The organism is Enterococcus nangangensis, assembly GCF_005405245.1.
GTDB classification, from domain to species: Bacteria; Bacillota; Bacilli; order Lactobacillales; family Enterococcaceae; genus Enterococcus_J; species Enterococcus_J nangangensis.
The window spans coordinates 57,672-115,342 of record NZ_BJDR01000003.1 but is presented as its reverse complement, the minus strand read 5'-3'; the positions used below and the strand labels follow the sequence as shown (position 1 = coordinate 115,342).

Here is a 57,671-nt window from a genome sequence, read left to right as displayed (position 1 = left end):
AGGCATTTACCAACCGGGAAGTCCTTTGGCTGATGAAAATGGTCTTAGAAAAGATGTGGCGGCTTTAATTCGCCAACTAAACGTGCCAATTGTCCGTTATCCAGGGGGAAATTTTGTTTCTGGTTTCCGTTGGGAAGATAGTGTTGGTCCTAAAGCAGAGCGGCCAGCTAAATTGGACTTAGCATGGAAAGTTGTGGAGAGCAACCAGTTTGGTTTGAATGAATTTATGGCGTGGACCAAAGAAGTAGGCACCCAACCCATGATGGCTGTGAATCTTGGCACGCGGGGGATTGAAGCGGCGAAAAATATTGTGGAATACAGCAATATTAAAGGGGGCAGCTATTACAGCGACTTGCGGCAAAAACACGGCGTAAAAGATCCCCACAATATCAAGTTGTGGTGTCTGGGTAATGAAATGGATGGTTTTTGGCAAGAAGGGCACAAGACTGCCATGGAATATGGCCGGCTAGCGCAAGAAGCCGGCAAAGCCATGAAAAAAATTGATCCGACGATCGAACTTGTCGCTTGTGGTAGTTCGGCTTTAAACATGCCAACTTTTGGGACGTGGGAAGACACGGTACTTTCCCAATGCTACGATGAAGTGGATTATCTTTCCTTGCACCAATACTACGGCAATCCTAACGACGACACACCAGAATTTCTCGCCAACTCTTTGGGCATGGATCAGTTTATTTCGCAAGTCGTCGCCATTTGTGATTTTGTCAAAGCGAAAAAACGGGGGAAAAAAGATATTCATTTATCCTTCGATGAATGGAACGTTTGGTACCATTCCCACGAGCAAGATACTAAAATTGAACCATGGAGCCAGCATCCTCATCAGTTGGAAGATGTGTACAACTTTGAAGATGCCTTAATGGTCGCCAGCATGATGATTACCTTATTGCGCCACGCCGATCGTGTGAAAATTGCTTGTCTAGCCCAATTAGTCAATGTAATTGCACCGATTATGACTAGCGATACCGCTGCTTGGAAACAAACAATTTTTTATCCTTTTGAAATGATTAGTAACCACGGTCGCGGTGAAGTGCTACAAACCTTGGTGCAAAGTCCTACTTATGAATGCAGCCGCGGCGATGCGCCGTATCTAGACGCGGTGGTCTTAGCCAATGACGATGAAACTTTAACGATTTTTGCCGTGAATAAAGATTTAGCAGAAGACTTAGAAGTCAGCTGTGACTTGCGTCAATATGAGGGTTACCAAGTTGTAGAGCAAGTGGTCCTACACCATCCTGATTTGAAGGCTGAAAATACCGAAGCTGAACCTTTAAAAGTCGTGCCGCAAAAAGCGCACACCGCCCGCTTAGAAAATGGCCGCTTCACGGTAGTCTTAGGCCAACAAAGTTTCCAAATGATTCAATTGCAAAAACAAAAATAATTACCAAAAAGCACCGCCAACTGTCCTGTTTGATAGTTGGCGGTGCTTTTTAACTTTATTTCAACACGCGCCCTAAAAATTCTTTGGTGCGGGCTTCTTGCGGGTGGTTAAAGATTTGTTCTGGCGTGCCTTCTTCGGCAATCAAGCCTTTGTCCATAAAAATCACGCGGTCGGAAACTTCTTTAGCAAACCCCATTTCGTGAGTCACCACCAGCATAGTTAAACCAGTGTGGGCTAATTTTTGCATGATACTCAAGACTTCTCCTACCATTTCTGGATCTAAAGCCGAAGTTGGCTCGTCAAATAATAAGACGTTAGGGTTCATGGAAAGGGCACGGGCGATAGCCACTCGTTGTTTTTGTCCGCCAGAAAGTTGGTTAGGCCGGGCTTTAATAAAACGGCTCATCCCCACTTGCTCGAGGTTTTTGAGAGCAACTTGTTGTGCTTCTTCTTTGTTGCGCTTTAACACCGTCATTTGGCCCGTCATACAATTTTCTAAGACGTTCATGTTGTTAAATAAGTTGAAGGATTGAAAAACCATCCCTAGGTGCGTACGATATTTTGCCAAGTTATATTTTGCGGCCAGTACATTTTCTTGGTTGTAAATAATTTCGCCACCAGTCGGTTGTTCCAGCAAGTTAATGCAGCGTAAGAAAGTGGATTTCCCAGAACCAGAAGCGCCGATAATCGTCACGACTTCCCCAGGTTTAACTTGTAAACTAATATCTTTTAAGACGACGTTTTTACCGTAACTTTTTTGCAAATGATTGATTTCAATAATGTTTTCCATAACTTAGGCTACCTCCTGGTCAGTTGTCGTCTCGTCAGTAATTTGCGTGTAGGCGCTAGGTCCATCCATTTTCTTTTCCACGGCGCGCAAAATCGTGGTAATGGTAAAGGTGAGAATCAAGTAGATAATCCCAATGATGGTGAAGGTTTGGAAGAAGAGGAAGTTGGAACCTGCCGCGGAATTTCCTTGGAAGAAGAGGTCGGCAAAACCAATCACGCTTAAAACAGCAGTGTCTTTAATGTTAATGACAAACTCATTGCCCGTAGCCGGCAAGATGTTCCGTAAAACTTGGGGCAAGACAACTTTGCGCATCGTTTGACCGTGCGTCATGCCAATGGCTTGAGCAGCTTCAAATTGGCCGCTGTCCACAGCAAAAATGCCGCCTCGCACAATTTCTGACATATAAGCGCCGGTGTTGATGGAGACGATGAACAGTCCGGCAAAGGTGCGATCCAATTGTAAGCCTAATAAAATCGGTACGCCATAGAAGATAACCATAGCTTGCACCATCATGGGTGTTCCTCGGAAGACTTCAATATAAATGGACAACAAAATGTTCATGAGTTTTTGCAAAAAGCGGGTGAGGGCATGGTGGGCTTTAGGTAAAGTGCGGAAGACGCCTACTAATAAGCCAATCATCATTCCGGCAACGGTTCCCACTAAAGCCACCAGTAAGGTTAAACCAGCTCCCCGTAAAAATAAATTGCCATATTGTTGCCAAATGGTTTTAACTTGAGTGAAAAAAGAAGGGTTAGTAGCAGCGGCCGTTGTGTCAGCGGGTTGATCTTGAATTGCTTGATCCATTAAGGCGCTGCGTTCCGCGCTGGAAATGGTGGCTAAAATTTCGTTCACGCGGGCCACATCGGAGTCACCTTTACGCATTCCCACCGCCACTTGCACATCTTCAGGTGAAGTTTGGAAATTATTTTCTGGGGTAAACTCTAACATTTTAAAGTGACTATCCACGGCTGTCGCTGTGACGCCTTCCGGTCGCTCGCTGACGTAACCATCAATAATGCCGGCGGTTAGCGCCGCCCGCATCGCCGAAAAGCTATCCATGGCGGTTTCTCTTTGCACCTCAGGGATTTGGTCAATGACGGAATAATGGAAGGTGTTTAATTGCGCAGTAATTTTAGCACCACTTAAGTCTGCCAAGCTTTGGGCATTAGCAAAAGGGCCGTCTTGTCGTACCACCACCACTAATTGTGATTCATAATACGCATCAGTAAAATCAATTTCTTTACGGCGTTCTGTTGTTGGGGACATGCCGGCAATAATCGCATCAATCGTGCCAGATTGTAAGGCAGGGGACAAGCCATCCCATTTTGTTTTGACAATCACTAATTTTTTACCGAGACCGTCGGCGATTTTTTGCGCGATTTGGACGTCATAACCGCCGGCATAAGAAGTGGATTGATACATTTGAACGGCCCCATTCGCGTCCGTACTTTGTGTCCAGTTAAAGGGGGCATAGCCAGCCTCCATCCCTACTCGAAATTCATCTGTCGGCGTTTTTTCATCAGCTGCGACCCCTTGAACGTTAAAAATATTAATGCTCATCAAGGCCAATAAAGCTAACAGCCACAGTCCTCTTTTTTTCATTCTCTTCATCCTTTCTCTTCTAACCTGACTTAAATTTAACAATAAAAAAAGCCGCCGCACATCATTATGCAGGCCGCTACCGGGATTGAAGATACCTCTTCACAAAAACATAGCACAACTTAGCGAAACGCTAAGACAGTTCGCAGGCTATTGACCTGTGTCCCAACATACGAAACGAAAGTTTTTTCGCACATTTCGGCGGATCACCCTAGGCCTGTTTCCACGTGACTTTCCACTCCACAGGATTAATGATCTCCGCGACCTCTACCTCAATTTGCTGAGGCGTTATTCAATTGTCAATTCATTTAATAAGTCTAGCGAGCCTGGGCCCAAATGTCAATGATAACTTCAGTTTTTCTTTTTGCCCTAAAAAAGACGCACAGCTCTTAACGCCGTGCGCCTAAATATTTTAATTTTTAGCGATAAATGTTTCTAGTTTTTCGATGGCCTGTAAAACTTTTTCGCCAGTAACTGCCGGATCAATCAAATTAAAGTAATCGGTAGGATCCGCGGCTAACTGCGCTACTGGGGCTAAAGTTTCAGCGTCAAATGCGCCAAGATTTAATTGGGTAACAGAAGTGGGTAACCCAACAGCGTGATAAAAAGGTAAGAGCTGGGCAATCTCATCATAATCGCCGGTATAACTCAATTGGACTAAGACACCGTAAGCTACTTTAGCGCCGTGGAAAATTTCGTGGGTGGCGGGTAAATAAGAAAGACCGTTGTGGGTGGCATGAGCGCCGGCTGTCCGCCCAAAGTTAACGGCAAAGCCCCCCACCGTGCCGGCTAAAGCAATCACCGTGTCAGCAATGCGCCCAAAAGCTGGGGTCACCGTTTGTTCTTTTAGTGCGGCTAAGGCAGCAAGGGAGTCTGCCAATAAAATATTTTTAATTTCTTTAGCACTGGCAATCCCTAAACGCACGCCAGCATTTTTAGTGTCGGCACTTAAGCGCCGCGTGATGCCTTCAATTTCGTACCATTTCGCTACCGTATCACCAATGCCAGCAATTAAATATTCCACCGGTGTAGCTAATAAAAAGCGATAATCCACCAAAGTTAAAAAGGGCGCATCTTGAAAATATTGAATATCTTTAAAAGTATGGTCAGGATGATAGACAGCGGCAATCGGCGTATAAGGAGCGCAATTAGAAATCAGCGTCGGTACGGCAACAAGTTTGCAACCGAGAATTTCAGCGACTAATTTACTCGTATCTAAAACGCGACCGCCCCCAATCCCGATAATAACTTCAGCCGTGCCAATTTCTTGTGCTAAACGGGCGGCATCTTCATTACTGGCACTACCGTCATAATAAAAAAGCGGGTAGGCAAGCTCAGTATTGTAGTAGGCGGCAAAAATTTTAAACGAAGTGGGTCCGGTAATCACCGCAACTTGCGTAAAGTTGGTTAAGTATTGGGGCAATTCCTGTAAAACATTTTCGCCACTGACATAACGATTGGCTCCTGGTCGGACTTCAAAAGAAATATTCATGGGGTTCCTCCTTAGGGCACATTAGTCAGCCTGCGCCCAAATGTTAAATTGACCTCAGTCTACTCCCGGAAAAGTTTGTTGTCAATATTTTCTGATAATTTAAGACTGATAAAAAACTTAGTAGCGCATTGGCCTACTAAGTCTCGTAAAAATATGCTACTTAAATTCCTCGTAAGTGAAGGTGACCTGATCACCATCTTTTAAAATCGTTTCACCAGCGCCGGTAGTGACCGTATGATCATTGACTGCGAAAATCCAGTAGTAATTATTTTTTTCATCTTGTTCCAGCTCATCAATGCTTAAGATAAAGTCGTTGACTTCCTCCACTTTAAAGTTGGCTTTTAAAACTTTTAGTAAGCTGGCACCTTCAGCGAAGTGCACGGTCTTTTCGTCAAAAGTTTTGTCACCTTTCATTAAGGTGATGGTAGCAGTCTCAGTGGCAGGTGCTTCACTAGTGGCGGTGGTGGAGCTTGTAGTAGTGCTAGTCGAGTCAGAATTTGGCTGCGTATTGCAAGCTCTTAAGAGGAAAAAGCCTAAAAGAACGAGAAAGCTTATTTTTATTTTTTGCATCGTCTACTCCTTCAGCAAAAGTTTTTTCTTAGTGTATCACCAGTCTAACAAAAAGAAATCTTTTCCCCAAGAAAAATAACAAAAAATAAAAAAATTCAGGACTTTTCCGCTATTTGCAGGCTTGACGTGAGTTGACGCTAGCAAAAGGGACTTGCTAGAATGAAGTGATAAATCGTCATTTTAACGAAATTTATAAGCCGATAGTCGTCGGCTGAAAGGGGTCATCACCATGTATCAAGGGGCAATCTTTGATTTAGACGGCGTGTTAGTCGACACCGCCAAATATCACTTCTTAGCGTGGCAAGCGCTGGCACAAAAATTAGGCATTCACTTTACGGAACGAGACAACGAACGCTTAAAAGGCGTCTCTCGTATGGCATCTTTAGACGTTTTACTCTCTTTAGGCGACCAACAATATGATACGGCCACCAAAGAAAAATTTGCGCAAGAAAAAAATGATTTATATGTCAGCTACATTGAAAAGATGGATGCAACGGAAATTTTACCAGGGGTCACCGCCTTATTAACCCATCTCCAACAAGAAAAAATTAAAATTTGTCTCGGCTCAGCTAGTAAAAATGCGCCCTTAATTTTAAAGCGCACCGGCTTAGATCAATACTTTGATGCGATAGTCGATGGCAATGATGTACAAAAAGCCAAACCAGATCCCGAAGTTTTCTTAAAAGGCGCCGAAAAGTTAGGGCTTGCGCCAACGTTTTGTGTCGTTTTTGAAGATGCCTTAGCAGGTTGTGAAGCGGGGAAAGCTGGCGGCATGTACGTAGTAGGTGTCGGTACGAAAGAAAATTTACCATTAGCAGATGAAGTTCATGCTAATTTAGTCGACTTCACAGGTGATCATTTGTTTCAATTAAAAAAATTGTGAGCGGTAACATTTTATAACAAAGTAAGAGGTGCAAGATGACAAAATGGTGGCAACACGCTACGGGCTATCAAATTTACCCCCGTAGTTTTCAAGATAGTAATGGCGACGGAATTGGTGATTTAAAGGGTATTCAGCAACGTCTGCCTTATTTAAAAAAATTAGGGGTGGATTTTATTTGGTTGAATCCTATTCATCCATCTCCTAATGTAGACAATGGCTATGATATTGCCGACTATCGGGACATCGCGCCCGAATATGGTACGTTGGCGGATTTTAAAGAATTATTAGCCGCAGCTCATGCGCTAGATTTAAAAATTATTTTAGATTTAGTGGTGAATCACTCTTCAGATCAACACCCTTGGTTTCAAGCAGCCCTCGCTGATCCCACTAGTAAATATCGCGACTACTATATCTGGGAAAAGCCAATTTTTAATGAGGAAACGCAAATGCCAGAGGCGCCTAACGATTGGCTGTCAATTTTTGGGGGTTCGGTGTGGGAGTGGCACGAAGCTAGTCAACAGTATTATTTCCATACTTTTGCTAAAGAGCAACCTGATTTGAATTGGGAAGTGCCAGCGTTGCGGCGAGAAGTTTTAGACATCGTCACCTTTTGGTTAGAAATGGGTGTCGATGGTTTCCGCATTGATGCGATTTCCCATATTAAAAAAGCACCGTGGTCAACGCCTTATGATGCGCTACGGCCCTTCGCTAATTTTCAAAATGTCCCCGGCATTGAGCTTTTCTTACAAGAACTGGGGACGGTCTTTAAGCATTATGATTGTTTAACGGTGGGGGAAGCTTCTGGTGTGACGGCCGCCCAAGCCCCAGCTTGGGTGGGCCCTCATGGCTACTTTGACATGATTTTTGAATTTGATCATTTGGATTTATGGAAAAAGACGGCCGCAGACAGTCTGGATGTGGTGGGGTTAAAAGCGGCCTTGGTGCGCTGGCAAAAAGCTTTAGCCGATGGTCGGGGGTGGAACGCTCTTTATATGGAAAATCACGATTTGCCCCGCAGTATTTCTTTATTACAGCCGCCAAAAAATTTGGAGGAAAAAGCGGGAAAAGCACTAGCTATGATGTACGTCTTGCTCCAAGGCACGCCGTTTATTTACCAAGGCCAAGAAATTGGCATGGAAAATTATCCCTTCACGCAACCAACGGAATTTGATGCGGTGGACTCGCGGCATTTTTATCACGAGTTGGTGACCACCGGCTTTGAGCCAAGAGAAGCCCTTAGCTTAGTCGGCAAGACGACCCGTGATAATGCCCGCACCATGATGCAATGGGATGAAAGTGTGTTTGCCGGTTTTTCCAACGTGCAACCGTGGTTTCAAGTAAACCCCAATAAAGAGCATTTAAACGTCACCACCAACTTAAAAAATTCGCAGTCCCTCTTTTGTTTTTATCAAGAGCTTTTAACCTTGAAAAAAAATAATCCGGCTTTAAACAAAGGCCGCTTTACAGACTTCCAACCGGAAAATCAGCAGACCTTTGTCTACGAGCGACAAATAGCAGACACGCGCTTTTTAGTGATGGTGAACTTAACACCACAAATTGCCATGCTGGCTTTGCCCCAACAAGTGGAGAACGCCGAACTATTGTTGAGTAATGTTGAGGTGACCCAAAGTTTAGGAGATACGCATCACTTGACTCCTTATGAAGCGCGTCTTTACAAAATAGTAACGCCAGCAAATAATAGCGAGGAGGACATTACATGAAACAAGCTCATTGGTGGCAATCAGCTATCGTTTACCAAATTTATCCCCGTTCTTTTCAAGATAGTAATGGCGATGGGATTGGGGATTTGCCGGGAATTATTAGTCGCCTGGATTACTTAGCTGAACTAGGGATTGAAGCGCTGTGGCTGTCCCCTGTTTACGCGTCTCCTAATGACGACAACGGCTACGATATTTCTGATTATCGCGCCATTATGCCCGAATTTGGCACGATGGCGGATATGGATAAATTAATCGTCGAAGCTAAAAAGCGCAACATTCGCTTGATTATGGATTTAGTAGTCAATCATACTTCCGATGAGCACCCGTGGTTTCAAGCGGCCCAAAAGTCAAAAGATAATCCTTATCGCGACTACTACATTTGGGCGGATGGGCAAGGAGACTTGCCACCTAATGATTTGACCTCCGTTTTTTCAGGTTCGGCCTGGGAGTACCAAGCCGCTACGGAGCAATACTACCTCCATATGTTTAGTAAAAAACAACCAGATTTAAATTGGAAAAATCCCCAAGTACGGGTCGAAATTTATGACATGATGAATTTTTGGTTAGCTAAGGGCATCGGGGGCTTTCGTTTAGATGTCATCGACCAAATTGGCAAGGAGCCTTTCCGAAAAATTATTAATAATGGACCGCAACTTCACGCCTACTTGCAAGAGATGAATCGTGAAACCTTTGGCAAGTACGACGTGATGACGGTGGGGGAAACGTGGGGGGCGACACCGGAAATCGCCAAGCTTTATTCCAATCCAAAGCGTCACGAGTTTTCCATGGTCTTTCAATTTGAGACGATGGAAGTCGACCAAGTGCCCGGCAAAGAAAAGTGGGATAGTCGTCCTTTCGACGTGCCCCAACTTAAAAATATTTTAGCTAAGTGGCAGACGACTTTAGGGGATGAAGGCTGGAATTCCTTATTTTGGAATAATCATGATTTGCCACGGGTCATTTCGCGTTTCGGTGCGGAAGGAATTTTACGGGAAAAATCGGGCAAATGTTTGGCAATTTTGTTACACTTAATGAAAGGGACACCTTATATTTATCAAGGGGAAGAAATTGGCATGGTGAATCGCCAAGTGAACTCCTTAGCCGAAGTCGCCGATATTGAGTCTTTAAATATGGCCCAAGAACGTCTCGCCCGTGGCTTCACCATGGCAGAAGTCTTGGCGATGATTAACCGGATGGGGCGCGACACCGCTCGTTCGCCATTTTTATGGAATGACCAGCTGCAAGCTGGCTTTACCACAGGCACACCGTGGCTATCCATCACACAAGATTATTTAACCATAAATGCGCAACGGGCCTTAGAACAACCAGACTCCATCTTTTATACCTATCAACAATTAATTGCCTTAAGAAAAGCTTGGCCATTAGTGGTTTGGGGGGATTTCACTTTATTAGCCAGTGCTCCCAATGTTTTTGCTTATGAGCGTTCCTATCAAGGGGAAACTTTACTCATAGTGGCGAACCTCAGTAAAGAAGCAGCTGTCTTTACGCTACCGCGGGCAGTGGAACGAGTAGTAATTACCAATCGATCGGCTTTGAATGACCACCAACTTGAATTACATTTAGCACCTTACGACGCCCTTGCTGTCGTTTTAGAACCAGTTTAAGAAAAGAGGGGATGACCCATGACCACTTTGGCTGACGTTGCCAAACGGGCGAATGTCTCAAAAATGACCGTTTCCCGCGTAATTAATCATCCAGAACAAGTCACGGAAGAGTTAAAAGATTTAGTTTTTAAAGCCATGAAGGAGTTAGATTACACGCCCAATATCGCCGCTAAAGCACTAGTCAACCACCGTTCGCAAATTGTCAAGTTGTTGATTTTAGAAGAAATTGACACCACTGAACCCTACTATATGTATTTGTTGATGGGGATTGCTAAAGCAGTAGGTCAGGCCCATTACTCTTTACAATTTGTAACGGATCCTTTAGTGGATAATGGCACTTGCGACGGCTATATTATTACCGGTTTTCGCTCTGGCGATTTTGAATGGATCAAGTCTTTAACCAAACCGGTGATTTTATTTGGGGAAAATACGGCGGGCATTGACTTTGTGGATAGCGATAATCAATACGGTACCGTGATGGCTACTAAGCACGCGGTAGCTTGTGGCTATCAAAAGTTAGTCTATATCGGCATGGATGTCAATGAATCTTTTGAGTTATCTCGTGAGGCCGGCTACCGGCAAGTGGTGGAAGAAAGAGGTCAGCTCCCTGAAATTTTACGCTTTAAAAATCGCTCAACGTTAACCCAAAACTATATTATGGAAAATTGGTGGCACTTTGCGCCGGATACCTGTTTTATTTGCAGCTCTGATCGCTTAGCAATTGGTATTGAGCGGGGCATCTTAGCTATGGGGGGCCAGATTCCACAAGACTTTGGAGTAATTGGCTTTGACGGCGTCTTCTTAGACCAAGTGAGCTCCCCGAAGCTAACGACTTGTAAACAAGCCATCACCAAGATGGGAGAAGTTTGCGGTGAGCTCCTAGTGAAAAAAATTAATGAAAATGGTGCTTCACAAGGCTTTCGCCGTTTCTTACCGCAACTTATGGTGCGGGAAACAACGCGGCCTATCCCTAAGGAAAATTAAAACTGCGAAGAGAGGATGACAAGCTTGTACTAGTCATCCTCTCTTTTTTGCATAAACGTTGCTGGTCCAACCTCTTTTTTGTTATCGCTAACAGCTTGTGCTGTAAAACGCTTTCGTGTATGCTTTTTGTAACGACAAGAAGTAAGGGAGTCCAGTCTGCTCCTTCTTGTTTTTTAAACTTAATTTTTTGAAGGAGGAAGCTATGGAAACCGCTGCTATTTATCACCGCCCTGATTCCGAGTACGCTTTTTTGTATACCGCTGACCGTTTGCGCATTCGCTTACGCACTGCTAAAAATGACGTGAAAGTGGTGGCCTTAATCAAAGGCGATCCTTATGACATTACTCAAACTAAATGGTACTTGGAAAAAGTCCCTATGGAAAAAACACTAAGCACGGCGCTGCATGATTATTGGGAATTAGAAGTGACGAGTGAAACGCGTCGTTTGCAATACGGTTTTTACGTGGAAGGCTTCGATGGCTTACAAGCCTTTTATGGCGACCAAGGATTATTCCCTTATGAGGAAGAACATCTCGCCGTTCCTAATGCGTACTTCCGGATGCCTTACTTCCAAGAAATTGACCGCTTTAAAGCACCGGCTTGGGTCAAAGAGACCGTCTGGTACCAAATTTTTCCAGAGCGTTTTGCTAATGGAGATAAAAGTAATGACCCTAAAGGCACACTACCTTGGGGAAGCAAGGCGCCTGATCGGGATGACTTTTTCGGTGGAGATTTGCAAGGAATTTTAGACCACTTGGATTATTTGGTAGACCTAGGGATTAATGGCTTATATCTTTGCCCAATTTTTAAAGCTCATTCCAATCATAAATATGACACCATTGACTACTTAGAAATTGATCCTGACTTTGGCGATAAAGCGCTCTTTAAAAAATTAGTAGACGCCGCCCATGCTAAGGGCATCAAAATTATGTTAGATGCGGTCTTTAACCATATGGGGGACACTTCCCCTCAATGGCAAGACGTGGTAAAAAATGGCGAGAAGTCCCGTTATGCTTCTTGGTTCCATATTCATAGCTATCCCGTTGATCAATACGTCATGACAGATGTGGTGGAAACCGCCGCTAACCTTTCCTATGACACCTTCGCCTTTACTCCCCACATGCCTAAACTCAATACGGCTAACCCGGAAGTGCAAGACTATTTGCTAAACATTGCGACTTACTGGGTACGGGAGTTTGATATTGACGGTTGGCGCTTAGATGTGGCTAACGAGGTGGATCATCATTTCTGGAAATTATTCCACCAAGCAGTCTTAGCTATTAAACCAGATTTATATATCTTAGGCGAAATTTGGCACTCTTCACAAAGTTGGCTCAATGGCGATGAATTCCACGCCGTCATGAACTATGCCTTTACTGATAGTATTAAAGATTATTTTGTCAAAGGCTTGATTGCGCCTAGTAAAATGGTTTCGGGCATGAACCAACAACAGCTCCTTTATCGGGATCAAACTAACGAGGTAACCTTTAACTTACTAGATTCCCATGATACGGCGCGGATTTTAACCTTAGCCAACGGTAATCTTCAATTGGCACGGGCCGTCTTAACCTTTATGTTTATGCAAAAAGGTTCGCCATGTATTTACTATGGTACTGAAATTGGCATGACTGGTGGCGATGATCCTGATTGTCGGAAATGTATGATTTGGGAGCCAGCTAACCAAGACTTAACCATGCTAGCCTTTACGAAAGAGCTGATTGCTTTGCGTAAAAATTACGCCGCTGTTTTAGCTTGTGGCAGGACAAATTGGCAAGTGGTTTCCGATGAAACAGAAGTACTAATCTTTAATCGCTCTTACGAAAATGTTACTTTAACTGCCTACTTCAATGCCGGAGTGGATGACCTTTCCCTTGAATTAGAAGGAGAAATCTTGTTGCAACAAAATTGCTTATTAACAAACGACAGTAATTTTGTTTTACAACAGCACGGCTTTGCGATTACTTTAGGATAAGAAAAAACTTGTTATCGGTAACACGGAGAAAACGGTTGCATAACGAATCTTCTCTAGGCATAATAAAAGAGAACCAAAAACAAAACGGATTTTTATTAATAGGAGGAAGAAAACATGAAAGTAAGTACATTCAAAAAAATCGGCTTAGGCCTCGCTTCCATCAGCGCCTTAATGGTCTTAGGAGCTTGTAGTAGTTCCGGTTCTAAAACAGATGGCTCTAATGACGCTAATTCATCTTCTGACAGTAAAACCTTAACGATCTCTGTCGATAAAGGGTATACCGAATATATGAATGCCATCAAAGGGCAATTTGAAAAAGATAATGATGTCACTATTAAGTTAGTGGAAAAAGATATGTTTGAACAATTAGAAGCTCTTGCTTTAGATGGCCCTGCTGGCAAAGCGCCTGACGTGATGATGTCTGCTTATGACCGCATTGGTTCCTTAGGGGCACAAGGTCATTTAGCTGAAGTTAATGTAGATGCTAACGCCAGTGATTATGACGATACAGATAAAGCACAAGTAACGGTGGATGGCAAAATTTATGGCGCACCAGCCGTTATTGAAACTTTAGTTCTTTACTACAATAAAGATTTAGTGGATGCAGCCCCAGCAAGTTTTACTGACTTAGAAGCTTTAGCCAAGGATTCACGTTTTGACTTCACTTCTGAAAGTGGTAAAAATACCGGCTTCTTAGCTAAGTGGACGGACTTCTACTATTCTTATGGTTTGTTAGCGGGTTACGGTGGTTACGTCTTTGGTGAAGATGGAACGGATCCAAGTGATATTGGTTTGAATAATAGTGGAGCGGTAGAAGGAATTACTTACGCCGCTGACTGGTTCAATAATGTTTGGCCACAAGGGATGAAAGACGTTTCTTCAGCAGGAGATTTCGTAACACAACAATTCATCGATGGTACTGCGGCTGCTATTATTGATGGCCCTTGGCAAGCAGCAACATATAAAGATGCCGGCGTTAACTATGGTGTGGCTTCCATTCCAACGTTAGACAACGGTAAAGCTTACCAATCCTTTGGTGGTGGTAAAGGTTGGGTTGTTTCTAACTACAGCAAAAACAAAGAGTTAGGACAAAAATTCTTAGACTACGTCACTAACCAAGAAAACCAAGAAACTTTCTTTGAAATGACCAATGAAATCCCTGCTAACCAAGCGGCTAGAGAAACAGCTAAAGGGAAAAACGATGAATTAACGACGGCTGTAATTACGCAGTACGCCGATGCACAACCAATGCCAAACATTCAAGAAATGGCTGAAGTTTGGACTGGTGCCGAAAACTTGATGTTTGATGCTGCTTCTGGTACCAAAACACCACAAGAATCAGCAGATGATGCCGTTGCCCTCATCAAGGAAGCCATTGAACAAAAATATTAAGCACAAATTAACGGCGGAGAATTTTAGATTCTTCGCCGTTTGTTTTAGAAAAGGAGGGGCTTGAGGTGCAAGCTCAAAAAAAAGATGTAAAAAAAGCCACGTTGCTTTCCCTGATTCCCGGATTAGGACAATTTTATAATCAACAACCTTTAAAAGGGGTCGTCTTTTTAGGAATCTTTGTGGCCTTTGTGGTGCAAATGATTCTCAAAGGGGCTAGCTCTTTAGCCGGATTAATTACTTTAGGTAGTGTCCCCATGGAAGATCATTCTTTATTCATGTTGATTGGTGGCACGTTACAACTGATTATCACGGTAATTTTCTTAATCTTTTACGCTTTAAACATTAGTGATGCGCGGCGAGTTGCGAAACATTGGAATGCGGGGGACAAGGTTAATACTTCAGCCAAAGAAATTATTTACACTATTGGCGATGGTGGTTTTCCATACCTCCTCACGATGCCGGCTTACTTATTAATGATTTTTGCGATTGTTTTTCCGGTATTAGTAACGCTGTTTATCGCTTTTACCAACTACGACTTTAAACATATTCCACCGGCTTCTCTAGTGGATTGGATTGGTTTTGATAATTTTAAAAGCATGTTCTTCTTAAGCTCTTATCGTCGCACTTTTGTAACGGTTTTAGGCTGGACGGTAATTTGGACGTTATGTGCTACTACGCTACAAATTACTTTAGGTGTGCTAACGGCAGTTATTACCCATCAAAAATTCATTAAATTCAAACGGATTTTCGGGATTATTTTCTTGCTACCGTGGGCTGTACCAGCATTCATTACCATTATGAGTTTCTCTAATATCTTTAATGATTCCGTGGGGGCCATTAACACGCAAGTTATTCCGTTTTTGAATCAATTGTTACCGTTCTTTGACATTCCGGCAATTGCTTGGAAAACGGATCCCAACTGGACCAAAGTGGCCATCATTATGATTCAAGGCTGGTTAGGTTTCCCTTATATTTACGTCATGACTACTGGGATTTTGCAGTCCATTTCTGAAGATTTATATGAAGCGGCTAAAATCGATGGTGCCAATGCGTTCCAACGTTTTAGAAATATTACTTTACCGGCGATTTTCTTAGTAGCTGCTCCAACTTTTGTTACCCAATATACGGGGAACTTCAATAACTTCTCCATGATTTACCTCTTTAACAATGGGGGGCCGGGTTCTGTTGGTGGTGGTGCTGGTTCAACGGATATTTTAATTTCGTGGATTTATAAGTTGACGACAGGGACTTCACCGCAATACTCCATGGCTTCGGCGGTCACCTTAATTATTTCCGCGATTGTCATTAGTGTATCCCTACTGGTCTTCAAAAAGACCAATGCCTTTAATATGGAGGACTGATCTTATGCATTCATTGAATAAAAGCGCCAAGTTTCGACGCGGCCTCACCCAATTTTTTACTTATCTCTTTATGATTTTGTTGTCCATCGTCATTATTTATCCGCTGCTGATTACGGCTTCTACTGCTTTTAAATCAGGAAATATCGCGGCTTTTAGTTTGAACTTTAAGAGTGAATGGACCTTGCGGAACTTCTCCCGGCTATTTACGGAAACCTTGTACGGTACGTGGTACAAAAACACTTTGATTATTTCCATTTTCACCATGGTGATTCAAGTAACTGTGGTGACGTTAGCTGGCTATGTCTATAGTCGTTATCGTTTCTACGGACGAAAGTCTAGTTTGACCATCTTTTTAATTATTCAAATGGTACCAACGATGGCTGCTTTAACCGCCTTTTATGTCATGGCTTTCTTGTTAAACGCCTTGGATCGTTACTGGTTCTTAACGATGATTTATATCGGTGGCGGGATTCCTATGAATACGTGGCTGATGAAAGGCTACTTTGATACAGTACCCCTCGACTTAGATGAATCGGCTAAATTGGATGGGGCAGGTCATTTCCGTATTTTCGGTCAAATCGTTTTACCGTTAGTAAAACCCATGATTGCGGTCCAAGCCTTGTGGGCCTTTATGGGACCTTTCGGCGATTACATGTTAGCTCGCTTCTTATTACGGACACCAGAAAATCAAACGGTGGCTGTCGGTTTACAAAGTTTTGTCTCTGATGTTACCAATCAACGGGTTTCCCTTTTTGCCGCTGGAGCCATCTTAATTGCTTTACCAATTTGTTTACTCTTCTTCTTCTTACAAAAGAACTTCGTCACTGGCTTAACCTCTGGTGGGACGAAAGGGTAAGGAATTTACTTATTCACAACAATGCCACTTGTCGCTAAAAAAAGTGGCTTAAAGGAGTCAGCGTATGAAATTTCCCCTGAATTATTTTGCCAGTATCCTTAGTCCGACTCGTTGTTTTGCCGGTCGAAAAAATTTAAATTGGTTCCAAGCGCTAGTGACGCTAATCTTTTTAAACGCCTTATTGGTGATTCCAGTCACGTTATATTACGCAGTGGGGCTAGAACAAATACCCGTGGCGAACTTTTTAGGGGCGGACGCTGGTCTTTTAACCACGGAAAATGCGGCAGCCGTCCAACAAATAACAGTAGCAGACGGGCAATTGACGACACCGCCCTTAGAGTTAGTCAACACTGTCGAAAACAAAACGTATCGCTTAGCTTTTCTTAAGGATACTTGGCAAGTAGACGGCGTGGTAGAAGGGAAGGCGATGCATTATGAGATGCGCTACCCGAGTGACTTCAATCCGCAAGAAGTGACGGATCGTCAAAGTCTAGCGAACTTTTTAGGAAAGAATTTTTATCGTAGCAATCGGCCAGTGCTGATTTTGTCTTATAGCTTGAGTTTAGGCGTGATGCTTTTTGCCATGAGTTTCTTATTAATTATGGGGGGCGCCTTCTTCTTATGGCTCACCCGGAAAAGTAAATTTTCGGATATTGGCGATTTTCGCCAAGGTTTTAATTTAATGTTAAATGTTTTTGGTTTGCCAACGCTTTTGGCGATGGTGGTGGGGCTGGTGCACTTTGATTTTGTTTGGATGTTAAGCATTCAAACATTTGGTGGAGTTTTGCTACTCCTAGCGGTCTATGCAAAAACCAAATTTAAGGATGCAAAGGAGTAATGAAGATGTATAAACGCTTATTTGAAATTGATCCCTGGAAAATCAAAACGCAGACTTTTGACCGGGAAAATAAACGCTTGATGGAATCTTTAACCGCCATCGGCAATGGCTACATGGGCATGCGAGGAATGTTTGAAGAACACTACACCGGTGACAGCCACGCAGGTATTTATTTAGCCGGGATTTGGTTTCCCGATAAGACCCGGGTGGGGTGGTGGAAAAATGGTTATCCCGATTACTTTGGCAAAGTAATCAACGCCACGAATTTTATTGCTGTCGATATTTTAGTTGATGGTTTACTAGTGGATATTGGTCAAGATGCAAGCTTGATGCAAGATTTCTACCTTGAATTAGATATGAAATCCGGGCTATTAACGCGGAGTTTTGTCTATGAAACGCAAGAAGCGACGGTAAAATTTACTTTTCAGCGCTTTTTATCCATCGTCACTAAAGAACTCTCCCTACAAAAAATTAGTGTTGAAGTGTTGCGGGGCACACCAGAATTGAAATTTATTTCCCGCCTTGAAGGCAACGTGCATAACGAGGATGCCAACTATGAAGAAGTGTTCTGGGAAGAACGGAGTCAAGGCTTTGTAGGGGACACCGGCTTTGTCACTAACCGGACGATTACCAATCCTTTTGACGTACCACAATTTAGCGTGACTTGTGCTATGGCTAATCAAGTTAGCGGTGCGGCTTTGCAAGAAGAAACGGTCGGACCCCTAAATGTTGCGGCGAGCTTTACTGTGCCTACCCGTCTGCAGGAGGTCATTACTTTAGAAAAACAAGTGGCGGTGGTCACTTCTCGCGACTTACCGGAAGAAGAACAAGTGGCGCAAGCTCAAGCCATTTTAGCAGCCAACGCGGACAAAGACTTCGCCCAGCATTTACAAGAACAAACTGCCGCTTGGGAAAAACGTTGGCAACAAGCAGACGTTGAAATTAAAGGTGCTGATGACGCGCAACAAGGAATTCGTTTTAACTTATTCCAACTCTTTGCCACCTACTATGGGGAAGACGAGCGTTTAAATGTCGGACCGAAAGGCTTCACTGGGGAAAAATACGGCGGGGCGACGTATTGGGATACGGAAGCATGTATCGTACCCATGTATTTGTCCGTCACGCCACCTAGTGTGACTCGCAAATTATTAGAGTACCGTCATCAACAATTGCCGGAAGCTTTCATTAATGCTCAGCGTCAAGGTTTAGCTGGTGCCCTTTATCCCATGGTGACCTTTACTGGTATTGAGTGTCACAATGAGTGGGAAATTACTTTTGAAGAAATTCACCGGAATGGGGCGATTACCCACGCCATTTATAATTACACCACCTACACTGGTGATACGAGTTATCTCTACAATGAAGGGATGGAAGTTATCGTAGCCGTGGCTCGTTTTTGGGCCGACCGAGTTCATTTTTCAAAACGGCAACAAGCCTACATGATTCACGGGGTCACGGGACCAAATGAATATGAGAATAATATCAATAATAACTGGTACACCAATTACACGGCTCGTTGGCTCTTAAGTTACGCCTTAGAAAATTTACCGCAAGCGAATGCGGAAATTGTCGCTAAACTCCAAGTGACGGCAGCTGAAAAAGCCCACTGGCAAGAAATCATTGAAAAAATGTATCTGCCAAAAGATGACGAGTTAGGGATTTTTGTTCAACACGATACTTTCTTAGATAAAGATTTAACGCCAGTAGCAGAGATGGATCAAAGCCAACGCCCGATTAATCAGCATTGGTCATGGGATCGCATTTTACGCAGCTGCTATATTAAGCAAGCAGATGTCTTGCAGGGGCTTTACTTTTATAATGATGCCTTTACCTTAGAAGAAAAACGCCGGAACTTTGATTTTTATGAACCTTTAACGGTGCACGAGTCTTCCCTTTCAGCTTTAGTCCACAGTATTTTAGCGGCTGAACTAAGCTACGAAGAAAAAGCCGTGGAAATGTATCAACGGACGGCCCGTCTGGACTTAGATAATTACAACAACGATACTGAAGACGGTTTACACATTACTTCCATGTCTGGTGGTTGGTTATCCATCGTTCACGGCTTTGCCGGCATGCGTACTACTGACGGCTTAAGTTTCAAACCCTTTTGTCCGAAAGATTGGCAAGGGTATAGCTTTATGATTAACTACCAAGAACGCTTAATTGAAGTCGTGGTGGATCACGACTCCGTCACCTTAAGTTTAAAAGCAGGCCCCGCCTTAGCTTTAAAACTTTACCATCAAGAAGTGGTCTTAAAAGACACCGTCAGTATGGTCTATTAAAAAAATCCTCCCTTTAAAGCGTGACGCTTTTTGTCACGCTTTTTTGATTATGTGTCTTTTTCCGATGTGTCCTTTTGCGGGAACTAGCACTAAACAGACATTACTATCTCAAGAAGCGACAACTCCTGCCAAAGTCATTGAGAAAACGCTGACATTTTTTTACACTAAAGAAAAAAGCAGCAAAGGAGCAAAACAAATGGGGAAAATTGCAGACCGCTATTTTAAATTAGATCCTTGGCAAATTATTGAAGAAGGGTACGACCCAACCTATAGCGAGGTGGCGGAGTCCATCTTTTCTTTAGGCAATGAATACACTGGCGTGCGGGGGTATCCGGAAGAAGGCACGACGGATGCTAGCTTATTAGGAAGTTACTTTAACGGGATTTATGAAATGGGGCGCAACGTGAATCGGGTGGCTTATCGGGGAATTGTGGAGCGCACCCACTTTATGGTGAACACGGTGGATTGGTTGTACACGCGCATTTTTGCTGATGATGAACAGCTGGTAATGGGAAAAAGTACCATTAGTGATTTCAAACGAGTTCTGGATTTAAAAACGGGAACCTTAACTAAAACGTACGTGTGGACCACCGCTAAAGGTCAAAAAATTCAGCTGCAATTTTTACGTTTTTTACACATGGAAAAGGTGCAGCAACTCTACCAAGAAATTATCCTGACTTCGTTGGATTTTACAGGAGAACTGAAAGTAGTTGCCGCATTAGATTTTAATACCCGCCACTGGGGGGAAGATTATCGGTATTGGCAAGAGCTAGCTCAAAGGAACACAGAAGAAACAGCGCTGATTTTAGGAGAAACGAAGACGACGCAGCAGACCTTATTGGCAGCTTTCCACATGTCTTCTAGTGATCAAAAGGCTACCCGCACCCCCGTTAGTCAAGAACGTTTTGTGGGCCAAGCCTTAACTAGTGCGATGGAACCAGGAAAGCAATGGACGCTCCAAAAAAGAGTAGTAGCGCAAGCGAATAAAAAAGGACAAGGAATTGCCGATTTAGCGCCGGGGGAAGAACTTTTCAAGGACAGTTTACAGACCAGCTTTGCGGCTGCTTTAGCAGGACAAAAAAATTATTGGGAAAATGTTTGGCGGAATGAAGACATTGAAATTGTCGGAGATGAAGAGCAACAACAAGGCATTCGTTTCTGCATTTTCCAATTGAAACAGACTTATCACGGACAAGATCCCCACAATAATATTGGCGCTAAAGGTTTGACGGGGGAAGCTTATAGCGGGCACACTTTTTGGGATACGGAGACGTGTTGTTTACCTTATTATCTTTTTACTAATATTGAGGCTGCGAAAAATCTTTTAGGCTATCGTTACGCTACCTTGGAACAAGCGAAAGCGCGGGCTAAAGATTTAGATTGTCAGGGTGCCTGTTTCCCGATTGCTACTTTAAATGGAACGGAAGCTTGCGATTTGTGGCAGCACGCATCGTTACAATTCCAACCTAGCACCGGGGTGGCCTTTGGGCTGTGGCATTATCAACATTTTACAGCGGATACCAGCTTTTTATATGAACAAGGGTTGGAAATGTTAATTGAGATTTCACGTTTCTTGGTAAGTCGTGGTGCTTGGAACCAAACAGGTGAATATTTTGGCTTTTATGGCGTGATGGGTCCAGATGAATTTCAAATGATGGTAAATCACAATATGTACACCAATATCATGGCCAAATTTACGTTAGAGTACACGTTAGCTTTATTACAAGAAGTAAAATTAGCAAATCAAGAAATTTATCAAAAAGTATTGGCTAAAACAAATTTTCAAGCAACTGAAAAAGAATACTTTGCCCAATGTGCAGCGCAAATGCGTATTTTAAAAACAGCAGCGGGACTTTATGAGCAACACGACGGCTTTTTCGATTTGCCCCACGTGGAAATTAAAGAAATTCCAGTTACTGATTTTCCTTTATATAGTCACTGGTCTTACGATCGCATTTATCGTAACGACATGATTAAGCAGCCGGATGTTTTAATGTTTATGTTTTTATTGAATCAACAGTTTACGCCGGAAGAAAAACGAAGGAACTACGATTTTTATGAGCCGAAAACGATTCACGAGTCCTCCTTGTCACCGGCGATTCATTCAATTTTAGCTAATGAACTAGGTAAAGAAGAAGACGCTTATCGTTTCTTTGAGTTTGCCACCCGCATGGATTTAGATAATTATAATCGCAATACACGGGAAGGTTTACACACCACTTCCATTGCCGGCGCGTGGATGAATATCGTGTACGGCTTTGGTGGTGTTCGCTCAGATGCTTCCATCTTGGGCTTAGCTCCTAGCTTACCTAGAGAGTGGGAAAGTTATCGTTTTAAAATTATTTATCGCGGTTTGCATTTGCATATTAGTGTTACCAAGGAAAAAGTAGTTGTGCAGCTACAAGAAAACACGGTGCTTAAAGTAAAAATGTATCAAGATGAAGTCGTTTTACTCCAAGGAGCAAACGAATTTCCATTAAAGGGGCGGTGAGGATGAACCATTATGTAGTAGAAGAAGGTTGGCAAGCTGAAAACATTGTGAACTTTGGCAATAAATTTATGATTGGCAACGGCTATCTCGGCGTGCGGGGCACGATGGATGAAGCCACGAAGACTCAATTGTGTGGGGTCAACTTAGCGGGACTCTATGACCAAGTAGGGGACAAATGGCGGGAGCCCGTCAATGCCCCGAATCCTTTTTATACCCAATGCTTCTTTGACGAAGAAAGTTGTAGTACCCAAGAGACTGTTCCCCTGAAGCATCGGCAGTGGCTAGATTTATTGCAAGCACAACACTTTCGGCAAACAACATTTCCTTTAGCAGACACTCATACTGTGACGGTAACGAGTCGCCGCCTTGCTTCTGCCGCAAATGTACATCTATTGCTGAACGTTTATGAAGTACAAGTGACACGGGCTGGGGTGGTGCGAATCGTAACGGGAATTGACGGCGATGTGTGGGATATTAATGGTCCTCATTTAACAAACTTTACAAAAAAGACAGAGACTGTCATGAGCTTGCGCTGTCAAACGCAAGCGGAGCGTCAAGAAGTGGCGCTTGCCGAAAAAATTTTTGTTAACCAACCTTACACCGCAGAATTTGTGGAGGAAGAAAAAAGTATTTTCCGTTGCCTTACCGTCCCCTTAGCAGCTGGTGCAACGCTCCAAATAAAAAAAGTTTGCGCCATTTATACGGATAATGACGAAACGGAACCACTTTTAGCAGCGGAACAAGCCGTAGCGACGATGGAACTGACGGATTTTGAGGCGGCTTATCAGGAACACTTAGCAGTATGGGAAAAACGGTGGTGGCTAACGAATGTGGAAATTACTGGCGACACTACTGGTGATTTAGCCTTACGTTATAGCTTGTATCAGCTGCAAATCATTGCTCCTTACCACCGCAGCGGGGCGTCGATTCCTGCGCGGGGCCTATCGGGTCAAACCTATAAAGGCGCAATCTTTTGGGATACGGAAATGTTCATGTTACCGTTTTTTAGTCACTACGATCAAGAATTGACGCGGAATATTTTAACTTACCGCGTAAAGACTTTGCCCGCCGCTCGAAAAAAGGCTGCAAGCTATGGTTTTAAAGGTGCTTTTTACGCCTGGGAATCCCAAGAAAAAGGCCAAGATGCCACCAGTGATTACAACGTGATTGACGTCTTTACGAAACGTCCTCAACGCACGTACTTTAAAGACAAACAAATCCATATTTCTGGTGACATTGTCTACGGTATTTGGCGCTACCAACAAATGACGCAAGATTGGGACTTTCTATTAAACGGGGGCGCAGAAGTCGTCTTGGAGTGCGCACGTTTTTATGCTTCTTATGCAGTTTATATCCCGGAAAAAGAACGTTATGAGTTGCGAGACGTCTTAGGCCCTGATGAATATCATGAGCGTGTCAACAACAACGCCTACACTTCTAAAATGGCGAAATTTACTTTGCAATATGCCGAGGAAGTGTTACAAAGCTTAGGGAGCTATTATCCTTTAGCTTATAACGAATTGCTGACTAAATTAGGACTGGTTCCTGACCTGCCATTAATGGCCGACATTGCCGCGCGTCTTTATGTGCCAATACCTAACGCTACTGGTGTAATTCCGCAATTTGACGGCTACTTTGCTTTAGAAGATACGACACCGGCTGTTTTAAAAACCCGCTTGTTACATCCTAAAGAATATTGGGGCGGAGCGTACGGGGTAGCTAGCGACACGCAAGTAATCAAGCAAGCAGATGTAGTAATGCTCCTCACCTTGTTTGGAGCTGACTATACCCTGACCGAAAAAAAAGCGAATTGGGAATATTATGAACCCCGAACTGAGCATGGTTCTTCTTTAAGTGCCTGTCTTTACGGCTTATTGGCTTGCGAGATTGGCAAAAGTGATTGGGCTTATCCGTACTTCTTAAAAACAGCCGCCGTCGATTTAACGGGGGAAAGTAAGAGTTACGCCGGCGACTTATATATCGGCGGGACCCACCCGGCAGCTAATGGCGGGGCGTGGATGGTGGCTTTGCGAGGCTTTTGTGGGTTAAGGATTGAAAAAGGCCAACCGCAAGTAACTCCACGGCTACCACAAGCTTGGGAGAAGGTGCAGTTTAAAGTCCAACTTGCCGGTAAAATTTATCAAATAGTAGTGACCGCCACCACAACAACGATACAGGAGATTACGAGATGAAAAATATTTTTATTGTTGGGCAAGCCCGTTTTACTATTTTGACCCCGCAACTAGTGCGGATTGAATACGATAGCCAAGGGGAATTTGAGGATCGACCAACGCAAGCCGTGAGCCAACGGGACTTTCCTTTAGTAGATTTTGATTTGAAAGATACTGAGGAAAAATTTGAAATTATTACTAGTGCCTTGCGTTTAGTGTACTGGAAAAACCGCGTCTTTTCAGCGGAGAGTTTAAGCATCACCTTGAAAAATAATTTAACCGCCTACAACAATCGTTGGGTCTTTGGAATGCAGGTACCCACCTTAAAAGGGACTGCCCGCACCTTAGATGAAGCTGATGGTGCCGTTGAACTAGGAGAAGGGATTATCAGTCGGCAAGGTTTTGCCTTACTGGATGATTCCCGTTCCTTAGTCGTCGATGAAGCAACAGGAGAGTTACAAGCCACCCGCAAAAATCAAGTGGATCTTTATTTTTTCGGCTATGGTTTAGCTTACCAAGCAGCTTTAGAAGCGTACTTTCAATTGACGGGCTTTCCCCCTTTGTTACCTCGTTATGCGTTAGGCAACTGGTGGAGTCGTTTTTGGCGCTACGATGAAAATTCGTATTTAGCAGTGCTGGATAAATTTGAAGCAACCGGCATTCCTCTTTCCGTCAGTGTCATTGATATGGATTGGCACTTAACCGATGTACCGGCGCGTTTTGGTAGTGGTTGGACAGGTTACACGTGGAACCGTCAGCTTTTTCCGCAACCGGAAAAATTTTTAGCCCAGCTGCATCAACGAGGTTTAAAGGTTAGCTTAAATGTTCATCCAGCAGAAGGCATTCGCGCCTTTGAAGAGAGCTATCCGCAAGTGGCGCAACGTTTAAATTTAGATCCAGCTAAAGAAGAACCGGCGCAATTTGCTATTGAAGATTCAGCTTTTCGGGCGGCTTATTTCAAAGACGTCCATGAGCCCTTAGAAAAACAAGGCGTAGACTTCTGGTGGATCGATTGGCAACAGGGAACCTCCACGAGTCAAGCGGGTCTCGATCCTTTATGGCTTTTGAATCATTACCACTATCAAGCAAGTACGGAAAAAGGGGAGCCTTTAATTTTGTCCCGTTACGCAGGTCCAGGGAGTCATCGCTACCCAGTAGGTTTTTCTGGGGATACTTTTATTACGTGGGCCTCTTTACAATTTCAACCGTATTTTACGGCCACTGCTGCCAATATTGGCTACACTTGGTGGAGTCACGATATTGGCGGGCATATGCACGGCACCAGTAACGATGAACTAACGGTCCGCTGGTTACAATTTGGGGCCTTTAGTCCAATTAATCGTCTCCACAGTTCGGATAATCCTTTTGCTAGTAAAGAACCTTGGGCTTTTAAAGCAGCGACTGCTCAATTAATGAAAGAAGCTTTAATTATGCGACATCAATTGTTGCCGTATTTGTATACGATGAATGTTTTAACCCACGAAAAAGGTTACCCTTTGGTGAAACCTATATACTATGAACATCCGACAATTGGCGAGGCCTATGCTTTTCCTAATGAATATTATTTTGGCACGAGCTTTTTGGCGTTACCCATCACGGAAAAGACCCATGAAACAACACATTTTGCTAAAGTTCAAGGGTACTTACCCCCAGGCACTTGGGTGGATGTCTTTACGGGCTTTCGTTATCAAGGGGGGATGACGCTGGACTTTTATCGCGGCTTAGGAGAGTTCCCCTTATTGGTGCAAACCGGCACTATTTTCCCAATGGATCCGCAGCCTTTAATTACCAAAAATCAATTACCTACCATTATGGAGTGGCAAATATATCCAGGGGCCGACGCTGAGTTTTCTTTAATTGAAGATCAAGACGGACGACGAGCAACCACCCATTGTCATTATCAAGAAGCCACTGGTACAGTAACGATTCGCACCACCGGAGCGACGGAAATTTTACCTGTGAATCGCCGACATCTTTTTAAAGTCAATGGCTTTCACGCCCCGGTTCAAGGAGTGATTGTAGGTAGCGGTAGTTATGACGTTGTCTTACCACCGGTGGAACAAAATAAACATGAAATTTTATTCCAACGTTTAGCCGTCATGGACCTAGCTTATGACCTGAAGCGCTCTTTGTATGAAAAATTAACCAACGCTAAAAGTTATCAAGAACAAATGATGGTGCTCCAGCAATTAGCAACGCCAATAGTGCAAGGTGTGCTCTTAGAAGTGCTTAACTTACTTACCGAATAAAAAAAACTACTTTGTCGCCAGGAAAGAATGCACTATTCCTGAGGCAAAGTAGTTTTTTTAATTTAAATTGCGATAATCTAACGGCGCGTAGCCGGTTTCTTTTTTAAAAAGTTTAGAGAAATAAGAATAGTTGTCATAACCCACTTGACTGGCGATTAAGTAGACGGGGGAGTCGGTGTGTTGTAACAAATCTTTGGCCGCTTCCAAGCGCTTTTGAGTGATGTAGTTAATTAAAGTTTCTCCTGTTTCTTTTTTGAAAAGTCGTGCCAAGTGGTCGGGGCTTAAAAAGACAATTTCTGATAATGTCTTGCGGTTAAGGTCTTCTGTGTAGTGTTGATTAATGTAGTCGATTAAAATTTTGGCGATGGACTGTTTAGAGTCGGCCAAGTGCAAATAGTTTTGGGCAGTCGTTACGTAATACCTTAAGTAGTTGGTAAAACTCTCAATGGAGTTATAACAACGTTGCAGTAAAAAGTCGTGAGTCGTATTTTGAAAAAGCTTATGGGCGAGAATTCCTTTTTGAGCTAAGTAACTATCGATTTTTTGCAAGAAGTCCAGCCGCCAACTTTTTAAAATTGTCGTTTCTATGAGTCCATTGGTTTCATATTTTTGAAAATCTTGGGTCAAAAGAGTGGGGGCAATATCAGATTTTAAAAGGAGACTGTTAATATCTAAATTACAACCTTGATACTCCGTTGTAGGAAAATTAGGCGATTGGAAAAAGTAGAGTTGTTGCTGGTGACCCGTGAAGAAATTACTGATTTGCAACAAAGTTTGGGTTTGTAAGAAGAGCTCTTGTAGAGTCGTCTTGCCAGTAGTTAAGAATTGAATATCTTGTTGCATTTTTTGCTGCAAAAGATGTTGAAGTTGGCGCAGAACTAAATTTTCATCAGCGGTCGGTGTGAGGTAAAATAAAGCGCGATAACTTTCAGGCCGTTGTTCGGCTTTAAAGAGAGCGGCCAATTTAAGTTGTGGTAAAAGTTGGAGACTTTGGCGGAGGTGTTCTTGTAAAGTTTGTTCCCACCCCAGCGTAAAGGCTGTTTCTTGGGACAAGGAAAAGGTAAAAATGCACGGATATAATAAAGTATCCCGTTGTAAGCCTAAGAGTTCCGTTTGCGGATCAGCCAGCAGCTGTTGTAAAGAAGATGTTGTCGGCTGATAGAGATATTTATACCAAAAATTCATTTCTACAAGGTAAGGGTCGGCTACTTGTTTTTGTTTTTGCTGTTCTTTTTTTTCAGCAATCTTTTTTAACGCTTTATGAATAATCAATTCTAATTTATCAAACTCAATGGGTTTCAAGTAATATTCAAAACTTTGGAGCTCAATGGCTTTTTGTGCGTAGTTGAAGTCCGCATAGTTAGTTAAAAAAATTGTCTGAATTTCAAAATTTTCTTGGCGTACCCAAGAGAGCAATTGCAAACCAGAACCTTGAGGCATTTCAATGTCGGAAATTAACAAGTCGATAGCTTGGCTTTGAATGATTTCTTGGGCTTTGCGCATATTATTGGCAGCAAAAACTTCCTTGGCGCCTAAAGCTGGCCAATTAATTTTTTCTTGAAGAGCTTTAATGATATAGCGATCGTCGTCGACAATTAGGACCCGCATTGTTATTCCTCCTTCATAGGGTGTAAGGGCAAGATAAGTTGAATTAAGGCACCGTGGCCCACTTGATTTTTAAAGGTTAATTGATAGTTTTGGTGGCCGTACAATAAGTCTAAACGCTCTAAGGTATTCGTAAGACCAATATGTTTCCCGTCTGCTGTGATTAAGGATTCTTTGTGCTGCAGTTTTGTCAACACTTCTTCAGGGAAACCAGGACCATTATCTTTAATGACGATGCTTAAATGGCTGCGGGCAGTATTGGCATAGTTAATGTTCATATCAATCACTAACGATTGATCACCAGAGTAAGAATGTTTCACGCTATTTTCGATAAAGGTTTGCAATAATAGCGGGGGGACACCGGTAGCCCGTAAAGCGGGATTAATTTTCAAATAAAAATGAAAAGCATCGCCATAGCGTAACTTTTGAATACTTAAATAATCTTCAATGTGCTTCAACTCCTGATCTAAAGCTACAAAGTCTTGACTGGAACTAAATAAATAGCGGAGATACTTGGAAGTGGCGAGAGAAAGCTGCTCGATTTCCTCATAGTTCCCAGTATTTACCATACTGTGAATAGTGGATAAAATATTCAAATAAAAATGCGGCTGAATTTGTGAACGGAGGAAGTTTAAATCAATCCGTTTTTGGGCCAGTTCGGCTTCATAAACGTCAATTCGCAAGCTCTGCATTTCCCGCACCATATTGGTAATTTCATCATTGACATCTTTCAACTCGGTAATACTCTCATCACTTAAGGCGATGGGCTCTTCTTTGGAAACACGAATAATGCGATCGGTAAACCGTTTCACCGGCTTAATGACGTTGCGGCGGACATAAAATAAAATTACTAGCGCTAAAACCCCAATTAAGATAGGAATCAATAAAATGACAAATTGAAGCAGCAACATATTTTTAAACGCGCCGGGATAATCGATTAAGACATAAATGGGGAAAGGTAAGCTGGTTTGTTCTTTCGGATAGGAAAAAAGATGATTGCCTAAAAGTCCTTTAAATAAGTTATTCGCTTGTCCTTGCGGCTTTTCGATACTGACGATCCCATTCTTGCCGATATTCATACTCCGTAAAGGCTCTAAAATATCATCAACAGCAATGACGGCGTGGAGGGCCTTGTTTTGATAAACGACGGTACGTAGTAAGTAATCTTCGCCATTGACTTTCAGTTCTTCCCAAACGTTCACACTAGAAGAAGTAGTTTTTAATTCCGTATCTTGAAAATGAGCTTTAAAAATTTGGAAAGTTTGGTAACTCATTTTTAAAGAGGAGGCGTTGACGAAAAGATTCTTATTTTGAATTTGCGCAAAGAAGGTATAATTATTTGTCAGGGAATATTCAAAGTCGTTGAGGCGTGTGCGGAGCCCTTGGGTAGCTTTAGAGTACTCGTAGTAATTTTTGCCCTCTGCTAAATTATTTAAGGAAGTTTCATGAAGAACTGACCAAAACATAAAATGGTCAATGGCGGTTAACTCCCGCTGTAAGGAACCGGCATAAATATTAATGGAGCCGGAAACGTTGTCTAAATTTTGTTTTTTAATCGTCGTAATACTCAACCAACTTAAAGTAATGTTGACAAAGAGAATGGGAATCAGTAAAAAAATTAAGGATTTTGCATAGTAATCAAGGGAACGATTGGTAGTGCCCAAACGGAAATTTTTCATAACGCTGCCTCCTTATCATAAGTATACCTTAAGGCGCGCCATCCTACATGGTAATATTCCGATATCATTTGACTAAAATCGTCGAAAATAGCGGAATAGTACTTACTCACCAACTTTTAAAACATTTTTTTCTTGGAAGAATCGGAATTGTACATAAAAACGCTTTCAAAAACACTATCTGAAAAAGGACCTCCTCAGTATACTAAATAGTGAAAGGAGGAGAGCAAAATGGAAAAAGCTTCAGAAAAACCAGTGAGTCAAGGCAGGTGGTTAACCTTTAAGAAAAAAATTAAGCCCAGCTTGCCGTTATATGCGTTACTGTTACCATCCATCATCTTGTTAATCGTCTTTGCTTATGTACCGATGGGGGGCTTAATGATTGCCTTTAAGGATTACTCGCCGGCTTTAGGAATTCTCGATAGCCCGTGGGTAGGCTTCAAGCACTTTATCCAATATTTTAACTCATTTCAATTTGGCGTCACCTTAAAAAATACCTTGAAGATTTCGATTTACAGTATTGTGGTGGGTTTTCCCCTCCCGATTGTTTTAGCGTTAATCTGTAATCAAATTCGCGCAGAAAAATTTAAAAAGTTTTTTCAAGTAACCACGTATTTACCCCACTTTATTTCCACCATGGTGATGTGTGGGATGTTGTTACTCTTTTTATCCCCTAACAGTGGCTTAATTGCCAACTTCTTAAAAATTTTCGGGTTAAACATGCCGCAACTACTTTCTAACGCTACGCGCTTTGCTGACGTTTACGTTTGGAGTGATGTTTGGCAACACGTAGGCTGGGACAGTATTATTTTCTTAGCAGCTTTATCCGCCATTGATCCTACTTATTATGAAGCGGCAACGATGGACGGTGCGTCTCGACTGCAAAAAATTTGGAATATTGATTTACCTTTATTGCTACCCACAGCGATGATTTTATTAATCTTACGGGCAGGAGGATTACTCAATGTCGGTTTTGAAAAAGTCTTGCTGTTGCAAAATCCTTTAAACTTACAAGGCAGTGAAATTATTTCCACTTATGTGTATAAAGTGGGTCTGCAAAACTTCCAGTACAGCCTCTCCACCGCTATTGGCCTGTTTAATACCGTCGTTAACGTCTTGATTCTCTTTTTCGTTAACTGGCTTTCCCGCCGCACTACCAAGACCGGACTATTTTAAGAGAGGAGAAACATCATGGAAATTGCTAGTCGTAACAAACGCAAAACCCACAGTAAAAAAACAAAAAATGAAGTAGTTTTCGATATTTTCATCTATGGCATTGCTATCTTGCTGATTTTATTGATTGTTTATCCTCTATGGTTTGTAATTATTGCCTCCTTCAGTGATCCTTCTGATGTGGCAAACGGCCGCATTTGGTTTTGGCCGCAAGAGTGGCGCTTAGACGGGTATCAAAAACTATTTGAACAGTCCTTAATTTGGCGTAGTTATCTCAATACGATTTTATACACCGTTGCCGGAACACTCTTTGCTTTACTCGTGAATATTCCCGCCGGTTACGCCCTTTCGCGGAAAGATTTATACGGGCGCAAGTTTATCGCTTTGGTTTTTGTGATCCCCATGTTTGTGAGTGGGGGCTTGATTCCTATTTATTTAACGGTTAAGGCAGTAGGCTTACTCAATAATTTTTGGGTAATGGTGATTCCTTTTTCCGTCTCTAGCTACAACATTATTGTGGCGCGTACTTTTTTCAACAACAGTATTCCAGAGGGGCTGTGGGAGGCAGCACAAATTGATGGTTGTAGCACGATTCGCTATTTAACCAGTATCGTTTTACCTTTGTCTAAAGCCATTTTAGCTGTAATTGGCTTGTGGACCGCAGTAGGCATTTGGAATTCTTGGTTCAACGCTTTAATTTATTTGCAAGATGAAAATCTGCAACCGTTACAATTGATTTTACGGCGCTTATTGATTAACAATCAAATGTTGCAAACGCAAGTTTCCGGGAGTCTCGCTTCTGAATTGCGGGCAACAGCAGATATGATGAAATATGCAGCGATTGTGGTCTCAACCGCGCCTATCATGATGCTTTATCCATTTTTACAAAAGTATTTCAACCAAGGGGTCATGATTGGTGCGATCAAAGAATAAATTTTAGGAGGAAAAAAGATGAACACACGGAAAAAATTTGGTGCTTTGCTTTTATCTTGTGCCGCATTAGGTACACTAGCTGCTTGCTCTAGCGGTAGTGATGACGCTAAAAAAACAGACGAAAGTGGTAGTAAGTCAGAAGAGTCCTTTAAAGTCACCACCGTACGTTGGAGTGACTGGGGGGATGATTTCCAAAAAGGTTTCTTAGAGGAAAGTGCCAAAGATGCTGGTGTCAAGATTAACTGGGATGTTTATGTAAATGCCGATTGGGGCGATAAAAAAGCGGTGCTCTTAGCCGGTGGTGATTTACCTGACGCTTTCTTAGGCTCCATTACCTTAACCGATGCTGAATTAGCGCAAAACCAAGGAATGTTTATCGCTTTAGATGAATATATTGAAAAAGATATGCCTAACTTGTCAGCCGCCTTAGCTAAGGAACCTAAACTTAAAGCCTTAATTACTTCCCCAGATGGCCATATTTACAGCTTACCTAAAAAATTACCAATGCGGCCAGAAATTGCTAACCAATTATTTATTAACAAACAATGGTTAGACAACTTAGGCTTAGAGATGCCAGACACTTATGAAGACTTTATCAATGTCTTAACCGCCTTTAAAGAACAAGACGCCAACGGCAATGGCGATGTCAACGATGAAATTCCTTACGGTGCCGGGAACTTTGATCCAACCTTCAGCTTTATTTTACCTTTTGATAACCGTTTAGGGATTGACGGCACGTATGAAATGTCCTTAAAAGATGACAAACCTGTTTACTTACGGACTGAAGATAGCTATAAAGACGGTATTGCCTGGATGCATGATGCTTATGCCAAAGGGTTAATTGATTCAGAATTATTCACTCAAGACCAATCCATGTCTGATGCAAAACGGATGGATAAAGATGTCTCCTTAGTAGGTGTTTCAGTAGGTTGGACCGCCGATGCAACTTTTGGTTTACACGCCGATGAATATGTCGCTTTAACGCCACTTGCTGGACCTGATGGCAATCGTTACGTTTTCTCTGACCCAGACCATTATAACTACGGTCGGAATGAGTTTATGGTGACCACCGCTTGTGAAGATCCCGCTGCTCTTTTGAAATGGGCCGATAGCTTCTACACGGATGATGCCAGCATTCAAACCTATTATGGGTCCTTTGGTATCGGAACAGAAAAAGATGGGGATAACTATCAAGTTTTACCACCACAAAATGATGAATCTGCCGACTCTTGGGCTTGGATTAACTCTTTACGGGACTTTGGTCCGAAGTATATTGAAGATGGCTTCAATGATCGGGTAACCATTGACGATACGCAAGGGGACGGTTTGAAACTGAAATTAGACGCCGAAGTTAATGAATATGCTTTACCAGGCTTCCCTAACGTAACGTATTCCAATGAAGAACTTAGCAAACTCTCTTCTATTTACGTGGATATTTCTTCTTACGTGACGCAAATGGCTTCTAAATGGATTGTCGAAGGCGGCGTGGAAGAAGAATGGGCCGACTACTTGAAGCAATTAGACAGTATGGGAATTAAAGACTTTATGCAAATTCAAAATGACGCCTACGATCGTTACGTGAAAACGGTAGGGGAATAAAAAAACTGAAGAGGTTGTGTCCTAGCCAACCTCTTCTTACATAGTAAAATAATTGCGAACTATAGAAAGGAAGGATGCACCATGTTTGCTAAAATGATGTCTTTAGAAAGTCCCATCATCCGTTTACTGACCCGGCTGACAGATTTAGTTTTACTTAATGTCCTTTTTATCCTCACCAGCTTACCCTTAGTGACGATTGGCGCTTCCTTAACGAGTCTTTACGCCTGCTGTCAACGTCTCTTGCGGGGACAAGGCGGGCAGCTGACCCTTACTTATTTTCAAACGTTTCGCCAAAACTTTAAACAAGCTACGACCCTCTTCATCCCGCTTATTTTACTTTTGGCTGTTTTTAGTTTAGACGGAATTTTAATGTGGCAACAAACCGCCGTAATTAAAGTTATCGGTTTGGGTATTTTAGCCCCCTTTTGTGGAGCATGGCTCTTATTGCTTACCCTAGGCTTTTCTTATTTGGGGCGTTATGCTGATTCTTTACGCCAAACGATTAAAAATGTTTTCTTACTGGCTTTAAATAATTTTCTAAAAGCTATTTTACTCGTATTAGTAAACGGAGGCTTGATTTACCTCGCGTTAAGTACACCTGATCGCTTACTTACGGCTATTTACTTTTGTACTTTTGGCGGTTTTGCCTTAGTGGCCCTCCTCAATAGTCTCCTCATTAAAAAAATCTTTGACTGGGGGGATCAACAAAATACCAAAGGAGTGAAGCAAGCATGAAAAAATATCACGGTGCCCTTTTTGATTTAGATGGGGTCTTGGTGGACACCGCCAAGTATCACTTTTTGGCCTGGCAAGAACTAGCACAACGTTTAGAGATTCCCTTTACTTTAGCAGACAACGAGCGTTTAAAAGGCGTCTCCCGTATGGCTTCCTTAGAAATTTTACTTTCTTTAGGGCGGCAAACCTATTCAGTTGCCGAAAAGACAGCGCTAGCTGAGGAGAAAAATCAACGTTACGTAGCCCTCATTGAAAAAATGACACCGGCTGAAGTTTTGCCAGGGGCACGCCAACTTTTAAAGGATTTGCACGCTCACGGCGTCAAAATTGCCTTAGGATCCGCCAGCAAAAATGCTCCGCTGATTTTAGCCAAAACAGAACTAGCACCGCTTTTTGATGAGATTGTCGATGGTAATCTCGTACATCATGCCAAGCCAGATCCAGAAGTCTTTTTGGTGGGCGCCGAAAAGTTAAGTTTAACACCAGCCGATTGTGTCGTTTTTGAAGACGCCGCCGCGGGTATTGCCGCAGCTAAAGCAGGAAAAATGTTTGCTGTCGGTGTAGGCAATCCCGAAATTTTAAAAGCGGCAGATCACATTGTACCAGACTTAGCCCACTTTGATTTTCACTTATTATTTTAGCTTAGTTATCAGTTGCCCTCCTTTTCAAGCGTGATGCTTTTCGTCACGCTTTTTTTGCTGAGAAACGCACTCTTAGTTGTCTTTTTATGCGTTGTAGCATACAGTAAAGAAAACGACTGTTAGGAGGGACGCGATGCTAGCTTATTTTTTAGCCATTGATGTGGGCACTACCGCGATTAAATTCACCGTCATCCACGAAGGACAAGTGCAAGCTGTGCATCAAGAGCAGGTCATTAGTTATCAAGAAGGTTTAGCTCATTTTCAACGGGCTGCTGAAATTTTAATGCAAGTGAAAAAAGGCATCTTAGCGTTACCGAAAAAAATACGTGCCCAAATTAGTGGCTTGGGTTTTTCAACGGCGATGCATAGTTTAATGCCGGTGGTTAATGGAAGCACGCCAGATAAAATTTTTCTCTGGTCTGACCAACAAAGTGGGGCCTGTTTAAAGAACTTTAAAGAAAAAAATCCTGAGCTTGCCGAAAAGTTTTATTTAAAAACCGGAACCCCTATCCATGCCATGTCCCCGTTTGCTAAAATTTTATTTTTTCAAGCAGCGAAAACATACGGTGCAGAGGTTGCTTGGTACGGCATCAAAGAATGGCTGCTGTACAATTTTTGCGGTGCGTACTATCTAGATTATTCAGTGGCTTCGGCAACTGGCTTATTTAATCTGGCGGAAAAAACGTGGGACGCCGAAATTTTGGCCTATTTAGGCGTAGACATGGCCCAACTTGCAACATTAGTGGACACTACCGCAACTTTCTCCTTAACCGCTGCCCTCAGCACCGAATTAGGTTTGACCCAACAGCCGCAAGTTTTGGCTGGGGCCAGTGACGGTTGTTTAGCAGCTTATGCGAGTTTTATTGCGACGCGTCTGCCAGATAGTTTGACGATTGGTACTAGTGGGGCCGTGCGTAAAGTTAGCAGCACGCCGCTTTTAAAAGCGGCGGGACAAAATTTTTGCTATTACTTACAAGCTAATCAATACGTGGTGGGGGCACCCACGAATAATGGTGGCAATATTTTAGCGTGGGGGCAGCAACAATTTTTCCCCCACGAAGATTTTTATCAATCCTTGAACGGCTACTTAAAAGAAACAACGCCTGGAGCTCACGGCCTGCGTTTTTTTCCGTATGTTTACGGGGAACGGGCACCTTTTTGGTCCAACGAAAAAAGCGCAGAGTTTCGCGGTTTCACGCCGCAAGTGACCCGCAGTAATTTAGCGCGCAGTTTAGTAGAAGGGGTTTTAATGAATCTCAAAGTACTGCAACAAATGGTGGGGGAAACCAAGGCGTTGTCTTTAAGCGGGGGCTTTTTCCAAAACGCCACCTTGACGCAAATGGCGGCGGACATTTTAAATGCCACCTGCTACTTGGCTGCTGAAAATGAACCCACCTTTGGCTTATATTATTTAGCCGGTGGCGTGCGGCAAGCACCGGAAGCTAGTCAGATTTTTCAACCCCAAAGTCAAAATGCTGCCACCTATGAAAAAATATTCGTAAATTATTTTGCTTAGGGGAGGAGTTTAATGCAAGAATATCAATTCGTCAGTAAAATTTATCCTTCCGAAGTAGGCAAAGGTGGAGCTTATGTCATTTTTCCTTATGACTTGCGGCAAGTAACTGGCAAAGGTCGTGCCCGCGTGACCGTCGACTTTGAAGGTATCCCTTACACGGGGAGCATCGTCAATATGGGAGTCAAAGATGCCGCAGGAGAAATTTGTTACATCTTAGGTATCCGCAAAGATATCCGCCAAGCGCTGAAAAAAGAGATTGGCGCTAGCATAACCGTGAAACTGCATTTCTTATAAAAGTAAAAAACCATTAATCTTCAGCCCCGAGCTAAAGGTCAATGGTTTTTTGTTGGTCTAGTGGAACATGTTGTTTAACTGATGACAACTTTCATGCCCTCAATGGCATTTTCGTAAAACCACTGGGCATCGGCAATACTTAAGCGAATGCAGCCGTGAGAAATGGGTTCTTTGCCTAACTCTTCAGCTTCTGCTACGATATATTCGCCATTTTCGTCAATAGGGACGGAGTGGAATAAATAAGTCCCATGATTTTTAAAAGAAACCCAATAGTTGGCCCCTTCACCAGAATTTTGGTTAAAGAAAGTGTCCCCCCGCTCAGGTTCAATGACGAATTCCCCAATGGGGGTAGCATTATCTTTGCCTGTGTTGCAAAGCATCGTGTATAACGTTGTTGTTCCTCGTTTAATGTAGGCACGTTGTTGGGCAATGGAAACATCCACCCAATCGCCTGTTTGGAGTGTTGGGTAAGGAATGTTTTCAGAGGGACCTTGCCAGTCAACCGGCTCCTCATTCTTAGTACTAGAGCTAGGCGTTGTTTCATCAGCCACCGTTGAGCTAGTGGTGGTATCCGTAGCTGCATCAGTCTTCCCAGTTATTTCCGTAGTGCTCGTATCGGTCTTTACTGCAACTTGTTTTGTAGTTTCCGTTAATTTTTTGTTTAAATTTGTAGAAAAAAGGCGATAAGTGCCAAAGCCAAGCAAACAAATTAAAATGATGCCCAGTAATCCCTGCGTTAATTTTTTCTTAGTCATGGTGAATCCTCCTGCTAAACTTGTTAGCTTCCACATCAAGTACTACCTAAACCTTGTAAAGGACCGCTAGAAGCAAATTGATTGTAACACATCACGAAATTTACAGGTCACTTTTCAAAATATTTTTAGCGAAAAATAAAATTTTTAGGTCAGAATTTATTCTAGCACCTTCCGGAAGAACTCTCCAAAATTCTGTTTCTAAGAGCTTAAAATAAAAAAACCTGCGCCACTAGTGCAGCGCAGGTTCTAAAAGTTTTAATTTAACTAGCGGGTTAAGTAGTCACCATCAACGAGTAAATCGGTAAGTAAATCAGTAGGAATCGTGAACTCTGTTGTGCCGGTGGAGTAAGGCCCAATTTCATGCTCACCAAAGACGACGACGAGTTGATGCTGTTGATTAATGTAAAAGCTTTGATCCTCCTTGATTTTGCTAAAAGGTGGCGTATCAGCAGGATGGTCTTCTGCTGTCCAATATAAATGGGGATCGCTCTTGATGTTTTCAGCCATTTGGCGTTTTACTTCTTGAGAGATGGCGGCGATGTAGTCATTATTTTTAAAGAGCAGCGGTAAGGAGAGTAAGGCATCATTCGTCTTATCCACTGTATCATAGGAAATTTTTTCTGAAGAGCTCGCTTGAATCTCGGTTACCCAATGTTTAATCACTAAGAAGCGTTGGTCGTCTGTTACTTTTTCGTAACCTGAGTTCACAGAGATATAAGCATCAGGATCTTCTCCAATCGTTTGTTGAAAATCTTGGTACTCTGTTTGGGCAGCTTGCAAATATTTAGCGTTTAATTCATTAGCTACGGAACTTTTAGCTTTCAGTTGCGCTCTATCAATGCGGACTTCCTGATGGGGACTAGCCACTTCATGTTTTTGAAAGGTTACCAAAGACACCAAAGCGCCTAAACCTGGCACGTCAGCTGCGGCGTTAGCTACTGCTGGTACGGTATTGACGAGTAAAACGCCAAGGGTAAAAATACCCAACAATGAAAAACTCGTTTTTTTCGTTGTATTCAAAATTTGTTGATGTTTTACTTTTTTTTGCGCACTGGTGTAGCAGGTGGAGATTTCTGCTGCTAAATCAGTAGGCAAAGGTTGCTTTTTGTAGCTGAGGGAAAGGATTCCCAATAACTTTTTGGTTGTGACTTTATTCACCACAAAACCTCCTCTTTAGTCCGTTAGAACTTCCTTAAGCTTATTTAACGTGCGATACATCGTAGTTTTTACGGTGTTTTCATTCATGTCTAAAATTTCGGCAATTTCTTTTAAAGTAAAGCCTTCAAAAAACTTCAGCAAAATAATTTCCCGACCAGGACTATTTAAGCGGGTTAAGAGTTGCTGTAGCTCTAAGCGATCGATCAAACCAAAGTTATCATCATCTAAAGTCAGATGGACTTTTTCAGTGGAAATGATTTCCGGATCCCGTTGTTCTTTGCGCCACGTATCAATCCCTGTGCGCACTAAAATTCGATAGAACCACGCTGGAAAATTATCAATCTCTTTGGTTTTAGGAAAAGCGAGGAGGGCCTTTTGAAAACTTTCCGAAATGACATCGTAAGCTTCTTGCTCATTGTGGGTATAGCTTAAGGCAATTCGATACATTTTTTTGTAATCCGACAAAAAGAGCTCCTCCAGCTGACTTTGGAAAAGTTTAATTTTACGACGATGTTTTATTTTACCAAACAATCTGGATGCCCCTTTCTTGCGGTACATAATATAAGACGAATTAAGATAGAAAAAAGTTTCAGCTATAAAAAAATTGTTATCTCTATCATAAGTTATTTTACCGGTAAAAAAAAGACTCCCAAACCTTTTCTTAAGAATTTCCTCACGTTTTTCCCCAATTTTTCTTTGCGCTACACCATGAAACTCTGAGATTCATGTGATAAAATGAACATTGTGAAAATTTCAGAAAAGGGGAGAAAAATTATGAAAAAATCACATGTGTTTGTTGGGTTAATGGCAAGTTTTCTTTTACTAGCTGCTGGTTGTGCACCAGATAAAGCAAAAGAAACAGCTAGTTCTAGTAGTAAAACAGGAGCAAGTTCTTCTGAGGTAACTTCGGGGGCTTCAGAAAAAACATACACCGACGTCAGTGAATTGCAAGATTCTTACGATGTCGTGATTATCGGTTCTGGTGGTGCGGGGATGTCTGCGGCCATTGAAGCCAAAGATGCGGGGTTAAAGCCAGTCATCTTAGAAAAAATGCCAACGATTGGTGGGAACACCAATAAAGCTTCCAGTGGGATGAACGCTTCAGAAACAAAATTCCAAACAGCCCAAGGCATTGAAGATAGCAACGATGCTTTTTATAATGAAACTTTAGCCGGTGGCCACGGTACTAACGATCCAGAATTATTACGTTACTTTGTGGATAATTCGGCCAGCGCCATTGAATGGTTAGATGAAAATGGCATCACCTTAGACAACTTAACCATCACTGGTGGTATGAGTACGAAACGGACGCACCGGCCAACAGACGGTTCAGCCGTTGGGGAATATTTGGTAAAAGGTTTGTACGAAAATGTTGAAAAACGGGACATTCCTGTTTTTGTCAATGCTGATGTGCAAAGTCTTGTAGAAAAAGATAATCAAGTGACTGGCGTGAAAGTTAGCATTGAAGGTCAAGACGCTGTAACCGTAAATGGTAGTGCCGTGATTGTAGCGACAGGTGGCTTCGGGGCTAACCAAGACCTGATTACCCAATACCGTGCCGACTTAAAGGGTGTCGTGACAACGAACCAAGAAGGTAGCACTGGCGACGGAATTAAAATGATTGAAGAAGTTGGCGGTTATGCAGTAGATATGGACAAAATCCAAGTGCATCCAACAGTGCAACAAGACAAAGGTGTTTTAATTGGGGAAGCTGTTCGTGGTGAAGGTGCGATTTTAGTCGACGCTAACGGTAATCGTTTCGTCAATGAAATGGACACGCGGGACAAAGTAACGGCTGCAATCAACGCTTTACCTGAAAAAGCTGCTTACCTAATCTTTGATCAAGGTGTCCGGGATCGGGCAACAGCCATTGAATTTTACGATGAACAAGGTTATGTCGAAGAAGGTAAAACCATCGACGAATTAGCTGGTAAAATTAAGATGGATGCGGCTACCTTAAGCAAAACGTTAGACGCTTGGAACACCGCCGTCACCAGCAAGAGCGATACTGCTTTTAACCGGACGACAGGGATGGACGAAGCACTAACTACGCCATCATACTTTGCGATTAAAATCGCACCAGGCATCCATTACACAATGGGGGGCGTGAAAATTAACACCAAAACCCAAGTAGAGAAAAAAGATGGTTCCACAATTCCTGGCCTTTATGCCGCAGGGGAAGTTGTGGGAGGCTTACATGGGGACAACCGGATTGGCGGAAACTCCGTTGCCGAAATTATTATTTTCGGTCGCCAAGCAGGGACCCAAGCTGCTGAATTTGTAAAAAGTAGCAAATAAAAGATACACAAAAGCGCGTGTCACCATGAGGTGGCACGCGCTTTTTGTCCCTTTTTGCCGTAGCTAGGAATTAATTTTTGTTAGTAATTTTAAACGTTAACTCCACCATACTAATCATCAAAAGGATAAAAATCGCTAGAAAGATTGGCAAAATAGCAAAACTTATCCTATTTCCTAAGACGCCAAATAACGGCGGAATAAAAGTTGTTCCTAAGTAAGCCGCAGCCATTTGAATACCAATGATGGTGCCTGAATTTTCAGCACCAAAATTTTGTGGTGTAGAGTGAATGATACAAGGATAAATCGGCGCACAACCTAAGCCGATAATAATAAACCCCACTAAGTCAACGCGGGCATTTTCTACTGGCAATAGTAAAGCTACAATACCTAGGGCGACTATTGCAGTTCCTAGCAGAATCATTTTACGATCACCGAGGGCATTCATCATAAATCCACTGAGAAAACGCCCAACCGTCAGCCCAATATAAAAGAGGGCGGCAAATTGTGCCGCTTCTGCCGTCGTAACTCCTTTGACGGCAACTAAATACGTGCTGGCCCAGTACATCGCGGTAGCTTCCGCTGCACAATAAGCAAAAAAGCCTGCTAATAGAACGGGGACACCTTGTATTTTTAAAATGTTACGAAAACTAAGATTGACAGCAGGGAGTTCCTTTTTTTGCTTAGTAATTTTCCACACGGGTAAAGTCACCAGTAAAAGTAAGGCAATCCCTAATTGAATAATCGCGACAATGCGATAGCCCAGATGCCACGTGCCATTATCTAAAGCATAACTCATTACAAAAGGACTGACGATGGTCCCCACACCCCAAAAACAATGGAGCCAACTCATGTGGCGCGATGTATAGTGCAAGGCCACATAATTATTAAGTGCCGCATCAATAGCTCCCGCTCCTAAGCCATAAGGGATAGCAAAGACCAATAATAACCAAAACTGCTGAGCAAAAGAAAAGCCTAGTAAGGCAATCGCCGTCAAAAAAACACTAAGCACCGTGACTAGTGGGGTACCTATTTTCCGCGTTAACTTGGCGGATAACAAACTAGAAATGATGGTTCCGCCAGAAATCACCATGGAAACAATCCCCATAAAAGATAAAGGCACAGTTAAATCCGTGTGCATGACTGGCCAACCAGCACCTAACAAGGAATCCGGCAGACCTAAACTGATAAAGGCCAAATAAATAATAAGCAATAACAATGAATACACGTTTTATTCTCCCCTCGGCAATTTTTTTGGAGCGCATTTGTTCCGCTGTAAAGCAAACAGAGTAATTGACTATACATATAGCACATTTTGTCAGCGTAATGCAATGGACAAGATGACCTAACGGGACGGACAAGATGCTGAAATTAAAAAATAATAATGAAGGAGTTGCTAAAAAATATGAAGAGAGAAATTTGAATCTGCACTCTCGTGGCTAGAGAAATGTTTAATTTATGATATAGCGTTTACATCTTTAACAATTAAGGGTAGAATGACTTTGAATTACGGAAGAAGCTCGTGAGAGCATTGGAAATTTGTGATATTCGTAAAAAGGAGAGAGCATTTTGAAAAAAAGCAAATTATTTTATCGTGTATTTATTCCTCTTCTTTTTGTTGAAGTAGTTTTAGTGGTTGCTTTTTTTGCTTATATTTATACTTCTCTTTACAAATCTGTGAGTAAAAATTTAGAAGTTGAGCGGGAAAATTATGTTGTCCAGGTAAAAAATCAGTTTGTTCAAAAAATGAACAATATTGAGCAAGCGTTTTCTTCGTACAGTTCAACAGAGACCTTTAAACAAGATTTTAATAAAGAACTAGATTTTAAAGACTACCTGCATATTAGATCTGTGAGTTCAGAGTTGAATTATATTTCTTTGATGGGCATTGAAAATACCGAATATAGTTTAATCAACTTGAAATATAAGTGGAAAATTAAAGGAAATACGATCAACAATATGGATACTGCAGAGATAAAAAGTGTGGAATCTTTATTGGCACAAGAAGATAATACTATTTTTTTTCAACAGACAAGTGATGGGATAAAAATGGTTTTAGAGTTACCGGTTATTTCTAAAGAAAAGCTAGCAGTAGGAATTGCGGAAATTAAGCCTAGAGAGATGGAAAAGATAACTAATAAAGCTGGAAATAATCAAATTGCTATTATGAATAAAGAAGGGGAAATTATCTATGATAGTAACGTCTCGTTGGCAAAGAAAGAACTTAAACTAGTTCAAGATAGCGTTAAGCAAAGCGGAAACGCCAATTATTCATTTGCCGATAAACATACCATTTCTAAACAATCCGATGATGCCCAGTGGACTTTTGTGACTGTTATCCAAAAAGCAGAGGTAGCAAAATTGATATCAGGCACTAGAAACTCTTTAATTATTGTCATGTTATTAGTGCTAACTTTATTAGTCTGTGTTTCTTACGCTCTGACCAACTTCTTTTTAAGACCCATTAAAAAAATTGAAAACCATTTAAATTTAGAAACAGGTCAAGAATTATCGTTAGATAGCATTGTTCATCAAATCGACAAGCTTAAAACGGATAAAAAGGAATTAGCTAAATCAGTCAGTCAAAACATGATTCAGTTAGAGTCTTTATACGTACAAGACATTTTCGGAAAAAGGTTGACGGCTTCAGAAATTGTAGAAGAGTTTTCTGGTCTAAGACCACAAATCAAAGAACAAAAATTTTTTGTTTTAGCTTGTCAAATCAACAGCGCTTCTGAGAATTTAACTTCTACCTTAGATGGCTTTGCAATTAGAGCCCTAACGCAGGAAATATTTTCTGATCAGAATCGTTTAGGGCCAGCAGTCTATGCTAAAAATATTCAAGTTGCTATCCTATTTTTTAGCAAAGATAACAAGGAAAGCAATACGGTAATTATCGAAAATTGCAAAAAAATTGTAGCTTATGCCCAACGTTTAAAAGTGAACGTGCGGTTTGGCATTTCCAATTGTTATGAATATCTACCAAAATTATCTGAAGGATACCAAGAAGCGCGCGATGCTTTGGCTCACGCAGACGGTGATAAAGTAATTTCATTTTATGCAGATTACCAAGAAATTAGCGAGCTTAAGAAGTATCCGGTGGAGATTGAAAATCAATTGCTTGAAACACTACGAGAAGGCGACAGTTTGAAATGTACGGAGTGCTATGATGCTTTGTTTGCCGAAATAACAGGAAGTAACCAATCCTTCTTAAATATTAAATTGAATATTAGCACTTTAGTAAATCGCTTAGTAGAATTTAACCAATTGTATTTTACAACCCGACCGATTAACGAGCTGATGCAAAATTATGATGAATTGATAGCCGTAAACAATATTGTGGAGACCAAAGAAAATATTTTTAAGCGCCTTGTTCAGCCTATCTTGAATTATCAAACCTCAGCTGACATTAGTCAGGTGGCAGCCAAGATGAAGACGATTATTCATACGCAATACGATCAAGATATTTCTTTGGAGATGCTAGGGGAAAAACTTAATTACAATCCTGTCTACTTAAGTAATGCATATAAAAAGGAGTTCGGTATTAATTTCTATGACTATTTGCAAGATTATCGTATTGAAATTGCCAAAAGAATGCTTTGGGAATCAGCGTCTCCTATCAAAGAAATTGCTGAGACGCTACGGTATACAAATTCACAAAATTTCATTCGCTTCTTTAAAAGAAAAACGGGTATTACGCCTGGTGAGTACCGCAAACGCTTTGTTAAAATAGATTAAAATATATTTTGGCATTAAGATAAATGCTCTATAAACTATTAAAAATCGTATGCAATGCGTCAAAATCACATTGCATACGATTTTTTTGTGGCAATCATTATTAAAAAAGAAAAAAATAAATGATTTATCTGATAATCAATTTTCAATATCGTCTCAAGCAACCATTTAATAAGACTGTAACTGCACTATCGTCTTTAGTATTGATTATTTCCAAGATAACTTTTGTATTTTATCTTGAAAGTGTAATCGGTTACAGGAAATGAAATGAAGGGGGATAAGAATGAAAAGTCCAACGGTTCATAGAAAACGTAAGAAGGATTTGACGCCATACTTTCTATTAGCGCCCACCGTCTTATTAATTGTGTGCATTATGGTTTATCCTGTTGCACGGGTATTTTATTTAAGTATGCAAAATTATGATTTATCACAAGTTTGGAAAGACGGATTTGCTGGTTTTGATAACTATCGCAAATTATTTACAGATGAACAATTCTGGCAATCCGCAAAACTAACTCTAAAATGGGTACTGACACAGGTAGTGGCCCAGTTGATATTGGGGGTTATTGTCGCATTACTTCTAAATCAAAAATTTAAAGGTCGTGGTCTAGCCCGAACAGTTGCCTTAGTTCCTTGGGCTGTTTCCGGCGTCTTAGTCACGATGTTATGGACGTTAATGTTTGATCAGACATCCGGCTTGCTGAATGATTTATTAATGAAAGCAGGTATTATCCATGAAAAAGTCGCTTGGCTAGCCAATGATAAAACAGTCTTTGGTGCAATATCTGTAGCAGAACTATGGCGGGGAATACCTTTCTTTGCCATCAATATTTTGGCGGGCTTACAATCAATTCCCGGGGAAATATATGAATCCAGTGCTATGGATGGTTGTGGTCCAATTCGTAATTTTATCTATATAACACTGCCTTACTTAAAAGAAAGTATTATTTTTGCAACCTTGTTAAGAGGTATTTGGGAGTTCAACTCTATTGATATGATTTTCACCATGACCAATGGTGGTCCAATGAATAAGACGACGACATTACCAATCTTTATGATGAAAACTGCAATTATTAAAGGAAACTATGGCTATGGATCGGCGATTGGTGTCGTTACCTTCCTGATGCTAGGTGTGGTGTCTATCTTGTACGTGAGAGCCATGAATAGAAAGGAGAAGGTATAGTGAAAAAGAAGAAAGATTTATGGCGAATTCTCTATTTATATTTACCATTACTTTTGATTATGATAGTCGTTTTGATTCCGTTTCTTTGGGCGCTATCGATTTCCTTTAAGACTATCCCTGAGTTTCAATCGGCAAAAATTCAGTATCTACCTAAGTCACTCAATTGGGAAAACTATTTAGGAGTTTGGCAAAGCAGTGGTTTTTCAAAGTATTTTTTAAATAGTTTATTAATCTCACTGGGCTCAGTGGTGATTGTGCTCTTTTTATCCATCTGTAACGCCTATGCATTAAGTAGATATGTTTTTAAAGGCAAGTCCCAAGTCAATAGTATTTTTTTAAGCACACAAATGATGCCAGTTATTCTTTATTTGGTTCCATTATTTGCTGTCTTTAAAACAATTCATTTAATTGATAATCCAATTGGTTTGATTATTTTTAATGTCGTTTTACAGACACCGTTTAATACAATACTGATGACTAACTTTATGCGAGGAATTTCCGTTGAACTTGACGAAGCGGCCATGATTGATGGGGCTAAACGGTTTACCGTATTAAGAAAAATTTTATTGCCAATTTTAAAACCAGGATTGGTAGCAGTTGGCTCCTTTGCTTTTATCGGTTGTTGGAATGAATTTTTAGTAGCCTTTACTTTGATTCAGACACAAACGAAATTCACAATACCCGTTGGTTTAAAGAGTATGATTGGCGAATACTCTGTCAATTATCCGTCCTTAGCAGCAGGTAGTATCATTGCGTTAATTCCACCAGTAGTACTTTTTGCTTTGATTCAAAAAAATCTGGTATCTGGCCTTGGAGCTGGAGCCGTAAAAGGATAAAGAAAGAAGGAAAAATGATGAAGAAGATTTTAGGATTGGGAATTGTGTTGTTATCAAGTGCACTATTATTTGCAGGGTGTGGAAGCTCTAAGAAAGAAGAAGTTAAAGAAAATAGTGATGGGAAAACCAAAGTGACTTTCTGGGCAGCAGCAGTCAGTGAGGACCGTCAAGAATTTTTTGATTGGTTCGGTGATTACGTGTCAGAAAAATATCCTAATATTGAACTGGATATGTTAGGCGTACCAGGTAGTTTAAATGATTATCGTCAAAAACTTGATGTAGCTATTCAAGCGGGAACAGCGCCAGATATTACGAATGATTTTAGACCGGCTCTTGTAACGAATGGTTATTATGAGAATTTAAATGATTACTTTGACAAATGGGAGGATAAAGATTTAATTTCTGAAGATCTCATCAATTCTAATAAAACCTATGATCCACAAGGAGAAAATCTTTATGCACTACCTTATAGTTCTCAAACTTGGAATATGTGGGCAAGAGTGGACTGGTTAAAAGAAATTGGGAAAGATATTCCCACAACATGGGATGATTTCTTTACGGATACCCAAACACTAACTGATAAATCCAAAGATCGTTTTGGGATGGCGATTCGCGGTGGCGCTGGTAGTGCAAATACATTAGAAATGTTGATGTATGCCTATTCAGGGATTACTAATTATTTTGATGAAGATGGTAATGCTACTATTGATGATCCTAAAAACGAAGAATTTGTACAAAAATATTTAGTGGATTCATACGGCAAGGTTACAGCTGAAGATGACTTAACAAAAAGTGCAACAGAGTTGTCTAATGCTTTTCAATCTGATAAAGCAGGATTTTTCTTCCATAACTTAGGCTCAGGTAAAGCGATGGCAACAGCTTTTGAAAATGATTATAGTAAATTCCAAGCAGCTACCTTCCCAGTAAGTGAAGAAGGCTATATTGTTCATCCATCTTTGATGCCTCTTGGATTATCCATGAGTTCTAAGTCTAAGAATAAAGATGAAGTTTGGGATGTTATGTCCTTATATTTGAGTAAAGAAGTTCAAGAAAAATATTGTGAACTTTACGGTGAGATTCCCGCAAACTCTGAAGCACGTGAAGGAGACTTTTTCAAAAATACACAATATATGACTGTCGGTACTTCAATTATGAACAAAGAAAATGTGAAATTTAATGATACTCCTTATTACTTACCAACTTATGTAAACATCCAAACGGATATGGAGCCTAATATCCAAGCAGTAATGAGTGGTAGTATGACCCCTAAAGAATTATTAGCTACTTGGGCCGAAGAATTGGAAAGCGCCAAAAAAGATTACGAAGAAATGGTTAAGTAAGCATGGAAAAAACAGTAGTACGTAATCCAATTATTTCTGGTTCAAATCCAGATCCCAATGTTTTAAAAGTAGAAAATACGTATTATATCGCTGTTTCTACATTTGAATGGTTACCAGGAATACGGGTGTATCAATCTGAGGATTTAGTCAATTGGCAATACAAGACCGATATTTTAACTACGCAAGTAAACTTACAAGGGAACCCCAGAAACTGTAGCATCTGGGCTCCCCAGATAAGTTTTAAAGAGGGAAAATTTTATGTGTTGTATACCAATGTGCGTAGCACTAGAAGACCATTTAAAGATTGCCATAATTACTATATGACTGCCGATTCCATCTGCGGGCCTTGGTCTGATCCTGTTTACTTGAATAGTAGTGGTTTCGATCCTTCCTTTTTTCATGATGTGGATGGCAAAACATGGTTGCTTAATGAAATTTGGGACTATCGTTTGAAAACGTATAATAAGTCTGCTGGTATTGTGCTTCAAGAGCTAGATATAGTTGGAAAGAAATTGGTAGGTCCTGTTCATAAAATTTTTTCGGGGACTGCACTTGCTAAAACAGAAGCACCAATGTTATATAAACACGAAGACTACTATTACTTGTTCACCGCTGAAGGTGGAACAGACAAAAACCATGGAGTAACGATTTGTCGAAGCAAAACGATAAGCGGTCCCTATGAATTATCTCCCTATAACTCACTAATAACTGCACGAGACAAGCCAGAAAACCCTTTGCAATGTACTGGTCATGCCAGTCTAATAGAAAACGAATTTCATCAATGGTTTATTGTGTATCTATGTACTCGTCCGCTAGAAGGAAAATATGCAGTTCTTGGCAGAGAAACTGCAATTCAAGAAGTATACTGGACAGCAGATGGTTGGTTAAGGTTAAAAAATAAAAGCAGTAAACCAGAAGGACTAGTAGAAATTCAAACGAAAAATAAAGCTAAGCAAAATATGGATTCTACATTTTTTGATGATTTTTCGCATGGCTTAAAGACAGAATGGAATAGTTGGAAAAATCTTCCGACTGATGGGTGGTGTCGATTAACTGAAGAAGGGTTAGAGATAGTTAGTGGCGAATCTTTACAATCTCCCTTCGAACCTCACATCCTAGCTATTAGACAAAAAGATATTTGTTTTACGGCAGAAGTTTCAATGTACTTTTCACCAAAACATTATAATGAACTTGCTGGTTTAGTTTACTACCTTGATGAAGAAAACTATGTATATTCTTTTTTAACGTATGATGAGTCATTGGGAACGGTTCTTCGGATAGCCCAAAGTACGTCAGGAATATTTGAACTTTTGGCTGATGTAGTCGCAGTGGATAAATCTATTAAGTTAAAATTTGTAAGTAGTGGTATTAAAGGACAATACTATTATCAAAAAGATGATACATGGCAAATATTTGGACCGCAAATAGCAATGGAGTATTCAGCTGAAAGCTTTACGGGGAGTTATATTGGAATATCTGTCCAAAATATGAATACTATTGCCGGAAGTGTTGGTCAATTTTATTATTTTAAGTACAAACCAGAAAAATAGAATACAAGCACAAGCTGCCTCTAACGTTTAAAAGAGGTAGCTTGTATCAGTAATGATGAGCAAAAAAATAATTTTTCTTTTGAAAGCGCTTGACAAAAAGTGTCCCTTGGCGTATTCTTAGTTCATCAAGTTCGTTTATCGTACTAATCAACCTAAAAAGTAGTAGAAAAGCAACATATTTTAAGGAGGAAGAAAAGATGGCATATTTTCCAAATATCGAAAAAATTAAGTATGAAGGACCTAAGACAGACAATCCGTTTGCCTTCCGTCATTACAATCCTGATGAAGTAATCCTCGGGAAAACCATGAAGGAACATTTACGTTTTTCTGTGGCGTATTGGCACACCATGACGCAAGATGGTTCTGATCCTTTCGGCTTGCCAACGAACCAACGGAATTGGTTTGGGGCAACACCGATGGAAACGGCACGGAATCGGGTGGATGCTTTCTTTGAAATTTTAGAAAAATTAGGGGCTGAGTATTTCTGTTTCCACGATATTGATGTTGCTCCGGCTGGGGATTCTTTAGAAGAATTTTTCGCTAACTTAGACGAGATTACCGATTTAATTAAAGCGAAGATGGATGAAACAGGCATTAAATTGTTGTGGAATACCGCCAACATGTTCTCTCATCCCCGTTTTGTTAACGGTGCTGCTAGTTCTAATAACGCTGAAGTTTACGCTTATGCCGCTGCCCAAGTGAAAAAAGGTTTAGACATTAGCAAAAAATTAGGTGGTAAAAACTATGTCTTCTGGGGTGGTCGTGAAGGCTACGAATCCTTATTGAATACCGATATGGGCTTTGAACAAGATAATATTGCTCGCTTCTTTAAAATGGCCATTGCCTACGCTGAAAAAATTGGCCATAAACCACAATTCTTATTGGAACCAAAACCAAAAGAACCAATGAAACATCAATATGATTTCGATGCTGCTACCGCCATGGCTTTCATTTTGAAATACGGTTTAGAAGGCGACTTCAAGTTAAACCTTGAAGCGAACCACGCTACTTTAGCTGGCCACACTTTCGAACACGAATTGAATGTGGCTCGTTGCTACGATGCATTAGGATCCATTGATGCTAACCAAGGGGACGTATTGTTAGGTTGGGATACAGATGAGTTCCCAACAAATATCTACGATACTACGTTAGCGATGTATGAAATTTTAGAAAACGGCGGTATTGCACCTGGTGGTATTAACTTTGATGCTAAAGTGCGCCGGACTTCTTTTGAACAAGATGATTTATTCTTAGCTCACATTGCCGGGATGGATACTTTTGCTCGGGGCTTAAAAGCGGCCGCTAAAATCAAAGAAGATCGCTTCTTGGCTGATATTCGTGAAAAACGTTATGCTTCTTATACAGAAGGCATCGGCAAAAAAATTGTCGATAACCAAGAAGATTTTGAAAGCTTAACAGCTTATGCGTTAGACCACGATGATATTAAGATTGTTTCTAACCATTTGGAATTAGTGAAATCAGAATTAAACGACTATTTAGTGTAAATAGCCAACTTGGGCTAGCCTCTGGGGGCTAGCCCATTTTTTAATAGAAAGGAATAATGAGATGAGTTATGTATTGGGTTTAGACCTTGGCACCGGCAGCATTAAAGGGTTGTTGTTAAATGAAGCGGGGGAACTGATCGCCACAGCCACGAAAGATTATCCCTTAAGTACACCACAACCAGGTTTTAGTGAGCAAGACCCTCATGATTGGCTGGCAGGTGCCCGCAGTGTTTTACGTGATTTAGGAAAAAAAGTGGCGGATCTTCAAGAAAATTTAGCCGGGATTAGTTTTTCCGGTCAAATGCACAGCTTAGTTTTATTGGATGCAGATCAAGAAGTGATTCGGCCGGCAATTTTATGGAACGATGTCCGCACGACAAAACAATGCCAAGAAATTATGAAAAAAGCCGGCGAGAAAGTTTTAGCAGAAACGAAAAATATTGCTTTAGAAGGTTTTACTTTGCCTAAATTATTATGGGTACAAGAAAATGAACCGGAAAACTTTGCTAAAGCCCAGACTTTTGTCTTGCCGAAAGATTATTTAGGCTATTGGTTCACGGGCAACTTGCAGATGGAATATTCCGATGCGGCCGGAACTTTATTATTAGATGTCACAAAACGCAAGTGGGATTTAGAACTAGCAGAACTTTTCAATTTACCAGCTGAGCTTTTTCCACCATTAGTGGAGTCGCAAGGATTTATCGGTACAGTACGGGAAGAACTAGCGCAAGAATTAGGAATTGCGAATACTGTCAAAGTTTTTGCCGGGGGTGCGGATAATGCCTGTGCGGCTCTAGGCGCTGGGATTGTCTCGGAGAATATCGGTTTAGCAAGTATCGGCACATCAGGCGTCTTTTTAGCTTACGAAGGAGAAAAAGAACAAAATTACGGGGGCAAACTTCATTATTTTAATCATGTCCTTCCGAAAAGCTATTACTCTATGGGAGTAACTTTAGCTGCCGGCCAAAGTTTGACTTGGTTTAAACAAACCATGGCCCCAACGGAAAGTTTTGATGAATTTTTAGCTGGAGTGGCAGAAATACCGGTGGGCTCACTAGGCTTGCTCTTTACGCCATACATTATGGGAGAAAGAACGCCCCATATTGACAGTCAAATTCGTGCTAGTTTTATTGGCGTGGATGCACGGCATACGCGGGCCCATTTTAATCGTGCTGTTTTAGAAGGGATTACTTATTCTTTAAAAGACGCGCAAAACTTAATGACGCAAGCCGGCAAAAAATTTAACCAAGTTGTTTCTGTCGGTGGCGGCGCTAAAAATCCAACCTGGCTGCAAATGCAAGCTGATATCTTTGATTGTGAAATTGTTACCTTGCAAGTGGAGCAAGGTCCTGGCTTAGGTGCGGCCATGCTAGCGGCGTTAGGCTTAGGGTGGTTTGCAACGCCACAAGCTTGTGTCGCGACTTTTGTGTCCTACGGGAAAACGTATCAACCAATTTCCGAAAACGTCAAACGTTATCAAGATTACTATGGGCTATACCAAAAAGTTTACGGGGCAACAAAAGAACTCAGTCATGCGCTTTTGAAATTAGAAAAATAAAAAAAGAACTGCGTCATTTTCGACGCAGTTTCTCGTATTATTATAGCGGATGACGCAAATGTAACTCTTGGATGTTTAAAAAATTCATGGCTAAGTTAGCCACGCCACCGTAAAGAGTGGCTAGGTCGTGAAAAGTTCCAGTACGCAACTCAATATCTTTTAATAGGAAACTATTGAGCTTGTCGTGTAACTCTTCAACTAAACGGGAGTTTTTGCGATAGACAGAGCTATTAATAAAAATGGCTTCGGGATTGAACATAATGGCGACGTTATTGACACAAATAGCCATTAGAGACATATTTTCCATGACGAGTTTTTCGGCCACTTCATCGTGGTGCTTTAAAGCTTCCGTCAAAATATGGGAATTGGCAAAAGCCAACTTGCGCTCCGTTGCGTAACGTTCAAAGAGCACTTTGTTAGAAGCGTATTGCTCGAGACAACCGTTGTTACCACAAGGACAGTGTTTGCCATGGGGCACCAAAATCGAATGACCAATTTCACCAGCCTGCCCATTTTTACCCGTCAAAAGTTTGCCATCAATCACGATGCCTGCCCCAATACCAGAGTGGACACTGATGGCGACAACGCTGTGGTATTCTTTAGCGAAACAGTATTCGGCAAGCGCCGTTAGGTTGGCTTCATTTTCCAACAAGACGGGGTAATCGTAACGCTCCTCTAACTCGTGGGCTAAATCCATTTGATCTAAGTCATAGTAAGGTGTGAAGAGAATTTTATTTTCAGAAACAATACCGTGGATGGCTAAGGACAAACCAATCACTCCATGAGGGGTTTCCGGCATATCCAGTTCAAATTGACGGATAATTTTATCAATGTGTTCCAAGATGTTGGTCTTTTGAATAAAAAGGTTTTCGTAAGAAACCGAAGAAATTTTCTTGCCGTCTAAGAAAGTTAAAATGGCGGTAATATAATTGTAGCCAATATCTAGAGCCATCACGAGGCCGGCCTCACCATTAAATTCTAACAAAATTGGTTTACGCCCACCCACTGAGCTAGCGTCGCCAATGCCGGTTTCAAAGATCAGGTGGTTTTCGATTAAAGTTGAAGTAATACTGGAAACAGAAGCTTTGTTCAAACGTGTCTTTTGGGCAATTTGGGCCCGCGAGATACCTTCGTGATCCACAATTTCTTTTAACACCGTAGCTTCATTCCGCTCGCGGATTATATATTTACTAAGTATCATGACGCGCTCCTTTCTTAGGGTTAGTTTAGCGTACAAATTATAAAAATACAATTCATTTTTAAGGAGGATTCTATGATTTCTCATAAAGAAGCTCGTGAAACAGCTATAAGCATTGTTAAACAAATGACCTTGGCAGAAAAAATTGGTCAAATAAATTTTCGTGCACCAGCTATTTCTCGCCTAAAGATTACCGACTATAATTATTGGAATGAAGGGCTACACGGTGTCGCCCGTGCGGGTGTGGCCACTGTCTTTCCCCAAGCAATCGGCTTAGCGGCAATTTTCGATGAAGAATTAATGGCAGAAATTGCTAAAGTTATTTCTCTGGAAGGACGGGCGAAGTATAATCAGTATCACGCTATGGGAGACAACGATATTTATAAAGGATTAACTTTTTGGTCGCCTAATGTGAATTTATTTCGTGATCCACGCTGGGGAAGAGGACAAGAAACTTACGGGGAAGATCCTTATTTAACCGCCCGTCTCGGGGTGGCTTTTATTAAAGGGCTACAAGGCGATGGCAAATATTTACGTTTAGCAGCCTGTGCGAAACACTTTGCAGTCCATTCAGGACCAGAAGCTGATCGTCATTCTTTTGATGCAAAAGTAAATGAAAAAGATTTAAATGAATTTTATTTACCAGCCTTTAAAGCGTGTGTAGAAGAAGCCGACGTGGAAAGTGTGATGGGAGCTTATAATGCGATTAATGGTACGCCAGCCTGTGTTCATAATCATCTTTTAAACGATTACTTGCGGGATGAATGGGGTTTTGAAGGCCATGTTGTTTCCGATTATGGTGCATTAGAAGATGTCCATTTACATCATCACTATACAAGTGATGCCGCCGAAACCATGGCTTTAGCGATGAAGATTGGCTGCAACTTGTGTGCCGGTAATATTTCTGATGCTTTAAATGATGCTTTGAGTCGGCATTTAATTACCGAAGATGAAATTACCGAATCGGTGGTGGCTCTTTATACAACTCGCGTCCGTTTAGGAATGTTTGCGGATGACTGTGAATTTGACGAAATTCCTTATGAAGTGAATGACGCAAAAGAGCATCACGCCCTATCGTTATTAGCTGCTGAAAAAAGTATGGTGCTTTTAAAGAATCAAGAGAACTTTTTACCTTTAACTAAGAAGCCTGGTATGAAAGTGGCGGTAATTGGTCCCAATGCGCGGAGCATTCAAGCGTTACAAGGGAATTACTTTGGCACAGCTAGTGAGTACGTTACATTTTACGATGGTATTCGCGATGAAGTGGCCAGCGTAGAGGGGCGCACTTTTTACGCCTTAGGATCACATTTGTTTAAGGATCACGCAGAATCAGGTCTTTCTCGTAAAGACGAACGGGAATCCGAAGCTTTAATTGCTGTTGAACATAGCGATGTAGCGGTGCTTTGTTTAGGCTTAGATCCTACCATTGAAGGCGAACAAGGGGATGCGGGGAACGTCTATGGTTCTGGCGATAAAAACGATTTAGCTTTACCTTTCCGTCAACAACAATTGCTAGAAAAAGTTTTAGCAGTAGGGAAACCAGTTGTTGTAGTAATTGCGGCAGGGAGCGCTTTAACGCTTTCTGGCTTAGAAAGTCATCCTAACGTCAAAGGGATTATTCAGGCCTGGTATCCAGGAAGCTTTGGCGGTCGGGCTTTGGCTAATATTTTATTTGGTAAAGTAAGTCCTAGCGGGAAGTTGCCGGTAACCGTTTATCAGGATAGCAATCAGTTGCCAGCCTTTAATGATTACGCCATGGCCGAACGGACTTATCAAAACACGCAAGCGGAAGTCTTATATCCTTTTGGTTCTGGCCTGACGTATGGCAAAGCAGAGCTATCTGAATTCGCCATGAAGGAAGAAGAAAATCGTTATGTGTTTACTGGAACGGTGAAGAACACCAGCAGCTTTGACTTGGAAGAAGTTTTACAAGTTTATCTAAAAATTCAAGGCAGTGTATATGCACCTAAGAATCATAAGCTAGTTGCCTTTAAACGAGTAGTTCTACCACAAAATGAGACAGTAGAAATGCAAATAGCTGTTGCCAAGGAAAATTGTCGCATTGTGGACGAACAAGGACAATGGCGCTTTGACGGCGAAACGTATGAATTTGCACTGGGCTTTGGTCAGCCTAACTTTGACGGCCTTGAAGTAGAACACTTAAGCGTTGCGGTAGATTAAGAATTAATAGGAAAAGGTATTTCCTCAAGCGTAAGGGGAAAGCCTTTTTCTTTGAAAAAAACTTTTAAAAAGCGCTTGCATAAGTTAGATGTAAGCGTTATACTACATTCATAGGTTAGTTTAGTGAACATACGAACTCGAAAAAGGGGGAGAGCTTTATGGAAGAGGTTTCTACTTCCGCGGTACAAAAAAAGAAAAAAAGAGTCAAAAAGAAACGTAACGTTTGGAAACGGCTAAAAAGAGATTGGCAATTATATACGATGCTGATTTTGCCGGTCATTTTTTTACTCATCTTCAAATATGGACCAATGATAGGAAATGTTATTGCGTTTAGACGTTTTGTTCCCGGAGGAAATATGTTTGGTGAGCAATGGGTGGGTCTTTACTATTTTAAAATGTTCATAAGTGATGCAGCGTTTTGGGGCGTCTTCAGAAACACAATTATCTTAGGCGGTTTAAGCCTACTCTTTACCTTCCCGCTACCAATTATTTTCGCCTTACTACTAAATGAAGTTAAATCTAAACGTTTTAAAAAATTTGTACAAACCGCTTCATATTTACCATACTTTTTATCCATGGTAATCATTGCTGGAATGATTCTACAATTGACAGCTACCAATGGAGTAATTAATAATATTATTCATTTCTTTACTGGAAATACGATTGACTTTATGCAAAATGCAAAATGGTTCCGTCCTGTTTATGTCATCTCACAAGTCTGGCAAACAACTGGTTGGGGAGCAATTTTATATTTAGCAGCATTAACGAATATTGATGAGACTCTTTATGAAGCCGCTAAGATGGATGGCGCCAATCGTTGGAAACAAACGATTCACGTTACTCTGCCAGGAATCTTGCCAACGGTAGTAACCTTGTTAATCCTGAACGTTGGTAGTTTTATGGCTGTAGGTTTTGAAAAAATCTTGCTCTTGTATAATCCATTAACTTACGCCACAGGTGATGTTATTTCTACCTATTTGTATCGAATTGGGTTAGGATCCAGTAACTTTAGTTATGCCACTGCAATCGGGTTGTTTGAATCCATTATTGGCTTAGTTTTAGTACTATCCTCGAACTTTATTTCTAGAAAAATAACCAATACGAGTTTGTGGTAGGAGGAGCAAAAAATGGAAAAATCTAAAGGATATCGGATATTTACAGTTTTTAACACGATTATCTTAGTCGTTATTGTCTTTGTAACACTGTTTCCTTTTTTAAACGTCGTAGCACAGTCCTTCAGTAGCGAAGGGTATATCAATGCTGGGAAAGTTTCATTAATTCCACGTGGCTTTAACATCAACACGTATAAAATTGTTGCTGCGGATAAAATGTTTTGGATTAACTATAAGAATACAGTGCTGTACACGGTTTTAGGAACAGCAATTTCCATGGTCTTAACCACGATGTTTGCGTATGTTTTGTCTAAAAAACATTTAATGGGGCAAAAATTCTTTATTACTTTTGCAGTATTCACCATGTTCTTCAATGGTGGGTTGATTCCGAACTACGTCTTAATTCGTTCCTTAGGTTGGT

Annotated in this window: 43 protein-coding genes and 1 riboswitch (2 of these 44 cut by a window edge); of the genes, 32 read left to right on the top strand and 11 right to left on the bottom strand. The window is 41.4% G+C overall.

The window, feature by feature from the left end:
* A protein-coding gene (gene arfA / locus FFM57_RS02245) for an arabinosylfuranosidase ArfA (RefSeq protein WP_137598901.1) crosses the window boundary here: on the top strand, nt 1-1,396 show its 3' portion. It extends 104 nt beyond the left edge of the window; only the last 1,396 of its 1,500 coding nucleotides appear in the window; its start codon lies beyond the left edge, outside the window; the stop codon is at nt 1,394-1,396.
* Between the two features lie 55 nt (nt 1,397-1,451).
* Here arfA and FFM57_RS02240 read toward each other — a convergent pair whose 3' ends face one another.
* The 4 genes from FFM57_RS02240 to FFM57_RS02225 all read right to left on the bottom strand — a co-directional run bounded on the left by FFM57_RS02240 (nt 1,452) and on the right by FFM57_RS02225 (nt 5,847).
* A complete protein-coding gene (locus FFM57_RS02240; RefSeq protein ID WP_137598900.1) occupies nt 1,452-2,186 on the bottom strand; it encodes an amino acid ABC transporter ATP-binding protein in 735 nt (244 codons plus the stop codon).
* A 3-nt stretch (nt 2,187-2,189) separates the two neighbouring features.
* A complete protein-coding gene (locus FFM57_RS02235) occupies nt 2,190-3,788 on the bottom strand; it encodes an ABC transporter permease subunit (protein ID WP_137598899.1) in 1,599 nt (532 codons plus the stop codon).
* Nucleotides 3,789-3,890: 102 nt separating this feature from the next.
* Nucleotides 3,891-4,063: riboswitch (Lysine riboswitch) on the bottom strand.
* A gap of 134 nt (nt 4,064-4,197) precedes the next feature.
* Nucleotides 4,198-5,277, bottom strand: a complete 1,080-nt coding sequence (locus FFM57_RS02230) for an iron-containing alcohol dehydrogenase family protein (protein WP_137598898.1) — start codon at nt 5,275-5,277, stop codon at nt 4,198-4,200.
* A 156-nt stretch (nt 5,278-5,433) separates the two neighbouring features.
* On the bottom strand, nt 5,434-5,847 hold the full coding sequence (locus tag FFM57_RS02225) for a DUF4430 domain-containing protein (protein WP_137598897.1): 414 nt from the start codon (nt 5,845-5,847) through the stop codon (nt 5,434-5,436).
* A 229-nt stretch (nt 5,848-6,076) separates the two neighbouring features.
* Here FFM57_RS02225 and pgmB (FFM57_RS02220) point away from each other — a divergent pair, with 229 nt between their 5' ends.
* The 13 genes from pgmB (FFM57_RS02220) (at nt 6,077) to FFM57_RS02160 (ending at nt 26,672) form a co-directional block, all read left to right on the top strand.
* A complete protein-coding gene (gene pgmB, locus FFM57_RS02220) occupies nt 6,077-6,730 on the top strand; it encodes a beta-phosphoglucomutase (protein ID WP_170999858.1) in 654 nt (217 codons plus the stop codon).
* Between the two features lie 35 nt (nt 6,731-6,765).
* On the top strand, nt 6,766-8,451 hold the full coding sequence (locus tag FFM57_RS02215) for a glycoside hydrolase family 13 protein (protein ID WP_137598895.1): 1,686 nt from the start codon (nt 6,766-6,768) through the stop codon (nt 8,449-8,451).
* Nucleotides 8,448-10,076 (top strand): glycoside hydrolase family 13 protein, encoded by a 1,629-nt coding sequence (locus FFM57_RS02210; RefSeq protein WP_137598894.1) that lies wholly within the window; start codon nt 8,448-8,450, stop codon nt 10,074-10,076. Before FFM57_RS02215 ends, FFM57_RS02210 begins: the two co-directional genes overlap by 4 nt.
* Nucleotides 10,077-10,094: 18 nt before the next feature.
* Entirely contained in the window at nt 10,095-11,060 is a 966-nt protein-coding gene (locus FFM57_RS02205) for a LacI family DNA-binding transcriptional regulator (protein WP_137598893.1), read from the top strand.
* A 202-nt stretch (nt 11,061-11,262) separates the two neighbouring features.
* A complete protein-coding gene (locus FFM57_RS02200; RefSeq protein ID WP_137598892.1) occupies nt 11,263-13,032 on the top strand; it encodes a glycoside hydrolase family 13 protein in 1,770 nt (589 codons plus the stop codon).
* A gap of 114 nt (nt 13,033-13,146) precedes the next feature.
* Nucleotides 13,147-14,424, top strand: coding sequence for an extracellular solute-binding protein (locus FFM57_RS02195; RefSeq protein WP_137598891.1), 1,278 nt, complete (start codon nt 13,147-13,149; stop codon nt 14,422-14,424).
* 65 nt (nt 14,425-14,489) lie between these two features.
* Nucleotides 14,490-15,785, top strand: coding sequence for a carbohydrate ABC transporter permease (locus tag FFM57_RS02190; RefSeq protein ID WP_137598890.1), 1,296 nt, complete (start codon nt 14,490-14,492; stop codon nt 15,783-15,785).
* Nucleotides 15,786-15,789: 4 nt separating this feature from the next.
* Nucleotides 15,790-16,641 (top strand): sugar ABC transporter permease, encoded by an 852-nt coding sequence (locus FFM57_RS02185; RefSeq protein WP_137598889.1) that lies wholly within the window; start codon nt 15,790-15,792, stop codon nt 16,639-16,641.
* A 64-nt stretch (nt 16,642-16,705) separates the two neighbouring features.
* Complete coding sequence (locus FFM57_RS02180) at nt 16,706-17,479, top strand: maltodextrose utilization protein MalA (protein ID WP_137598888.1); 774 nt, start codon at nt 16,706-16,708, stop codon at nt 17,477-17,479.
* Nucleotides 17,479-19,761, top strand: a complete 2,283-nt coding sequence (locus FFM57_RS02175) for a glycoside hydrolase family 65 protein (RefSeq protein WP_137598887.1) — start codon at nt 17,479-17,481, stop codon at nt 19,759-19,761. Before FFM57_RS02180 ends, FFM57_RS02175 begins: the two co-directional genes overlap by 1 nt.
* 196 nt (nt 19,762-19,957) lie before the next feature.
* Nucleotides 19,958-22,252: a glycoside hydrolase family 65 protein gene (locus tag FFM57_RS02170; protein WP_137598886.1), complete on the top strand. Its 2,295-nt coding sequence runs from the start codon at nt 19,958-19,960 to the stop codon at nt 22,250-22,252.
* Nucleotides 22,253-22,254: 2 nt separating this feature from the next.
* Entirely contained in the window at nt 22,255-24,444 is a 2,190-nt protein-coding gene (locus FFM57_RS02165) for a glycosyl hydrolase family 65 domain-containing protein (protein WP_137598885.1), read from the top strand.
* Complete coding sequence (locus tag FFM57_RS02160; RefSeq protein ID WP_137598884.1) at nt 24,441-26,672, top strand: glycoside hydrolase family 31 protein; 2,232 nt, start codon at nt 24,441-24,443, stop codon at nt 26,670-26,672. Before FFM57_RS02165 ends, FFM57_RS02160 begins: the two co-directional genes overlap by 4 nt.
* Nucleotides 26,673-26,729: 57 nt before the next feature.
* On the opposite strand, the gene FFM57_RS09815 is transcribed toward FFM57_RS02160, so the two are convergent.
* Nucleotides 26,730-28,280 (bottom strand): response regulator, encoded by a 1,551-nt coding sequence (locus FFM57_RS09815; protein WP_170999857.1) that lies wholly within the window; start codon nt 28,278-28,280, stop codon nt 26,730-26,732.
* A gap of 2 nt (nt 28,281-28,282) precedes the next feature.
* Entirely contained in the window at nt 28,283-29,956 is a 1,674-nt protein-coding gene (locus FFM57_RS02150) for a sensor histidine kinase (protein WP_137598883.1), read from the bottom strand.
* 228 nt (nt 29,957-30,184) lie between these two features.
* Between FFM57_RS02150 and FFM57_RS02145 the strand changes: the two genes are divergently transcribed.
* The 7 genes from FFM57_RS02145 to FFM57_RS02115 all read left to right on the top strand — a co-directional run bounded on the left by FFM57_RS02145 (nt 30,185) and on the right by FFM57_RS02115 (nt 36,844).
* On the top strand, nt 30,185-31,129 hold the full coding sequence (locus tag FFM57_RS02145) for an ABC transporter permease (protein ID WP_137598882.1): 945 nt from the start codon (nt 30,185-30,187) through the stop codon (nt 31,127-31,129).
* A 15-nt stretch (nt 31,130-31,144) separates the two neighbouring features.
* Complete coding sequence (locus FFM57_RS02140; protein ID WP_137598881.1) at nt 31,145-32,059, top strand: carbohydrate ABC transporter permease; 915 nt, start codon at nt 31,145-31,147, stop codon at nt 32,057-32,059.
* A gap of 18 nt (nt 32,060-32,077) precedes the next feature.
* Nucleotides 32,078-33,658 carry a type 2 periplasmic-binding domain-containing protein gene (locus FFM57_RS02135; protein WP_137598880.1) on the top strand — a complete coding sequence of 527 codons (1,581 nt, stop codon included), beginning with the start codon at nt 32,078-32,080 and terminating at the stop codon, nt 33,656-33,658.
* Between the two features lie 81 nt (nt 33,659-33,739).
* On the top strand, nt 33,740-34,393 hold the full coding sequence (locus FFM57_RS02130; RefSeq protein WP_137598879.1) for a YesL family protein: 654 nt from the start codon (nt 33,740-33,742) through the stop codon (nt 34,391-34,393).
* Entirely contained in the window at nt 34,390-35,034 is a 645-nt protein-coding gene (pgmB, locus tag FFM57_RS02125) for a beta-phosphoglucomutase (RefSeq protein ID WP_137598878.1), read from the top strand. Before FFM57_RS02130 ends, pgmB (FFM57_RS02125) begins: the two co-directional genes overlap by 4 nt.
* Nucleotides 35,035-35,167: 133 nt before the next feature.
* Nucleotides 35,168-36,550: a gluconokinase gene (locus FFM57_RS02120; protein WP_137598877.1), complete on the top strand. Its 1,383-nt coding sequence runs from the start codon at nt 35,168-35,170 to the stop codon at nt 36,548-36,550.
* Between the two features lie 12 nt (nt 36,551-36,562).
* On the top strand, nt 36,563-36,844 hold the full coding sequence (locus tag FFM57_RS02115; protein ID WP_137598876.1) for a DUF1905 domain-containing protein: 282 nt from the start codon (nt 36,563-36,565) through the stop codon (nt 36,842-36,844).
* 74 nt (nt 36,845-36,918) lie between these two features.
* On the opposite strand, the gene FFM57_RS02110 is transcribed toward FFM57_RS02115, so the two are convergent.
* The 3 genes from FFM57_RS02110 to FFM57_RS02100 form a co-directional block, all read right to left on the bottom strand.
* Nucleotides 36,919-37,599, bottom strand: coding sequence for a L,D-transpeptidase (locus FFM57_RS02110; protein ID WP_137598875.1), 681 nt, complete (start codon nt 37,597-37,599; stop codon nt 36,919-36,921).
* Between the two features lie 264 nt (nt 37,600-37,863).
* Nucleotides 37,864-38,757, bottom strand: coding sequence for an RsiV family protein (locus FFM57_RS02105; RefSeq protein WP_170999856.1), 894 nt, complete (start codon nt 38,755-38,757; stop codon nt 37,864-37,866).
* 15 nt (nt 38,758-38,772) lie between these two features.
* Entirely contained in the window at nt 38,773-39,237 is a 465-nt protein-coding gene (locus FFM57_RS02100) for an RNA polymerase sigma factor (protein ID WP_371851234.1), read from the bottom strand.
* Nucleotides 39,238-39,531: 294 nt separating this feature from the next.
* Between FFM57_RS02100 and FFM57_RS02095 the strand changes: the two genes are divergently transcribed.
* Nucleotides 39,532-41,055, top strand: a complete 1,524-nt coding sequence (locus FFM57_RS02095; protein WP_137598872.1) for a flavocytochrome c — start codon at nt 39,532-39,534, stop codon at nt 41,053-41,055.
* A 70-nt stretch (nt 41,056-41,125) separates the two neighbouring features.
* Here the strand turns inward: FFM57_RS02095 and FFM57_RS02090 are convergent, their stop codons facing one another.
* The gene (locus FFM57_RS02090) at nt 41,126-42,280 is read right to left on the bottom strand and encodes an MFS transporter (protein WP_170999854.1); all 1,155 of its coding nucleotides are present in this window, start codon (nt 42,278-42,280) and stop codon (nt 41,126-41,128) included.
* A 341-nt stretch (nt 42,281-42,621) separates the two neighbouring features.
* On the opposite strand from FFM57_RS02090, the gene FFM57_RS02085 reads away from it, so the two are divergent.
* The 7 genes from FFM57_RS02085 to xylB all read left to right on the top strand — a co-directional run bounded on the left by FFM57_RS02085 (nt 42,622) and on the right by xylB (nt 52,759).
* The gene (locus FFM57_RS02085) at nt 42,622-44,790 is read left to right on the top strand and encodes a helix-turn-helix domain-containing protein (protein WP_137598871.1); all 2,169 of its coding nucleotides are present in this window, start codon (nt 42,622-42,624) and stop codon (nt 44,788-44,790) included.
* Between the two features lie 280 nt (nt 44,791-45,070).
* Complete coding sequence (locus tag FFM57_RS02080) at nt 45,071-45,970, top strand: carbohydrate ABC transporter permease (protein ID WP_137598870.1); 900 nt, start codon at nt 45,071-45,073, stop codon at nt 45,968-45,970.
* Entirely contained in the window at nt 45,970-46,806 is an 837-nt protein-coding gene (locus FFM57_RS02075; RefSeq protein ID WP_212741473.1) for a carbohydrate ABC transporter permease, read from the top strand. The genes FFM57_RS02080 and FFM57_RS02075 overlap by 1 nt, the downstream gene beginning before the upstream one ends.
* A gap of 17 nt (nt 46,807-46,823) precedes the next feature.
* Complete coding sequence (locus FFM57_RS02070) at nt 46,824-48,146, top strand: ABC transporter substrate-binding protein (protein WP_170999852.1); 1,323 nt, start codon at nt 46,824-46,826, stop codon at nt 48,144-48,146.
* Between the two features lie 2 nt (nt 48,147-48,148).
* Complete coding sequence (locus FFM57_RS02065) at nt 48,149-49,696, top strand: glycoside hydrolase family 43 protein (RefSeq protein WP_137598868.1); 1,548 nt, start codon at nt 48,149-48,151, stop codon at nt 49,694-49,696.
* 197 nt (nt 49,697-49,893) lie between these two features.
* Nucleotides 49,894-51,201 carry a xylose isomerase gene (gene xylA / locus FFM57_RS02060; protein WP_137598867.1) on the top strand — a complete coding sequence of 436 codons (1,308 nt, stop codon included), beginning with the start codon at nt 49,894-49,896 and terminating at the stop codon, nt 51,199-51,201.
* A gap of 61 nt (nt 51,202-51,262) precedes the next feature.
* On the top strand, nt 51,263-52,759 hold the full coding sequence (gene xylB, locus FFM57_RS02055) for a xylulokinase (protein WP_137598866.1): 1,497 nt from the start codon (nt 51,263-51,265) through the stop codon (nt 52,757-52,759).
* A gap of 40 nt (nt 52,760-52,799) precedes the next feature.
* Here xylB and FFM57_RS02050 read toward each other — a convergent pair whose 3' ends face one another.
* Nucleotides 52,800-53,960 (bottom strand): ROK family transcriptional regulator, encoded by a 1,161-nt coding sequence (locus FFM57_RS02050; protein WP_137598865.1) that lies wholly within the window; start codon nt 53,958-53,960, stop codon nt 52,800-52,802.
* 72 nt (nt 53,961-54,032) lie between these two features.
* Between FFM57_RS02050 and FFM57_RS02045 the strand changes: the two genes are divergently transcribed.
* The 3 genes from FFM57_RS02045 to FFM57_RS09805 form a co-directional block, all read left to right on the top strand.
* Complete coding sequence (locus tag FFM57_RS02045) at nt 54,033-56,138, top strand: glycoside hydrolase family 3 C-terminal domain-containing protein (RefSeq protein ID WP_137598864.1); 2,106 nt, start codon at nt 54,033-54,035, stop codon at nt 56,136-56,138.
* 158 nt (nt 56,139-56,296) lie between these two features.
* Nucleotides 56,297-57,253, top strand: coding sequence for an ABC transporter permease (locus FFM57_RS09810; protein WP_170999851.1), 957 nt, complete (start codon nt 56,297-56,299; stop codon nt 57,251-57,253).
* A 12-nt stretch (nt 57,254-57,265) separates the two neighbouring features.
* Nucleotides 57,266-57,671, top strand: the 5' end (the start) of a protein-coding gene (locus tag FFM57_RS09805; RefSeq protein ID WP_170999850.1) for a carbohydrate ABC transporter permease. It continues 467 nt past the right edge of the window; the window shows 406 of its 873 coding nt (coding positions 1-406); its start codon is at nt 57,266-57,268; its stop codon lies beyond the right edge, outside the window.

Bases quoted from the DNA above. Each gene is read 5' to 3' on its own strand.
- FFM57_RS02240 (WP_137598900.1), bottom strand. From the start codon at position 2,186: ATGGAAAACATTATTGAAATCAATCATTTGCAAAAAAGTTACGGTAAA.
- FFM57_RS02235 (WP_137598899.1), bottom strand. From the start codon at position 3,788: ATGAAAAAAAGAGGACTGTGGCTGTTAGCTTTATTGGCCTTGATGAGC.
- FFM57_RS02230 (WP_137598898.1), bottom strand. From the start codon at position 5,277: ATGAATATTTCTTTTGAAGTCCGACCAGGAGCCAATCGTTATGTCAGT.
- FFM57_RS02225 (WP_137598897.1), bottom strand. From the start codon at position 5,847: ATGCAAAAAATAAAAATAAGCTTTCTCGTTCTTTTAGGCTTTTTCCTC.
- pgmB (WP_170999858.1), top strand. From the start codon at position 6,077: ATGTATCAAGGGGCAATCTTTGATTTAGACGGCGTGTTAGTCGACACC.
- FFM57_RS02215 (WP_137598895.1), top strand. From the start codon at position 6,766: ATGACAAAATGGTGGCAACACGCTACGGGCTATCAAATTTACCCCCGT.
- FFM57_RS02210 (WP_137598894.1), top strand. From the start codon at position 8,448: ATGAAACAAGCTCATTGGTGGCAATCAGCTATCGTTTACCAAATTTAT.
- FFM57_RS02205 (WP_137598893.1), top strand. From the start codon at position 10,095: ATGACCACTTTGGCTGACGTTGCCAAACGGGCGAATGTCTCAAAAATG.
- FFM57_RS02200 (WP_137598892.1), top strand. From the start codon at position 11,263: ATGGAAACCGCTGCTATTTATCACCGCCCTGATTCCGAGTACGCTTTT.
- FFM57_RS02195 (WP_137598891.1), top strand. From the start codon at position 13,147: ATGAAAGTAAGTACATTCAAAAAAATCGGCTTAGGCCTCGCTTCCATC.
- FFM57_RS02185 (WP_137598889.1), top strand. From the start codon at position 15,790: ATGCATTCATTGAATAAAAGCGCCAAGTTTCGACGCGGCCTCACCCAA.
- FFM57_RS02180 (WP_137598888.1), top strand. From the start codon at position 16,706: ATGAAATTTCCCCTGAATTATTTTGCCAGTATCCTTAGTCCGACTCGT.
- FFM57_RS02175 (WP_137598887.1), top strand. From the start codon at position 17,479: ATGAAGATGTATAAACGCTTATTTGAAATTGATCCCTGGAAAATCAAA.
- FFM57_RS02170 (WP_137598886.1), top strand. From the start codon at position 19,958: ATGGGGAAAATTGCAGACCGCTATTTTAAATTAGATCCTTGGCAAATT.
- FFM57_RS02165 (WP_137598885.1), top strand. From the start codon at position 22,255: ATGAACCATTATGTAGTAGAAGAAGGTTGGCAAGCTGAAAACATTGTG.
- FFM57_RS02160 (WP_137598884.1), top strand. From the start codon at position 24,441: ATGAAAAATATTTTTATTGTTGGGCAAGCCCGTTTTACTATTTTGACC.
- FFM57_RS09815 (WP_170999857.1), bottom strand. From the start codon at position 28,280: ATGCGGGTCCTAATTGTCGACGACGATCGCTATATCATTAAAGCTCTT.
- FFM57_RS02150 (WP_137598883.1), bottom strand. From the start codon at position 29,956: ATGAAAAATTTCCGTTTGGGCACTACCAATCGTTCCCTTGATTACTAT.
- FFM57_RS02145 (WP_137598882.1), top strand. From the start codon at position 30,185: ATGGAAAAAGCTTCAGAAAAACCAGTGAGTCAAGGCAGGTGGTTAACC.
- FFM57_RS02140 (WP_137598881.1), top strand. From the start codon at position 31,145: ATGGAAATTGCTAGTCGTAACAAACGCAAAACCCACAGTAAAAAAACA.
- FFM57_RS02135 (WP_137598880.1), top strand. From the start codon at position 32,078: ATGAACACACGGAAAAAATTTGGTGCTTTGCTTTTATCTTGTGCCGCA.
- FFM57_RS02130 (WP_137598879.1), top strand. From the start codon at position 33,740: ATGTTTGCTAAAATGATGTCTTTAGAAAGTCCCATCATCCGTTTACTG.
- pgmB (WP_137598878.1), top strand. From the start codon at position 34,390: ATGAAAAAATATCACGGTGCCCTTTTTGATTTAGATGGGGTCTTGGTG.
- FFM57_RS02120 (WP_137598877.1), top strand. From the start codon at position 35,168: ATGCTAGCTTATTTTTTAGCCATTGATGTGGGCACTACCGCGATTAAA.
- FFM57_RS02115 (WP_137598876.1), top strand. From the start codon at position 36,563: ATGCAAGAATATCAATTCGTCAGTAAAATTTATCCTTCCGAAGTAGGC.
- FFM57_RS02110 (WP_137598875.1), bottom strand. From the start codon at position 37,599: ATGACTAAGAAAAAATTAACGCAGGGATTACTGGGCATCATTTTAATT.
- FFM57_RS02095 (WP_137598872.1), top strand. From the start codon at position 39,532: ATGAAAAAATCACATGTGTTTGTTGGGTTAATGGCAAGTTTTCTTTTA.
- FFM57_RS02080 (WP_137598870.1), top strand. From the start codon at position 45,071: ATGAAAAGTCCAACGGTTCATAGAAAACGTAAGAAGGATTTGACGCCA.
- FFM57_RS02070 (WP_170999852.1), top strand. From the start codon at position 46,824: ATGAAGAAGATTTTAGGATTGGGAATTGTGTTGTTATCAAGTGCACTA.
- FFM57_RS02065 (WP_137598868.1), top strand. From the start codon at position 48,149: ATGGAAAAAACAGTAGTACGTAATCCAATTATTTCTGGTTCAAATCCA.
- xylA (WP_137598867.1), top strand. From the start codon at position 49,894: ATGGCATATTTTCCAAATATCGAAAAAATTAAGTATGAAGGACCTAAG.
- xylB (WP_137598866.1), top strand. From the start codon at position 51,263: ATGAGTTATGTATTGGGTTTAGACCTTGGCACCGGCAGCATTAAAGGG.
- FFM57_RS02050 (WP_137598865.1), bottom strand. From the start codon at position 53,960: ATGATACTTAGTAAATATATAATCCGCGAGCGGAATGAAGCTACGGTG.
- FFM57_RS02045 (WP_137598864.1), top strand. From the start codon at position 54,033: ATGATTTCTCATAAAGAAGCTCGTGAAACAGCTATAAGCATTGTTAAA.
- FFM57_RS09810 (WP_170999851.1), top strand. From the start codon at position 56,297: ATGGAAGAGGTTTCTACTTCCGCGGTACAAAAAAAGAAAAAAAGAGTC.